The following is a 41,809-nucleotide window of genomic DNA, read 5'->3' on the forward strand; positions in this document are numbered from 1 at the left end:
ATGCTGAGGCTGCTCGATTCGGTCAACGCGGTCTCGGTATAGCCCTCGCCGTCCTGCATCGAGGGCTCCGAGCCCTCCTCGTAATTCATCACGAAATTGATGGCGATGCGCGCGCCGCCTGGCCATTTGGGATCGGGAGGGTTGGCGCCGTAGCCGATCAGGTCGCGGTCATAGGTCAAGGCCAGTCTCCACTCGTCAGCCGCTGATGCGTTTCGTCAGCCCGGTCAAGCGGTCCATCACGATCATCAGGATCAGCGTCGCCAGGATCAGAACGCCGGCGATCGCGGCGATGCGCACGTCCAGCGTCGATTCCATCATGCCCCACATCCGGATTGGCAGCATGCCCGTGCGCGCGTTCGACAGGAAGAGCGAAACCGGCACATTATCCATCGAGGAGATGAAGGCGAGGAAGCAGCCGGCCGCTATGCCCGGCGCGATCAGCGGCAAGGTGATGCGGCGGAAGCCGAAGAACCGGCTGGCGCCGAGATTGGCCGAGGCTTCCAGCAGGGCTGGATCGAGCTGCGTCAGGCTCGCCAGCGTGGTGCGGAAGATGAAGGGCGCGATCACCACGAGATGGCCGGCGATCAGGAGGTTGAGCGAGGGCCTGATCCCGATGACCGAGAAGAACATCAAGGCCGCCAGCCCATAGGAGAGCGTCGGCAGGATCAATGGCGAGAGGAAGCTCGCTTCCAGGATGCGCGCCGAGGGCCGCGCCACCCGTGTGATCGCCAAGGCCGCCAGCACGGACATCACCGCCCCGATGATGGTCGCTGTTCCCGCGACCCAGACGCTGTTCAGCGCGGCGCTGTGGATCTGCGCCGAGCGCACGGGATCGAACAGGTCGCGATACCAGCGCAGCGAGAGCTCGGGCGGCGGGAAGCGCAGCGTCTGAGAGGTGGTGAAGGAGGTCGCGATCACGATCAGAACCGGCCCGATCAGGATCAGGACGCCTAAGCCGGCGAGCAGGCCGATGGCCCATGCATAGGTGACGTCGCTGAAGGTCGAACGCTGCATCGCCTTTGCCCTCAACCCGTCCTGGCGAAGCGGCCGAGCCAGCCCAGCGCCATGATGCCGGCAAGCACCGTGAACAGCAGCGTCAGCGAGGCGACGGCGGCGAAGGGCCAGTTATAGACCACCATGGATTGCTGCCAGATCAGTGCCGGCAGGTAGACAAGCCTGGCTCCGCCGATCACCGATTGCGAGATGAAGGCGGTGGTCGCCGAGGCGAAGACCAGGGTCGCACCGGCGACCCAGCCCGGCAGGGTCAAAGGCAGGATGACGCGAAAGAAGGTCCGCCATTTCGAGGCGCCGAGCGCGCGCGAGGCGTCGACCAGGTTCTGGTCCATCTGGTTCATCACGGTGAGCAGGGGCAGCAGCATCAAGGGCATCTCGATCTGCGTCAGTGCGATCACCAGGCCAAGCTCGGTCTGCAGCAGGTTGAGCGGAGCGGCCGTGATGCCCAGAGCCAGCAGCGTCTGGTTGACCACGCCCTCCCGCGCCAGGATCACGATCCAGGCGAAGGTGCGGATCACGACCGAGGTCAGGAGCGGCATCAGGATGATGAAGATCAGGACGCGCTGCGCACGCGGCCCCACAGCCCGGAACAGCAGCGCCAGCGGATAGGCGAGCAAGGTCGTTGCAGTGACCGCGAAGACGCCGAGCTTCAGCGTGTCGAGGATCACCTTCAGATAGAAGGCATCACCATAGAACTTGGTCCAGCTGTCGAGGCCCAGCCGCGTCTGCTCGGCATCGGCATAGAAGCTGATGCCGAGCAGGATCGCGAAGGGCGCGGCGAAGAAGGCGAGATAGGTCAGGCCGAGCGGCGCCGCGAGGCGCCAATCGACCTTGTCTCCTATGCCGCCCGCCGCTGCCGCGCCAGCCATGGCTGCCACCCCTACTTGGTGATCTCCTTGTTGAAGCGTTCGATCCAGGCGGCGCGCTGCGGGTTGATCTTGGTCCAGTCATGCGTGACCATCTTGGTCAGCTCGTCCACCGACTTGATGTCGAGCGTCTCGACCAGCTGCACGTCCTTGTTGATAGGGATCATGTTGTAGGGCTGCTTCTGCAGCGCGCTCTGCACCTCGGCCGAGATCGCCATGTCCATGTATTTATAGGCGCTGGCGACGTTGTCGGCGCCCTTCACGATGTGCAGCGTGGTTTGGAAGGTGATCGCGCCCGTCTCGGGCTGGACGAATTCGATGCTGACGCCGCGCCCCTTGAGGGTCGCGACCGTGTTGGTGTTGGTGTACATCACGTCGATCTGGCCCTGCTGGAACAGGCCGGGCATCGCGGCGGGCGCCGCGACGGCCGCGGCCTTCTCGACCGCCTTCTTCAATTCGGCGAAGACCGGCTCGACATTGGTCTCGGAGCCGCCGAAGACCTTGGCCATCTCGATGATTGAGACCGTGCCGAATGTGGTCTGGAAGCCGGTCAGGCCGAGGCGCTCGACATAGGGTGATTTGAACAGGTCGGCCCAGCTCTTCGGCGGTGTCGCGAACTTTTTCGGGTTGTAGGCGATGCCGACGACCTGGGCGTTGCAGGTCACTGCATGCGAAGTGATCAGCCCGGCCGGGACCTTGGTGGCATTGGTGAGCTTGCTGGCGTCGATCGGCTCGAACAGGCCGGCCTGCATCGCCGAGGCGGCCGGGCCGGGGTCGAGCACGAAGCAGTCGAAGGGCGGCACGCCGCGCGCCGCGCGCACCTTTGCGACCTGGTCGACCGCGAAGAGCGAGTCGAAGGCGACGTCGATATCGGCGCTCTTCTTCAAGGCCGGGGCCAGCACGCCGCGATAGGCCTCCTCCCAGGTGCCGGGATAGATCGCGGCGGTGAGGCTGCCGGCGGCGCTGGCGCGGGAGGGCAAGGCGGAGGCGAAGCCGAGCGCGGCCGCCCCGGCCAGGAACTCGCGACGTGTGGTAACGGTCATGCGCTTGGTCTCCGCGTTCGGGGTTGGCGTTTCAGGAGGGCGAGAGGGGAAACAGGACAGGCCGGGCATGCTCGCCAAGCCCGCAAAAGGCGCTTGCGGTCGTGCTCGCGACCATGCCGGGGCGGCGTGGCATCGCGATCTTGAGCGAGGCGCCGTCGACAGCCGTCACGTCGTGGATCATCTCTCCGCCGATCGGCAGGCTGAGCTTGAGCATAACGGGAAAGCGCGCGGGGGAAGCCTCGTCCGCCAGCAGCATCTGTTCGGGCCGGACCGAGACGATGACCGATTGGCCTGCCGCGAACCGCGCCGGCGACATCACCTGCCAGGCAGCGCCATTGGCGAGCGCAACCGCATAGCCGCCCTCGACCTTGCCCGAAATCGTGGCGGGCAGGAGATTGCTGGAGCCGATGAAGCTGTTGACGAACAGGCTCGCCGGCTGGTCGTAGACCTCGACCGGGGTGCCGAGCTGCTCGATCCGGCCGGAATTCATCACTGCGATGCGGTCGGCGATCGCCATCGCCTCATCCTGGTCATGCGTGACCATGATCGCGGTCAATGCGAATTGCCGCTGCAATCGCTTGATCTCGATTTGCATGTCGAGCCGCAGGTTCTTGTCGAGCGCGGCGAAGGGCTCGTCGAGCAGGAGGATGCGCGGCCGCATGGCGAGCGCGCGTGCCAGCGCCACGCGTTGCTGCTGGCCGCCCGAGAGCTGGCGCGGCTTGCGCTCGGCGAAGGCCTGCATTTGCACCGTCGCCAGCATTTCGCGCACGCGTTCAAGCTGGATCTCGCGGCTCTCGCCGCGCGCGGCGAGCCCATAGGCGATGTTCTGCGCCACGGTCAGATGCGGGAACAGCGCATAGTTCTGGAAGACGATGCCGATCTCGCGGCGGTTCGGCGGCAGCGTGTCGATCGAGCGGTCGCCGATGATGACCTTGCCATTGCTCTGTTCGATGAAGCCGGCAACGATCCGCAGCAAGGTGGTCTTGCCGCAGCCCGACGGCCCGAGCAGAGCGACGAGTTCGCCGCCCTTCACCTCCAGCGTGACATTGTCGACCGCGAGCCCGGCGCCATAGCTATGCGTGATGCCGTCCAGCGTCAGGGGCTGGGCGATGACCGCTCCGGATGGGGCAGGCGCAAGCATCGAACGCGGAAACCTCAAGCGACGCGGCAGGTCTCCGGAAGGCTAGCAACCGGCATGCCAAGCGGACAGAGTTGCCAAGTCGATGAGCTGATTGACCGGTATCCTCGTCGTTCCTAATGGCTGCCGCCAAGATAGGCCGCACGCACCGCCGGGTCGTTCTTCAGGCTGGTGGCTTCGCCGGAGCTGGCCAGGCGGCCGTTTTCCAGCACATAGCCGTAATCGGCGACATCCAGCGCGGCGGCGGCGAATTGCTCGACCAGCAGCATGGTGATCTTGGCCGCCTTCAGCCGCGCGATCGTGGCGAAGACCTCCTCGACGAGGCGCGGCGCGAGCCCCATCGAGGGTTCGTCGAGCAGCAGGACCTCAGGCCCCAGCATCAGCGCCCGCGCCATCGCCAGCATCTGCTGCTCGCCGCCCGAGAGCGTGCCGGCGAGCTGGGCGCGGCGCTCCCTGAGGCGCGGAAAGAGCTCGAACATGCGCTGGCGGTCATGCTCGACATCGCCCTTGGGCCGCGCGCCGGTCAGGCGCGGAAAGGCGCCGAGCTCGAGATTGTCGTCGACGCTCAAGGCGGGGAAGACCCGCCGGCCTTCGGGCGAGTGGGCCATGCCAAGCCTGGTGATCTCATGCGAGGCCATGCCGGCGATGTTGCGGCCAGCCAGCAGGATCTCGCCGGCATCGGGCTTGATCATGCCGGAGATCGCCCGCAGCGTCGTGGTCTTGCCGGCGCCGTTGGAGCCGATCAGCGTGACGAGCTGGCCCTTGGGCACAGAGATCGAGAGCTGGTGCAGCACCTGCACCTTGCCATAGCCGGCGACGAGATTCTGGACCTGGAGCATGGTCTCGTCCCCTCAATGGGCCGTGGCGGCGCTGCCGCCGAGATAGGCCTCGATCACGCGCGGGTCGGCCTGGACCTGCGCGGGCACGCCCTCGGCGATCTTCTGGCCGAAATCGAGCACGGTCACCGTGTCGGAAATGCTCATCACCACATCCATGTGATGCTCGATCAGGACGACGGTGATGCCATGCGCCTTGATCTTGCGGATGATCTCGATGAGCTCCTTGATATCGGGCGCGGTCAGGCCTGCGGCCGGTTCGTCGAGCAGCAGAAGCTTGGGATCGAGCGCCAGCGCGCGGCCGATCTCGAGCAGCCGCATCTTGCCATAGGGCAGGTTGCGCGCCTCCTCATTCGCCAGGGCGTCGAGCCCGACGAATTGCAGGATGCTGGCTGCGCGTTCGCGCGCGGCGCTCTCCTCCTTGCGCGCCTGCGGCAATCCCAGGGCAACCGCAAAGAGGCCGCTGCGATAGGTGTGATGCAGGCCGACCATGACATTCTCCAGGCAGGTCAATTCGCCGAAGAGCTGGACGTTCTGGAAGGTGCGGGCGATGCCCTGCGCCGCGATCTCGGGCGAGTTCCGGCCGACCAGGCTCTTGCCTTCGAAGAGGATGTCGCCGCCGGTCGGCGTGTAGATGCCGGTGAGCACGTTCATCATCGTGCTCTTGCCCGAGCCATTGGGGCCGATCAGCCCGTGGATCGTGCCAGGCTTCACCGCCATGTCGATGGCGTTCAGCGCCTTCAGGCCGCCGAACTGCATCAGCACGGCCCGCGCGTCGAGCAGGGTGCCTCCGGGTGGCGTGCTGGTTGCGGTGGCGCCCCAGACCCGCGCCTCATTGCCGGTTTCCCTGGCCACCAGCGCCCGGCCACCCCGCCGCAAGGACAGGCGCGTGAGCAACTGCCGGACGAAGCCCATGATGCCGTCGGGCAGGTAATAGACCACGAACAGGATCATCAGCCCGTAGATGGTGAGCTTGTAGTCGACGATGCGCTCGAGGAAGAGCGAGAACACGAAGAACAGCACGCAGAGCGTCACCGCGATGCCGATGCTGCGCGCCTGGCTCGGATCGTTGCGCCAGGCGTAAAAGCCGCCCGCGACGGCGCCGAGCGCGATCAGCCCGGCGGTGATCCGGAACAATTCGAGATCGGCCAGGATATTTGGCAGGAAGACGACGATGGCCGAGCCGATGATCGGCCCCATCCTGGATTTGCGCCCGCCCATGGCGACGGCGAGCAGGAATTCGATCGAGGTGGCGAAGTTGAAGGCTTCCGGTGCGATATACTGCCGGAAATAGGCATAGAGCGCGCCAGCCAGCCCGGCGAAGCCGGCGCTGATGACGAAGGCCAGGACCTTGTGCTTGTAGACGCTGACACCCATGCAGTCCGAGGCGATCGGTGAATCGCGCAGCGCCTCGAAAGCCCGGCCATAGCGCGAGGCGATGATGCGGTTGATCACCACCACCGTCAGCACCAGCGCGATGGCCGAGATGTAGTAGTACTCGACCTCCCTCAACCGCTTCAGCGAGAGGTCGATATAGTCGCGCAGATCGATGAAGAGCGGCGTGCGCAATTCGATGCCGAGCGGGCCGTTGGTCAGGTTGAGATGGCCGAGCCAAGGGCCGAGATCGGTCATCTCGTTGATCAGGGTGACGACGATCGTTCCGAAGGCGAGCGTCACCATGGCGAGATAGGGCCCGGTCACCTTCAGCGCCGGCAGCGCGAGCAGCGCCCCGAACAGGGCCGTGATCACGATGCCGGCCGGCAGCGCCCACCAGAAGCCGAGGCCGAAATGCAGGGACAGCAGGCCCGCCGTATAAGCCCCGACGCCGAACAGCGCGGCATGGCCGATCGAGACCTCGCCGGTATAGCCAAAGACGATGTCGAGCCCGAGCACCAGGATCGAATAGATCACGATCGTGGTGATCAAGGGCAGGTAGTAGGACGAGGTCACGACGAAGGGCAGCGCGAACAGCGCGACGACGCCGGCGATGAAGAGAAGCGTCTTCATGGCGGGCTCAGACCTTCTTGATCGCGGTCTTGCCGAAAAGCCCGGCGGGCTTCAGCGACAGGACGAGCAGCAGCAGGATCAGGCCGGGAACATCCTTGTAGCCGGTGTCGAAATAGAAGCCGGTCATGCTTTCGGTGATGCCGAGGATCAGGCCGCCGACGACGACGCCGAGCCCGCTCGACAATCCGCCGATGATTGCGACCGCGAAGGCCTTCAGGCCCAGCGCCGCGCCCATATTGGCGCCGGTCAACGTGATCGGGGCGATCAGCACGCCCGCCAGCGCCGCAGCGAGCGAGGACAGTGCGTAGGAGAAGGTGATGACGAGCGGCGTATTGATGCCCATCAGCCCGGCTGCATCGCGGTCGTTCGAGGTTGCCACCACCGCCTTGCCGTAGATCGAGCGGCGGTTGAAGGCTTCGACGGCGAGCATCATCGCGAGCGCGCCGAGCACGATCGCGATCTCCATCGGGCGGATATTGACGCCCGCGATCGTCAACGGGGCCTCGCTCAGGGGCGAGGGGAATTTCAGCGGGTCCTTGCCCCAGATGTTCTCGGCCATGTTCTTGAAGATGATGCCGAGCGCGATCGTCGCCATGATCCAGCCGGCCTCGGACTTGGTCTTCATGGCTTGCCTGACGCCGAGCCGCTCGACGACCGCACCCTGGGCGAGGCCGAAGGCGAAGACGAAGGGCAGGGCGATGAGATAGGCCGTGAGCGTGCCCAGATGCAGCCCGATCAGAAAATTCACGCAGGTCAGGCCGACGAGCGCGCCCAATGTCAGTGCCTCGCCCTGGCCGAAATTCAGCGTCTTGGAGGTGGCGAAGGTGAGCTGGTAGCCGAAGGCGATCACGCCGTAGATCATGCCGACGGAAATGCCGGAGACGAGGATCTGGAAGAAGTTCTGCATGGAGGGACCGACACTCCGACCGATAATGAAGAACCCTCCCCGCTGGGCGGGGAGGGTCGGTGTCTGGCGAAAGCCGTCGCTCAGGACTTCGGCTTGACCCGCAGCGCGCCCGCGCCTTCGAGATCGGCCGGGTTGGCCGGCACGACGCGGCCGCCCTTGACGATGCCGAGCACGGGGATGTTGGCCGTGATCGCCTCATGGTCGGTGGCGCTGAAGGGCTTGTCATAGGTGGTGACGACGCCCTCGACCTTGGTGGTCAGGTTCTCGAGCGCCTCGCGGACCTTGCGGCCGTCGGTCGACTTGGCCTGGTTGATCGCGGCGGCCAGCAGGTACATCGAGTCATAGCCCTGCGCGGCCGAGACCGGGGAGGGGATGCGGTCGACCTTGTAGGCGGCCTGATAAGCCTCGATGAAGCTCTTGCGCTTCGGCGTCGAGGGCAGCTGGATGAAGGTCTGCGGCATCATCACGCCTTCGCCATTGGCGCCGGCGGCATCGATGAAGCTCGCCATCGACAGCGTCCAGGAGCCCAGGACCGGCACCTTCCAGCCGAGCTTGACGACGGCGTTGACCGTCTGCGCCAGCTCGGGGCCGATCGCATAGGTCAGCACCACATCGGCTCCGGCGTCCTTGGCGCGCAGGGCCTGCGCCGTCATGTCGGTGTCGCCGATATTGAACTTCTCGACGGCGACCGGCTTCAAGCCTCGCTCGGCGAGCGCTTTCTCGAGATCGGCACGGCCGAGCTGGCCGTAATTGGTCGAGTCCGCGATGATTGCGACCTTGGTGTAACCGTTCTTCTTGACGGCTTCCGCGATCATCGAGCTCTGGATGGTGTCGTTGGCGGCGTTGCGGAAGACGTAGTTCGCCTTGTGCTCGGGCGCTTTGAACTGCTGCGTGACCAGCGTGCCGGTCGCGACATTGTTCATCACGGGAATCTCGGCTTCCTGGTAGAAGCGCTGCGAGGCGAGCGAAACACCGGTGTTGATGAAGCCGACGGTCGCGACCACCTGCTCCTTATTGATCAACTCCTGCGCGATCTGGACGCCGAGCTCGTTCTTGGCCTCGTCGTCGCGCTCGATCAATTGGATCTGCTTGCCGAGCACGCCGCCGGCCTTGTTGATCTCCTGCGCCGCGAGTTTCACGCCATCGCGCATGCTGACGCCCATGGCGGCAGAGCCGCCGGTATAGGGGCCGCTGATGCCGATCTTGATGGTCTGCTGGGCGTAGGCCGCCCCGGTCATGGCCGCGCTGAAAGCTGCGGCGGCGAGCCATTTCTTCATCGTCATGGTTTCCATCCCTATTGCACGGTTCATTCTTCCGATTTGCTCGGAATTGATGCTTCTTATTGTTATTCTAAACTTTTCGTCGGTGGCCTGCGATGCAAGGCGCGTCCCCAGACGGCAGTCAAGGGCACATTCCCGCGACTGGCAGGACATACCAAGTCTTCAAAGGCTTAGGGCGGACTGGTTGCGCGGGCAACCGAGAATGTAGGGTGCGCGGCCCCGGAGTATCAATCTTTAGTCTTATCGGGGTGGCGCCGCTTTCCCTCATGGACGGAGGTTGCCCGCGAATGAGGCAATTCTCCCCCGAGCTTGACGCTCATATGCGGAGCCTCGCCATGCGTCTTGCGGGCCGGGTGACGCTCAAGCCGGGCCGAACCGCGCCTCCAGCAGGTCGATTTCCCGGACGAGCTTCCTGGCGATCTCGTCCGAGGTGCCGCGCGCCCGGGCGACGCGGTAGATTTCATCCCGCTCGGCGCGCAGGCCGGCGAGGCGCAGTTCGCGCTCGATCGCATCGGCCTTGCGGGCGAGATCGGCTTCCGCGCCGATCTTGGAGCGTCCGTCGATGCGCTCGCGGTAGAGTTCCATCAGGCGGGCGCCGACTTCGACGTAAAGGTCGGCATCGTTGCGGCCGCTGCCCATTTTGTGCTGCACCTTCTCAAGCGCCTTGATCGCCGCTTCGGCGGCGGCGTTGCGAACCCTGTCCTCCTCTTCCTGCTGGGAGGGTTCGGGAGGCAGCTCCAGATTCTTGAGCAGGAAGGGCAGGCCGATGCTCGCCGCGACCAGCGACAGGATGATCACGCCTGCGGCCAGGAAGATGGCGAGGTCGCGGACCGGGAAGGCCGAGCCGTCATTCATCGTCAATGGCAGCGTCAGCACGCCGGCGAGCGTGATCGCTCCGCGCACGCCGGCGAGCGAGGTCGCGGCGACCAGGCGCAAGCCGGGCACATAACGCTTCTCGCCGCGCCGCGCTGCCCGCGCGAGCGTGAAGCGCAGCGACACCCACACCCAGGTGAAGCGGAGCGCAGCCAGCGCGAAGGTGATGACGGCGACATAGGCGATGAGCCAGACAGGGTCGTGGTGCCCGGTCTCGCGCACGGCTTTCGCCGCTCCCGCGACGATCAAAGGGAGCTGCTCGCCCAGCAGCACGAAGATGATGCCGTTGGCGGCGAACTGGACCGTGTCCCAGACGGCGTGGCCACGCACGCGCGTAATCGCGAGGATTTGTCCGCTCTGGTCGGCATAACTCATGGTGATGCCCGCCGCGACGGCCGCGAGAATACCGGAACAGTGCAGGTGTTCGGCCAGGAGATAGGCTCCGAACGGGATCAGCAGGCTGATCAGGATCTGCGAACCGGTCTCTTCACCGAGCCGGCGCGTGGCCCAGCCCACCGCACGTGTCGTACTCCAGGTCACCGCGACGCCGATCGCGATGCCGCCGATCGCGACCCAGAGGAAGGTGCCGAAGGCGCCGAACAGAGAAAAGCTCCCCGTCAGCGCGGCCACGACGGCAAAGCGCATGCAGACCAGGCCCGAGGCGTCGTTGAGTAGCGATTCACCCTCGAGGATGTGCATCAGTCGCTTGGGAACCGGCACCCTGGCGGCGATGGCGGAGACCGCGATCGGGTCCGTCGGGGAGAGGATCGCGGCAAGCGCGAAGGCCACCGCAAGCGGCATGGCCGGGATCAGCCAGTTGAGCAGGAAGCCGACGCCCAGCACGGTGAAGAGGACGAGGCCCAAAGCGAGCTCCAGGATCGTGCCCTTGTCTCGGAACAGCCCCTCCTTGGGGATGCGCCAGCCATCCAGGAAGAGCAGCGGCGGCAGGAACAGCAGGAAGAAGATGTCGGGCTGCAGCTGGACGCTGAGATCGGCCACGGAGGCGATGAGCGCGCCGAGCCCGATCTGGACGAGGGGGAGCGGCAGAGGTGCAGGCGAAAGCCGCGCGAGCATGCCGCTGACCACGACGGCGAGCAGCAGGACCAGAATGATCGCGATCATCTCCACGGCTCACCTCTTATCCATCTCGCCGAGATCATGCGCAGTCCCGGCTGCTCCCGGGGAAGCAGATGCTCGACCCATCCCTGTGATGCGCATGATCCCAGCGAGAATAGGGCGGTGTTGCTTCGAGACCATGTCTCCACCGCAAAGGCATGGCTTCTGGGCACGATCGGCTTGCCGTCGGACAAGGCGCTCATGCCCCCAGAGCAGCCCACAACTCTCCTTTGTCCTCGACGCGCCCCTCGGATTTCAGCTTGAGGAGATGGGCCAAGACGTTGCGCTCGGCCGCGAGCTGCAGCCAGGGATCGGTCTTGGAATAGAGCCGGTCGACCAGCGCCCGGGTGCCCAGCGGTCCGGCGGCGAGAGCCGCGGCGATCTCGTTCTCGCGCTTGAGCCGGCGGTCGAGCAGCTCCTGCACATAGGGCCTGGGATCGGGCAAAGGCGGGCCATGTCCCGGCAGATAGAGCCGGTCGTCGCGGGCCATCATCAAGCGCAGGCTCCTGACGTAATCGGCCATGTCGCCGCCCGGCGGGGAGACGATGCTGCTCGACCAGGACATCACATGATCGGCGCTGAACAGGATCCCGTCCCGATAGGCGAAACAGAGATGGTCGCTGGCATGCCCCGGCGTGTGGATGGCGAGCATGCCCAGCGCGCTGTCGCCGTCCCGCAGCAGGATGTCGGGTATGAAGGCGTCGTCGGCGCTGAGATGGAATGCATAGGTCTTCGCGCCGGTGCGGGCCTTCAGCGCCGCGGTCGCGCCGAGATGGTCGGAATGGCTGTGGCTGAGCAGGATCGCGGAGACGGCACCGCCCGTCGCCCTCAGAATGTCGTCGAGATGGCCGACATCATCGGGGCCGGGATCGAGAACCATGAAGCCGTCGCCGGTCTCGATCAGATAGGTATTCGTGCCGTGATAGGTCATCAGGCTCGGATTCCTGGCGACGATGCGGGAAATGCCGGGAATGACGGCCAGGGGAACGCCGCGCGCGGGCTCGCTCTCGCTCAGGAATGCCAATGCCGGTCCTTTCAGAAAGTCGCCTGCGGGCAGCGACCGTCATCCTTCTAGATCATCTCGCTTCTAGATCATCTCGGCCAAGGGCGTCTCCGCCATGCGGTGCATGCCGCTCAAAGCGCGCTGCAGATCGGCGATCAGGTCTGCCACATGCTCCAGGCCGATCGAGAGCCGGATCAGCGTGTCCGGACAGGCCGATCGCTCGCCCTCCGTGCTGCGCCGATGCTCGATCAGACTTTCCGTTGAGCCCAGCGATGTCGAGCGGCGAAACACCGCTGTCCGCTCGCATAGGGCCAGCGCATCCGCCGCCGTGCCAGCGATCTCGAAGGACAGCATGCCGCCGAAGCCGCCCAGGAACTGCCGCTGGGCCAGGTCGTGATGCGGGTCGCCGGGCAAGCCGGGATAATGCACCGCGCTGACCCCGGGATGCGCGGCCAGGGCGGTGGCGATCTTGAGTGCGGTCTCGCAGGCGCGCTCGACGCGCAAGGCGAGCGAACGCATGCCGCGCAGCAGGAGCCAGGCCTCGAAGGGCGGCAGGACGCTGCCATGCGCTTCCCGGGAGGAGAGGATCTCCCGCCACGCCACTCCGGTCTGCGCCGTGATCAGTGCGCCGGCGACGAGATCGCCATGGCCGTTCAGATATTTGGTCGCGGAATGCAGGACGAGATCGGCGCCGAAATCCAGCGGCCGGCACAGCACCGGCGTTGCAACCGTCGCGTCGACCAGGAGCTGCGCGCCGCCCTGATGCGCGATGGCCGCCAGCGCGGCGATATCCGGAACGCGCCAGAGCGGGTTGCTGGGACACTCTGTCCAGACGAGCCGCGTCTCGCCCGGACGGATGGCTTGCCGCACCGCGTCGGGGCAGCACATATCCGCGCGGGTGACAGTCACACCCCAGCGCTGGCCGAAGGTCTCGATGATGGTGCCGAACTCATAATAGGCCGCCGAATCCAGCACGAGATGGTCGCCCGGGCGTAGATTGGCGAGGACCGCCTGGGCCGCCGCCGAGCCGGAGCCGAAGACCGCAGCGGCGGCTCCGCCTTCGAGCTGGGCCAATACGCGTTCCGCGACGGTGGCGCCGCTATTGCCGGAGCGCGCATAGCGCGAGGCGGTCGAACCGGTGCACAACGCCGCATCTCCAGGCGGGGCATGCGTGACTGCCGGATGGATTGATGGCACGAGCCCTCCAGTTACCGGGTCCAGGTAATGGTCGAGTTGGGCCAGTACCGTGGCGGCGTGCATCGGGGTCTCGTCAGTGGGGATCATCGCGCGCAGGATAGGCCGTTATTGTCGATTGTCGATCCTCGATCATATTGCGGGAGGGGTGGATCTATGGCTAGATGCCGCCGCAATTTTCGAAAATGGCCTCGAGCTGCTGATGTCCCTTGATCGCCCGAATGAACTGACCCGCGCCATCGCCGACCAGGTGGAGGCGATCAAGCCGGCGCTCATCGCCCTGCGCCGCGATATCCACGCCCATCCCGAGATCGGTTTCGAGACGGTGCGGACGGCGGCGCTGGTCGCCTCGGAGCTGGAGCGGATCGGCCTGAAGCCGCAGCGCGGCGTCGGGCGCGTCGGTGTCGTGGCGGAGATCGAGGGTGGGGCGCCCGGGCCGTGCCTGCTGATCCGCGCCGACATGGACGCCTTGCCGATGGAGGAGCTGACCGGCCTGCCCTTCGCCAGCACCATTCCCGGCAAGATGCACGCCTGCGGCCATGACATCCACACCGCCACCTTGCTTGGGGCGGGCATGGTGCTGAAGAACCTGGCGCCGATGCTGCGCGGCAGCGTCCGCCTCGTCTTCCAGCCGGCGGAGGAGACGGTCGAGAGCGGAGCGGCCGCGATGGTCGCCGACGGTGCCGCCGATGGCGTAGCGATGGCGCTCGCCTTCCACAACCGGCCGGAGATGCCGGTCGGTCGTTTCGGTTATGTCCGCGGCGCCTCGACGGCGTCGAGCGACGAGTTCGACGTGGTCGTCCATGGCCGCTCGGGCCACGCCGCGCGCCCCCATGCGGCTGTCGATCCGATCGTCGCGGCCTCGGCCATGATCATGCAGCTGCAGACGGCGATTTCCCGCGTCATGGACCCGTCGCAGTCGGCCGTGCTGACGATCGGCCACATCGCCGGCGGCTCGACCCACAACATCATTCCTGACAGCTGCATGTTCCAGGGCACGGTCCGCTGCCGCTCGGCTGCCTCGCGCGACACGATGGAAGCCACCTTCCGCCGCATCTGCGAGGGCGTCGGCGCGGCCATGGGCGTGACCTGCGAGATCTCCTATATCCGCGGCGCGCCTGCATTGGTGAATGACGACGGTGTGGTCGATGCCGCGGTTCGCTCCGTCTCGGCCCAGTTCGGGGCGGACAGGATCGACCAGCTCGAAGGCCGCTTCGGCGCGGAGGATTTCTCCTATTTCTCCGAGCGCATCCCGTCCTGCCAGTTGCTGGTGGGCGCGTCCCAGCCCGGGCGCAATGACCGCGTGCACAATTCCGACTACCAGCCCGACGAGCGTTGCATCGGCCTGGGCGTGGCGGCGCTCGTGCGCACCGCGGTCGATGTCCTTTCGTGATGCCTATCCCTGTTCAAGTGATGCCTATCCCTGTTCAAACCCCTTCGTTGGAGATTCCGGCGTGAAGATCACCCGTTCGTCCTTCCTCACCCTCGGCCTCGGCGCCGCCGCCGGACTCGTATTTGGCACCGCGCCCCGCAGCGCCAGCGCCAAGGAATGGAAGGTCATCCGCGTCGCCACGGAAGGCGCCTTTCCCCCCTACAACATGCATGCGCCCGACGGCCGCCTGATCGGCTTCGAGCCGGAGCTGCTGCAAGAATTGTCCGCGCGCATGAACATCAAATGCGAGATGATCGCGCAGGCCTGGGACGGCATGATCGCCGGTCTGACCGACGGCAAATACGACGCGATCATGGACGCGGTCTCGATCACGCCCAAGCGCCAGGAGGTCATCGCCTTCTCGACGCCTTACGCAGCGGCTCCCTCCGGCCTCGCCATCATGAAGGACGGCGCCATCAAGTCGTTGCCGGGCACCGGCACGCGGATCCAACTGGCCGATGAGGCTGCGACGAAGGCGGCGGTCGAGGAGATGGCCAAGCCGCTCGCCGGCAAGACCATCGGCGTCCAGGTCGCGACGATCCAGAACGACTTCCTGACCAAATACCTCAAGGACGTCGTCACCATCCGCACCTACTCGTCCGGTCCCGATACCTTCCTCGATCTGAAGAGCGGGCGCGTCGACGCTGTGATGGCCTCGGCGATCAACCTCAACGCCTCCGCCAAGAAGTCGAATGGCGAGATGATCGCCTCGGGCTTTGTCTTCGCCGGCGGCCTGCTCGGGCAGGGCTCGGCGGTCGGGCTGCGCAAGGGCGATCCCGAGCTGAAGGAGCTCTTCGACAAGGCGCTGAAGTCCGTGGCGGAGGACGGCACGCTGAAGCGCCTCGCGCTGAAGTGGTTCGAGATCGACATCACGCCCGCGCTCTGACGCCGCGGACGATACGCCGCAGATGGGCGAGGCTTTCACCCTGCTAGGTTTCGGCCCCGAAGGTTGGGGGCACGCCCTGCTGACCGCGGGGCTGACGACGCTTGCCGTCTCGGCCTGCGCCTTCGCCTGCGGGCTCGTCCTGGGCACGCTCTGCGCCTGGGCCAAGATCGCGGGGCCGCCGGTGCTGCGCCGCGCCGCCGATATCTATGGCGTGGTGCTGCGCGGGATTCCGGACCTGCTGGTGATCTACCTGTTCTATTTCGGCGGCCGCCAGATCGTCACTGCGATCGCCAACCAGTTCGGCCATACCGGTCCCGTCGAGATCAGCGGCTTCGTCGCGGGTTCCCTCGCTATCGGGCTGATCTCCGGCGCGGCGCAAGCGGAGGTGCTGCGTGGCGCCTTCCACGCCATTCCGCCGGGAACGCTGGAAGCCGCGCGGGTCACGGGCATGAGGCGCTGGACCATGTTCCGACGCATTATCGCGCCGCAGGCGCTGCGGACGGCTTTGCCGGGCTTAGGCAACCAATGGCAGTCGGTGATCAAGGAATCGGCGCTGGTCTCGGTGACCGGACTGGTCGAGACCTTGCGCGCCGTCAGCGTCGCGGCGAATTCAACGGAATTGCCCTTCCTGTTCTTCCTGGCCGGCGGCGCGATCTATCTTGCGATCACCACGGTCTCAGGGCTCGTCTTCCGTATCGCGGAATGGCGGGCCATGCGCGGCCAGCCAGCCATGCGGGTGGGGGGCTAGCGGCGTGGATCTCGCTTTCATCGCCGAGGTGTTTCCGAAGCTCTTGGCAGGCCTGCCGCTGACGCTGAGCCTTGCGGTGCTGTCCCTGAGCGGCGGCGCCATCCTCGCGCTCTTGCTCTCGGGCCTGCGGGCCTCGTCCTGGCTCGGCGCGCAGTTCGCGAATTTCTATGTCTACATCTTTCGCGGCACGCCGCTGCTGATCCAGATCTTCCTGATCTATTACGGGCTCGCCCAGTTTCCGGCGCTGCGGCATTCGCTGCTCTGGCCGCTCCTGCGCGAGCCTTATGTCTGCGCCGTCCTGGCGCTCATGCTGAACGACGCTGCCTACACCTCGGAGATCCTGCGCGGCGGTCTGCGCGCCGTGTCGAGCGGGGCGATCGAGGCCGCCAAGGTCGCCGGCATGTCGCGCCCGACCATGCTGCGCCGCATTGTCCTGCCGCTGGCCTTCCGCCAGGCGCTGCCGGCCTATGGGGCGGAGGTGACCAGCATGGTCAAGGCGACCTCGCTCGCCAGCGTCGTGACCTTGATGGAGGTGACGGGCCTCGCCCGGGCAGAGGTCTCGCAGAGCTATCGCGCGATCGAGGTCTTCCTCTGCGCGGCAGTGATCTATCTCGTGCTCGTCACCGTGATCACGCGCCTCGTCCATTGGCTGGAAGCCCGGCTTTCGACCCATCGCAGCCCCGCCCTCGACCGGAGCCCGGCATGAATCCGACAACGGTTCGAACCCCGACAACGGTCCGACTGGCCAATATCCATAAGAGCTTCGGCAGGCAGGAGGTGCTGCGGGGCATCGATCTCGAGGCTCGCGATGGCGACGTCATCTCGATCATCGGCTCCAGCGGCTCGGGCAAGAGCACCTTGCTGCGCTGCATCCCCTTCCTCGAGATTCCCGATCAGGGCGAGGTCACGGTCGGGGACGAGACGATCGTCCTGACCGGCGCGGGGCACCGGTTTTCACGCGCGGAGAGGCAGAAGATCCGCCGGTTGCGCGGGCAGATCGGCTTCGTGTTCCAGAGCTTCAATCTCTGGCCGCATATGACCGCGCTGCAGAATGTCATGGAGGTGCCGCTGCATGTGCAGGGCAGGCCCCGCGCCGAATGTCGCGAGGAGGCCGAGGCCATGCTCGCCAAGGTCGGCCTGGCGGATAAGCGCGATGCCTGGCCGGCGCATCTCTCCGGCGGCCAGCAGCAGCGCGTGGCGATCGCCCGCGCACTGGCGAGCCGGCCCCGCGCCCTGTTGTTCGACGAGCCCACCTCGGCGCTCGATCCCGAACTGGTGGGCGAGGTCCTGCGCGTCATCCGCGCCTTGGCCGAGGAGGGGCGCACCATGCTGATCGTGACGCATGAGATGGCCTTCGCACGCGAGGTCTCCAGCCACGCCATTTATCTGCATGAAGGCCGCATCGAGGAGGCGGGTCCGCCGCAGCAGGTCTTCCTCGATCCGGTTTCCGAGCGCTGTCGCCGTTTCGTCCGGGGCCAGGCCGGCCCAGTCGATTGAACTGCAGGTCCTGTCGATTGAACTGCAGGTCTTGTCGATTGAACTGAAGGAACGCCGTGTCGTCCGATCCCCACCTCTCACTGCCCATCGAGCGGCGGAGTCTGGCCGACATCGCCCGGCTTCGCCTCCAAGAGGACATCGTGCGCGGCCGGCTCGCTCCCGGCGAGACGCTGACCGAGGTTGCGCTGTCGAGCCGCCTGGGCGTCGGCCGGGGGACGATCCGCACGGCGCTGTTCACTCTGGAGGGCAATGAGCTCGTCATCCGCGCGCCATACTCCAATTGGCGGGTGGCGCCGCTGAATGCGCAGGTCATATGGGAGATTTATACGCTGCGCGAGGCGCTGGAGGGCCTGGCTGCGCGCATCCTGGCGGAGCGCTCGACGCAAGGAGCGGCGCAGCGGCTGCGGGAGGCTTTCGCAAGGCTCGGGCCTGCGGAAGCGGAGCCGCTGGATCAGCGGGTGGCCGCCGATCTCGATCTGCATCGCGCCACTGTCGAGCTGACTGGGCACCAGCATCTGATCCACCGATACGCCGCCCTGTCCGCCAAGATGGAGTGGCTCTACCGCTGGTCGGAGGAGCACTGGCCCCAGCGCTATCCCCTGGAGGAAAGCCATCGTCCTCTGGTCGAGGCCCTCCTGAGCGGCTCGCCGCTCCAGGCGGAAGCGGCTGTGCGGCAGCATATCACTGTGAGCCTCGCAGAGGACCTGAAGGGATATGCCGCGCTCGAAGCCAGGCGCGCCGCGCGTTGAAATCCCCTATCGAATTGGAAGAGTGAGATGACGACGAGCCTTGGCGTGACCGTGCTGGATGGTGGCATGGGGCGTGAATTGAAGCGCATGGGTGCGCCGTTCCGGCAGCCCGAATGGTCGGCGCTGGCCCTGATGGAGGCGCCCGACACGGTGCTGGCCGCCCATCGCTCGTTCATCGCCAGCGGGGCGGAGATCGTCACCACCAACAGCTATGCGCTGGTGCCGTTCCATATCGGGGAAGAGCGCTTCGCGCGTGACGGCGCGCGGCTGGCGGCGCTTGCGGGCAAGCTGGCGCGGCAGGCGGCCGATGAGGAGGCCGAACGGACGGGGCGCGTCGTGCGCGTCGCAGGCTCGCTGCCGCCATTGTTTGGATCCTACCAGCCCGAACTGTTCGATGCCGCGCGTGCGCCGGCGATGCTCGATCGTCTGGTGCAAGCCCTCCTGCCGCATGTCGATCTGTTCCTGGCCGAGACCCAGAGCTGCATCGCCGAGGCCCTGGCGGCTTGCGCCGCAGTCGCCCCGACCGGACGGCCGATCTGGGTTTCGTTCACGCTGCAGGACGATGAGATCAACCGGACCGAGGCCCGGCTGCGCTCGGGCGAAGCCGTGGCCGATGCGATTGCCGCGGTCCGGCAGGCGGGCGTGCAAGCGGTACTGTTCAACTGCAGCCGGCCCGAGGTGATGGGGCCTGCCGTCGATATCGCCGCGCATATCCTTGGCGACAGCGATATCGCGATCGGCGTCTACGCGAACGCCTTCCCGGAGAAGACCGGCGAGGCGGCAGCCAATGAGGGCATCTCCGCGCTGCGCGAGGATGTCGCTCCGCAGCGCTATCTCGGCTGGGCCCAGGACTGGCGCCGGCGCGGCGCCAGGATCATCGGGGGCTGCTGCGGGATCGGGCCGGACTATATCTGCGCCATTCACAAGGGATTGAAGGCGGAGTGAGGCAGCCCTGTGCGACCGCGCTCAGCTCGTGGCCGCGGGGTGGGCCGTCTCAGGCGACGCTCCCGGCTCGGCGCTTGGCTCCTTCAGCCGGAACCAGGCGACATAGAGCGCCGGCAGGAACAGCAGCGTCAGCACCGTTCCGACGATGATGCCGCCCATCATGGCGTAGGCCATCGGCCCCCAGAAGACCTCGCGCGCGATCGGGATCAGCGCGAGGCTCGCCGCTGCCGCGGTGAGCAGGATCGGCCGCATGCGGTGCTCGGTTGCTTCGACCACGGCGGTCCAGCCATCCCGGCCCTCCTCGCGCAGATGCTCGATCTGGACGACGAGGATAACCGAGTTGCGGATCAGGATGCCGATCAGCGCCAGCACGCCCAGAATGGCGACGAAGCCGAGCGGCGCACCGCTGGGCACGAGCGCCGAGACCACGCCGATCAAGCCCAGCGGCGCCACGACGACGACCAGGAACAATCGCTGGAAGCTCTGCAGCTGGATCATCAGGATCGTGGCCATGGCGAAGAGCATGACGGGCACGATGGCGACGATCGGCCCCTGGCCCTTGGCGCTTTCCTCGACCGCGCCGCCGGTGGCGATCTTGTAGCCGGCCGGCAGCGTCGTGATGATCTCGCGCAGGCTCGGTTCGAGCGCCTTGACCACGGTCGCCGGCTGCAACGCGGTGATGACGTTGGCCTTGACAGTCACCGTCGGCAGGCGGTCGCGCCGCCAGACCACGGGCTGCTCGGATTCGTAGCGGAAATTGGCGATCGCCGCGAGCGGGACCGTTTTGCCGGTACTGCTCTGGACCTGCAGGTTCTGCAGCGTGTCGATCGAGGAACGCTCGGCGTCGCGCGCCCGGCCCATGACATTGATCAGGTAGATGCTGTCGCGCACCTGTGTCGTGGTCGCGCCGCTGACGACGCTGTTCAGGGTGGTCGCGATCGTTTCCGAGGTGATGCCGAGCTGGGCCGCCTTGTCCTGCAGCACATCGACCTTCACGACACGGCCGGGCTCGTTCCAATCATAGACGACGTCGCCGAGATCCTTGCTCGGCCCGATCGTGCTGGCGACCTTCTGCGCCAGTGCGCGCACGGTCTGGATGTCGGGCCCGCTGACCCGGTACTGGATCGGGCGCCCGACCGGGGGGCCGATGTCGAGCAGATGGACGAACGCGTCGGTCCCGACGAAATCGCGGGCCAGAATGGCCTTCAGCTTGGGGCGCAGGCGATCGCGCGCGGCGATGTCCTTCGTCACGATGACGATCTGCCCGAAATTCGGGCTCGCCGGCTGGACGTCGTAGGACAGCACGAAGCGCACCGCGCCCTGGCCGACATAGGACGACCAATGCTCGATATCGGGCTCGCCGACGAGGGCCTGCTTCTCGAAACGATCCATCTGGTCGCGCGTCTGCGTGATCGAGGCGTTCTGCGGGACGGTCCAGTCGATGATCAGTTCGCGCCGGTCGGAGGACGGGAAGAACTGTTCCTGGACGAAGCGCATGCCGCCGACCGAGAGGGCAAACAGCGCTACCGTCGCCGCGATCGTCAGCCATTTCCAGCGCACGCAGGCGCGCAGGAGTTGGTTGAAGGCGCGGGTCAACCGTCCGGGCCCCTCATGATGCTGCTTCATCGTCTTGGGCAGCAGCGTGACGCCGAGCAGCGGCGCAAACAGCACCGCGACCACCCAGGAGACGAGCAGCGACACGGCGATGACGACGAAAAGGGTGAAGGTGAACTCGCCCGCGGCACTGCCGTTGAGGCCGACTGGGATGAAGCTCGCCACCGTCACCAGCGTACCGGTGAGCATCGGAAACGCCGTCGAGGTGTAGACATAGGTCGCGGCCTTCTGGAGCGTGTCGCCGACCTCGAGCCGCGCCACCATCATCTCGACCGCGATCATGGCGTCGTCGACGAGCAAGCCGAGCGCGATGATGAGCGCGCCAAGCGAGATGCGCTGCAGCGAGATGCCGGCGAGCTCCATGAAGACGAAGGTAATGGCGAGCACGAGCGGGATCGTCAGCGCCACCACGAAGCCGGCGCGTGCGCCCAGGCTGATGAAGCTGACGATGAGCACGATGGCGACCGCCTCGGCCAGCGCCTTGGTGAAGCCGCCGACTGCCTCTTCCACGATCGCAGGCTGGTCGGAGACCAGATGCACGCCGACGCCGATCGGCAGCTCCGCCTCGATCTTGTTCATCTCGGCCTTCAGCGCCTCGCCGAAATGGAGCAGGTTGGCGTTGGGCTTCATGCCGATGGCGAGCCCGATCGCAGGTTGCCCGCCGACGCGGAACAGCGATGTCGGCGGATCGGCATAGCCGCGGCTGATGGTGGCGACGTCGCCAAGCCGGAAGAAGCGGTCGTTGATGCGCAGATTGATCGCGCGCAGGCTGTCTTCGGAGGTGAACTGGCCGCCGACGCGTACGCTGACGCGCTCGCCCTTGGCCTCGATCGTGCCGGAGGGCGTGATCGCGTTCTGCGCCTTCAGCGTGTCGACGACCATCTGCTGGGTGATGCCCAGCGCTGCGATCTCACGTGTCGAGAATTCGAGATAGATGACCTCGTCCTGCGCGCCGATGAGATCGACCTTGCCGACATTGGGGACCGTCAGGACCTTGGCGCGGACATCCTCGACATAGTCGCGCAATTGCCGTTGGCTCAACCCGTCGGAGGTGAAGGCGTAGACATTGCCGTAAACGTCGCCGAAATTGTCGTTGAACAAGGGTCCGACGATGCCGTCGGGAAACTGCCCCCGGATATCCCCGATCATGTTGCGGATCTTGACCCAGATCGCGGGGATGTCCTTGGCCTTGGTCGTGTCCTTGAGGTTGACGAAGATCGTCGTCTGCCCCGGCATGTTGAGGCTCTTGGCGTAATCGAAGCTGTCGAGCTCCTCGAGCTTCTTCTCGATCCGGTCGGTGACCTGGCTGATCGTGTCCTCGACGGTGGCGCCCGGCCAGCGCGCCTGGATGATCATCGTCTTGATGGTGAAGTCGGGATCCTCGGCCCGGCCGAGGTTAAAATAGGAGAACAGGCCCATGACCGAAGCCACGATCATGAAGTACCAGATGAGCGAGCGGTGCTGCAGCGCCCAGTCGGAGAGGTTGAAGCTCTTCACCGGGTAGTCCTCTCATCGGTCTTGTCGGCCTGGATCTTGACCACCTGCCCCTCGGACAGGCTGTTGACGCCTGCGACGACGAGGCGGGAGCCGGCCTCCAATCCGCCGCCGATCCGGGCGCTGCGTCCATTGCGCTCCGCGACCTGGACCGGCACGGTCTTTACGGTTTTCGCGGTGGTGTCGACGATCCAGACACGGGTTGCGCCGTCGCGCTCGAGCAGGGCCGAAAGCGGCACATTGATTGTCGATGTCGTTGCCTCCAAGGGCGTCGCCGTCACTGTCGCGCCGAGGCGGAAGGCCTCGCTGGCCTGTTCGAGCGTGACCTTGATCCGCCGGGTCCGGGTCGCGGCGTCGGCCTGCGGCGCGATTTCACGGACTTTCCCATTGGCCTTGATCAGCGGATCGGCCTGGAGATGAACCTCGAACGGCGCGCCTGCTGCCAGCAGCTGTGCGCGATCGTCAGGAATATCCACCACGGCTTCGCGAATATCGGTCCGGGCGAGCGAAACCACGCGCTTGCCGGCGGCGACCATCTGCCCGACCTCGGCATCGGTCGTGGTCACCACGCCGTCGATATCGGCGCTGAGCGTGGTGTAGCCGAGCTGCTCGCGCGCCTTTGCCAGATTGGCCTCGGCCTGCTGCACCGCGGCGGCCGCCGCTTCCTTGGCCTGCTGCGCGGTGTCGAAATCCGCCTGGTTCGAGACCTGTCGCCCGAGCAGGATCGAGATCCGGCTTTCGGCGGCGGTGGCGTTGGAGAGCTGCGCGCGCGCCTTGACCAGATCGGCCTCGGCGGTGCGGAGCGCAAGCGCGAGGATGAAGGGGTCGAGCTGGGCCAGGCTCTGCCCGGCCTTGACGAGATCGCCGACATTGACGTTGCGCGCGACCAGGCGACCGAGCACACGGAAGCCCAGCTCCGTCTGATATTGCGGCTGGATCGTGCCGGCGAAGCCGATCGTCTTGTCGCCATTGGGCTTCACGACGATCGACAGCACGGGGCGCGCAGGCGGCGCCGCTTTCGTGTTCGAGTTTGTCTCGGAATTGCAGCCCGCGAGAGCCAGGGCGGCTCCCGCGACGGCGAATGTGGCGATGTGTTTCATCCTGCATTCCCCGCCCTGGCCGGCAGGAGCGCCGTCGGTTGCTGCTCGGTGGGCGCGACGATCTGGCCCGGCCTGAGAAGCTGCGCCCCGCCGGTGACCACGACTTCGCCGGCGCTCAATCCGCTGCTGATCAGCACTTCGCCGGTCCGATAGATGTCGATGACGACGGGCTTGAGCGAGACAGCGCGGCTTTTCGGGTCGACCACCCAGACGGCCGCCTTGCCTCCTTGCGTGAAGAAGGCCGTCCATGGCAGCGCGAAGACATCCCGAGGCTGGAAACGGCCGACCCCGGAGACGGCGGCGCCGAGCGTCATCTCCGGCGGCGGCTGATCGAGGCCGATCTTGACCCTGACCGACCCGGTCGTGGGGTCGACGACGGGCGCGACCTCCCGCACCGTGCCTGTGACCTTGATGCCGGGATTCGAGATCAGTGTGATCTCGACATTGCCGTCGGCCGGCTTCTGCACGAGAAGCGCCTCATAGACGTCGAAAACCGCATCGCGCGAGCCGTCCCGAGCGACGGTGAAGACGGCTTGCGCCGCCTCGACGACTTGCCCCACCTCGGCATTGCGCGCGGTGATGATGCCCGGCGCTTCGGCGCGCAGGGCCGTATAGGAGAGCTGGTCTTGCGCGGTGGCGAGATTGGCCTTCGCGCTGTCGAGCGACGCCTGTGCTGCCCGATAGGCTTCATTCGCATTGTCGTAGCTGCGTTGCGTCGTATAGCCGTTGGCGAGCAGCGATTTCTGCCGCTCGAAGGTGGCGCTCGCCTGGCGCAACGTCGCCTCGGCAGCTTGCACGCTCGCCGTCGCCGAATCCGTATCGGCCTTCTGCTCGGTGGTCTCGAGCGTGGCGAGAACCTGGCCGGCCACGACGCGGTCCCCGACATCGACGCTGCGCGTCGCTATGCGGCCGGCGAAGCGGAAGGACAGATCGCTTTGGATGCGGGCCTTGATCTCGCCCGTGAGCGAAACGGTCTGGGCGCGCGGTGAGAGCTTGGCCGTTTGCGTCAGCACCGCCAATGGCGGTTGCGCATCAGCCGGCGCGGAATCCTTGCAGCCGGCGAGCGCCAGCAGCGCAAGGACGCCCAAACCTGGCCCGGCGCTGCGCCGCGGTCGCCATAGAGCATTGCGCGAAAAAGTGGGTGCCGGTTTTTCGCTGGAGCAATGCTCTAAACTTTTAGAATCGATCACGTTTTTCGCATTCGGACGTTTCCGTCCGAATGCGACGTGATCTAGCCTGTCTTGTCGAGACTGTGCCATCGAATACCTGCTAAACTAAACGGTTCAGTTTATTTCGTTGACGGATGCCCTGCGTCCTGTCAGGAGTCAAGAGGAAACTAAACGGTACAGTTCAAAAGGGGGGCGAAAACTGCATGGCGCCAGGAACCCGCAAAAGCAACCTGCCGGAAGGTGGCATGAAAAGCATCGAGACGCGACCCGATCGCCGCAGCCGGAAGGTCGAGCAGATCCTGGTCGCGGCGTGCGATCTGTTTCTCGAACACGGCTTCGACACCGTCACCATGGACATGGTCACGCGGGTCTCCGGCGTCTCCAAGGCGACGCTCTATGTGCATTTCGCCAATAAGGAAGCCTTGTTCGAGGCCGTTCTGACCGATGAAGCCAAGCGCATCACCGACACGATCTGGCTCTCCGATGTCGAGGTCGACGACGTCCCGACGGCGCTCAATCGTGTCGCCCGGAACTTCATCGACATTTTCACGGCCTCGCGCTGCCTGTCGCTGTGGCGCGCCGCTATCGGGGCGGTCCCGCGTTTTCCGGGGATCGGTCGCGTCGTGTTCGAGGCTGGGCCAGTGGTGGTGACGGAAAGGCTCGCGCGCTTTTTCACCCTGGCGGATGAAAAAGGTCTCCTCGATGTCCCCAATCCATCCCTGGCCGCCCGGCAATTCCTGAGCATCATCCGGGGCGATCTCGACGTCCGGGGGATGCTGTCCCTGGAACTGCCCTCGAAGCCTGAAATCGAGGAGCAGATAGAGGAGGGGATTGCGCTCTTTCTGGCGCGCTATGAGCGCCGGGACGGCATGAGTCGCCGCTCGTAACCCGATCTCGCCTGGATAGGCGGGAACGTTTTCAAGTCGCGGCGCGGTCGGGGCGCCGTTTCGGCTGTCCGCCCTGCATCACGAAGCGGACATCGCGCAGCACCCCGAGATCGTCGAGCGGGTTCCCGCGAACGACGACCGCATCGGCCGCGAGGCCCGGCGTCAGCCTGCCGACATGATCGTCGATGCCGATAACCGTCGCGGCCAGGCCCGTGCCGGCAATGATCGCCTCCATGGCGCTCATGCCGCCCTGATGCATCAAGGCAATCTCCATCGGCAGATCGTCGATCGCCGTGAAGCGCCAACCTGCATCGGTGCCGGCGACGAATGTCACCCCCGCTTCGCGAAGCTGGCGGAACTGGTCGAGATTGGCGGCGAAGGTTTTGCGCCACCGCGCCAGGAAGGCCTCCTCAGTCGGCGTGCGCTCCTCCTTGGCAAGCATCGCCCTGAGCACGGCTCCGCCGACCGCCAGCGTGCTGGTCACGGGAATGCCTGAGCGCGCGAGGCGCTCGGCCACGGCCGGTTCGTAGGATTGGTTGCCCTTGCCGTCGGTGATGAAGCCGGCATGTTCGATCTGGTCGAAGCCGGCTGCGACGACATCGTCGATCGAGGCCGCACATAGACAATGCGCGGCGATCTTGCGGTCGCTGCGATGCGCCTCGTCGACCATGACGGCCAGCTCCCTGGGCGTGAAGGAGGGTTTCCAGGATTGCGTGTTCAGCGTTCCGCCGCCGCTCGCCATCACCTTGATGAAATCCGCACCCAGCTTCACCATCTCGCGGACCTTGCGGCGCAGGCCGTCCTCGCCATCCGCCTCGCCGCCGAAATACCAGGTATGGCCACCGGTGATGGTGATGGGCTGGCCGCAGGCGAGCACGCGCGCGCCTTCGCCATGGCCGAGCTCGAGCGCCCGGCGCAGATGGATGGCTGTGCTGTTGAGTGCGCCGACATCGCGCACTGTCGTGATGCCTGCTGCGAGCGCCTTGCCGACGGCGAAGGTCGAGGTCGCCATCAGCACGCCCTCGGGCTCGCGCATCGCCACTTCGAGCGTGGTGCCGTCGCCGGGCAGGTTGAGATGGACATGGGTGTCGATCAGCCCGGGCAGGATGGTGCAGCCGGGGAAATCGAGAATCTCGGCATTCCCCGTCGAAAGCCCGTCCGGGATGCCCCCGGCATGGACAGCCACGACCTTGCCCTGCTCGACCACGAGTACGGCGTCCTGGACAGGGGCCGAGCCGGTTCCATCGATGAGCCTGTCGGCTCGAATGAGCGTCGTCACTGGCGAACTCCTGTCTCGTCATGTCGGGTCATCCGGGCGCGATCAGCTTGTTCGCGCCCGGACTTAAGTTTCCGGGCGCTCAGTCGGCCAGCGAGGCCGCGCCGAGATATTCGAAGCCGCCGCCCGTATAGGTCACGCCGGTCAGCTTCTTCGTCGTCATCACGAGGTCGATGTTCTGGCGGATCGGCAGCATGACGGCCTGGTCCATCAGGATCTTCTGGACCTCATGATAGATCGTCAGGCGCTTGGCGGGGTCGCGCTCCTGCTGTCCGTCCTTGAACAGGGCGGTCAGCTTGGGGTCGGAGAAATGGCTCCAGTTGAAGTACTGGCCGGGCGTGAACCAGCTCTGCAGCGCGTCGGGATCGACGCCGATATATTGCAGCGGCGTCAGCGACATATCGCCGTTGATATTGGCCGCGAGCCAGGCCGGCGAGGCGAGCTGCTGGACATTCACCTCCATGCCGATTTTCTGCAGATAGCCCTGCATCGCCTGGGCGAGCAGCGGATAGGAGGTCGAGGTCGAGATCGCGGTCACGGTCAGCGTCAGGCGCTTCCCGCCCTTCTCCCAGAACCCGTTCACCTTGGTCCAGCCGCCCTCCTTGAGCACGGCCTCGGCCTTGGCCGGATCGTAGGAATAGACGCTTTCGAGCGAGCTATCGTAGCCGATCATGCTGGGTTGCAGCGGCGTCAGGCTCGGCGGGAAGGCGCCGGCCTCGGCGAGCTGGATGACGCCCTTCTTGTCGATCGCGTAATGGATCGCCTTGCGGACGGCGAGATCGTCGGTCGGGAACCTGCTCGCATTGATCGGCGCGAAGATGCCGAGCCCGGTGATCGGAACCGGGATCGCCGTATACCTGTCCATCTTCTGGAAGGCGTTCCAGTAGACGCCGGGCGTCTGCTGCATCATCTGCGACTGGCCGCTCTGGAACTGGCTGACGCGCGCTTGCGGGTTCGGCACGATCTGGAACAGCACCTGTGCGATATCGGGCGGGCCCTTATGGGAGAGCACCGAGGGGCCCCAGTTGTAATCCTCGTTGCGCTTGAGGATCAGGCTCTGATTGGGCTCGTAGCTGACGAAGGAGAACGGGCCGGTCCCGGTCGGGTGCAAGCCGAGATCCTTGCCGTATTCGGCCATCGCCTTGGGCGACTGCATGCCGAGATAGGGCACGCCGAGCTGTCCCAGGAAGGGCGCGTAGGGCGTCTCGCAACTGAACTCGACGGTGTATTTGGCGGTTGCGGTCGCTGTCTTGCAGGGGCCGAGCAGGCCGATCGAGACCTTGGACTGGGTGCTCTTGTCGGTGATGTATTTGATGTTGGCGACAACGGCCTCGGCATCGAAGGGCGTGCCGTCATGGAATTTGACGTCCTCGCGCAGCGTGAAGCTATAGGTCTTGCCGTCCTCCGAGATCGTCCATTTGGTCGCCAGATGCGGCACGATCTTGAAATCGGGCGTCAGCCAGATCAGCGTGTCGAAGATGTTGGCCAGGAGCGGGCCGACATTGCGCGCACCGGTCGTGGCGGGATTGAGCGTGTCGATCGGCTCGGCCCAGCCGACCGTGAGCTTGGCCTGCTTGTTCGGGGCGGCCGGTTGCGCCTGGAGCCCGCCGACACCGAGGGCAAGGCTGCCGGCGGCAAGGAGGGTCGCGAGCGCCGTCTTCATTCCGGTGTTGCGCTGTCGTTCACTCATCTCGTCTCTCCAATCGTGAGGCATGCCAATCGCGAGGCATGCGATCTGCGGCATCAGCTGCGGTCGAGCGTCGGATCGAGTTCGTCCCTGAGCCCGTCGCCGATCAGGTTCACGCTGACGACGAACAGGGACAGGAACAGGCCGGGAAACACGGTGATCCACCAGGCGAGCGTGATGTAGTTCTGGCCGTCATTCAGGATGGCGCCGAGCTCGGGCGTCGGCGGCTGCACGCCGAGCCCGATGAAGCCGAGCGCCGTGATCCAGAGCGCGGCGATGCCGAGCCAGGTGGTGGTCAGCACGATGACGCTGGACATCACATTGGGCAGGATGTGGCGGGATATGATCCTGAAGGGAGAGGCTCCGCCGCAAAGCGCGGCCTCGACGAAGGGCAGGTTGCGGATCTCGACAGTCGCCCCTTCCACCAGCCGGGCGAAGACCGGGACGAGGATCACCGCGATCGCGATGACGCCGTTGACGAGGCCCGGCCCCAGGATCGCGGTGACCGTCAGGGCGAGCAGGATGCCCGGGAATGCCAGGAGCAGGTCGTTGAGGCGCATGATGACGAAGCCGATCGCGCCGCCGAAATAGCCGGCGACCAGGCCGATCACTGTGCCGAAGAGGGCTCCGAGCACCACCACCGCAAGGCTCGCCAGCATGGTCGTGCGCGCACCGAACAGGACGCGGGCGAAGAGGTCGCGGCCGAAGGCGTCGGTTCCCATCGGATAGACCAGGGAGGGCGGCGTGAAGGTCGCCATCGGATCCTGCATGGTCGGATCGATCGAGGTCAGCAGGGGGGCGAAGAACGCCGCCAGCGTCAGGACCGTGCAGATCAGGAGGCCGGTCGACAGGCTGCGATGGCGCAGCGCGCGTAAAGTAGCGCGCCGTCGCGACCATGCCGACGGCGCCGCAGTGACGGGATCGCCCTGGCCGGCGGGGAGCGTTGCTGCGGTTGAGGCGAGGTCCGGCATGGCCTGCGATCCCAGCTAGCGGTTGGCGATGCGCGGATCGAGCACGGGGTAGAGAATGTCGACGATGAAGTTGGAGACGGCATAGATGATGGCGATGATCAGGATGATGGCCTGAACGGTCATGTAGTCCTTTGCCAGGATGCCCTGGATCAGCAGGCGTCCGACGCCGGGACGCGAGAACACGGTTTCGACGATGACCGAACCCGAAAGCAGCTGGCCGACCTGAAGGCCGGTGATGGTCAGGATCGGCAGAAGCGCATTGCGCATCACATGCCTGACGAAGACCTTGAATTCCGGCACACCCTTGGCCCGGGCGGTGGTGACGTGGTTCTGTGACAGGGCCGCGATGATGCTCGAGCGCACGAAGCGGGCGTTGAAGCCCAATGACCCGAGCGCAAGCGTGACCGCCGGCAGCACGAGCCCCTTCAGCGAGGTGCCCCCGACGACGTCGAAGATCGGCCATGTCACGGCGAAGGCGAGGATCAAGAGCAGCCCCAGCCAGAAGCTCGGGACCGACATGCAGACCAAAGCGAGCCCCATGCTGGCCGTGTCGGCCGACTGGTTGCGCTTCAGGGCTGCGATGATGCCTAGCGCGGTGCCGCCGCTGAGCGACAGCGTGAGCGCCGCGAGCGTGAGCTGGATCGTGGCCGGAAAGCTGGAGGCGAGCAGCGAGCTCACGCTCTGCTGGTTGGCGTAGGAATAGCCGAAATCGCCACGCAGCACATGGCCGATCCAGACGAAATATTGCAGGTGCAGGGGCTGGGTCAGGCCGAGCTGTTCGCGCAGGCGCTCGATCAGCGCCTTGTCGCCGGCGCTCGTGCCGAGCATGGCCACGACCGGATCCCCCGGTATCAGTCTGATGATCAGGAAGGCGATGACGCTGATGCCGAATGCCAGCGCCACGATCGCGGCGAGGCGCTTCAGGACATAGCCGCTCACGAGGCCGAAGCCGTTCGCGCCGCGACCGCCGAAGGCTGCCGAGGGGCGTGGATTCTGACGGACGGAAGGGCCGAACGTAACATCGTACTAGAACACTCCCATGGCCGGTAAAGCGGTGTCAATCGCGTGCGGGTTGCATCGTCCGGCTCGAAGGCGCGAATGCCCGGTGGCTTGTCAGGGCCGCTGGCCAGTGTACCTGCTATATCCGACTAGAACACTCGATCGAGGCAGGTGGGCATGGAATTCAAGATCGATCGCGACCTGCCGATTTCGATCCGTCAGCAGCTCAAGGGGTTGATCGAATACAGCATCGCCTGCGGCGATCTCGCTGTCGGCGAAGCCCTGCCGTCGGTGCGCGACCTCGCCGCGAGGGTCGGCGTCGCCCCGATGACGGTGAGCCAGGTCTATGGCGATCTGAAGGGGCTCGGGCTCATCGAGACGCGTGCCGGGGCGGGCACCAGCGTGGCCGGCAGCAGTCAGGCTCGTCTCGCGGGAAGGCCCGATCTGATGACGCTTCATCGCCGCATCGATGCGTTGATCGATGAGGGGATGGCGCTGGGCCTGCGCGCCTCCGACCTCGCGTCGCTGATCCATGCGCGGTTGGCCTCGCGGGCCAGGCTCGGGCGCAGCGCCAGCGTCGTCATGGTTGGCCTGTTCGCCGGGCCGACAGCCCGCTACGCCCATGTCATCGCGGCGCGCCTCGGGCAGGGCGCCACGGTGGAGCCGATGACGATCGATGCGATCCAGCGCGATCGCGCGATTCAGGCGCGCGCGGCTTCGGCCGATCTGGTCGTCACCTTCGTCAACCGGCATCGCGAGGTCGCCAGCATCCTGCCGGGCGCACGCGTGGTCTCGATCCGCTTCATTCCTTCGGAGGAGACCAGACGTGCACTCGCCTCCATCGACCCGATGGCGCGTGTGCTGCTGGTGGCGCGGTTTCCCGAATTCCTGCCGATCATGAGGGCGGGCGTGCTGCGCTTCGCGCCTCATGTCTCTAATCTGCGCTCGGCCGGAGCCGGCTCAGGCGATGCGCCCCTGGCTCATGACGATGCCGATGTCATCGTCTTCGCCTCGGGCACGGACTCGGTGCTGAGCGGTCTCAGGGCCTCGGTCCGCGCGATCGAATATATTCACATCCCGGAGCCGGGCGATATCGACCGTCTCATCGTTCCGCTCATCCAGGACGCCGCGTCGAAAGCGAAGTAGGCTAAGCGCCCAACCGCGCGCAGCAGGGAGGCGTCATGCGTCCTGCGGCAGATAACGCCGCGACAATTCGTTGCGATCGTCATAGGACGCTTCGAAAATGGCGGCCGCCAAGGTCGCGCGCACGCGCAGAATGCCGGTGCCGACATTCTTGAAGCCGTGGCGGGCGCCCGCGGGGATCAGCACGGACTGGTTGGCCGTCACGATCATGCTCTCATTGCGCAGGTAGATCTCGGCCGTACCCTCGTAAACCTCGAGCACCTCCTCGACTGCATGAAGATGCATCGGAGCTCCCAGGCCGGGATCGCAGAACTGATCGAAGATGCATAACTGCTTGCTCTGCACCGTTGCCGAGGCCCGCATCAGGGTCATCACGCCATCGCGCCATTTTTCCAGGGGCTGGGTATTGTGATCGAGAACTTGCATCGGAATGCCTTACATCCTTCGTGATGGCTTGCTTCGTAATTGCTTGAGCCGGCCCGGTGTTGCGTCGAGACAAGCCGATCGCCCCTCATGTCTCAGCATATGACGCGCAGCGATGGAAGAGGGCCGCCAGCATGCGCGGCTGCTTCCCGGGCTTACTCCATGCATCTGGGGGATGGCGGTACCGCTCCGATCGGATGTTGATTGTTCTCAATCAAAAGTAGAGCCTCGCTCGGTTAGCAGTGGCTGCGGCTTGTCCGACCAGCGATGCGGATAGTCGAGGCCGGCATGACACGATCCACACCGTTTCGCCCCAGTCGCCGCGGTTTCCTGTCTTCGACAGGCATGACCTTGCTCGTGGCCTCCATCGCAGGCGCGAAGGCGGCCGAGCACTCCGGAACCTTGCCCTGGAAGCCGTTCGCGGCGCTGCCGCCGCAGCCGCTGCCCGGCGGGCGCTGGTACGTCTTCACAGCCGACGAGGCGCGCATGGTCGAGGCCATCGTCGACCGCCTGATTCCGGCGGACGATCTCAGCATCGGCGGCAAGGAGGCCGGCTGCGCGACCTTCATCGACCGCCAGCTTGCCGGCAGTTATGGCTCGTCCGAGCGGCTCTATACGCAAGGCCCGTTCCTGCCCGGCCTGCCGACGCAGGGCTATCAGGGTGCCGAGGCGCCGGTGGCGCGCTACCGCGCCGGGCTCGCCGCGCTGGCCCAGCATGTTCGGGCTCAGTTCGCCGGCAAATCTTTCACTGATCTTGCCCCCGCCGACCAGGACAAGGTGCTCGCCGATTTCGACGCCGGCAAGGTCGCCTATCCCGCCGCCGCCGGTTTCTTCAATCTGCTGCTGCAGAACACGATGGAAGGCTTCTTCGCCGACCCGATCTATGGCGGCAACAAGGACATGGCGGGCTGGAAGCTGCTCGGCTTCCCCGGCGCCCGCTACGATTACCGCGACTACGTCACGGCCCATAACCAGCCCTTCCCTCTGCCGCCGCTCTCGATCGCCGGGCGGCCGGAGTGGAAGGTCGGCAGCAAATAATCGGCGGGATCAGGCACGATGGTGAAGAAACTGCCCCGCAAGGATGTCGTCATCGTCGGCCTCGGCTGGACGGGCGCGATCCTGGCGCATGAATTGACGGATGCCGGGCTCGATGTCGTCGCGATCGAGCGCGGACCCTGGCGCGACACGGCGACCGATTTCAACGTCGCCTATGCGCCTGACGAGTTGCGCTACGCCATCCGCAAGGATCTGTTCCTGCAGCCGGCGCAGGAAGCGATGACGATGCGCAACAACATCTCGCAAACGGCGCTGCCGATGCGCGATTACGGCTCCTTCCTGCCGGGCACCGGGGTCGGCGGCGCGGGTACGCATTGGAACGGCCACACCTGGCGCTTTTTTCCAAGCGATTTCGTCCTGAAGACGCATCTGACCGAGCGCTATGGCGCGGGCCGCATCGCCGATCTGACGGTGCAGGATTGGGGCGTCACCTATGATGAGCTGGAGAATTCGTTCGACCGCTTCGAGTACCTCGCCGGCATCTCCGGCAAGGCCGGCAATCTGAACGGCAAGATCGAGGCCGGCGGCAATCCGTTCGAGGGGCCGCGCAGCCGGGAATACCCGCTGCCGCCGATGCAGATGACCTATGCGCCAACGCTGTTTGCGGAGGCGGCCCGTTCGATCGGCCTGCATCCCTTCCCGACGCCTTCGGCCAATCTCTCCAAGGCCTATGTCAATCCGCTCGGCATCGCGATGGGGCAGTGCACCTTCTGCGGCTTCTGCGAGCGTTTTGGCTGCGCCAATTATTCGAAATCCAGCGCCCACACCACGATCCTGCCGGTGCTGATGCGCAAATCGAATTTCGAGGCGCGCACGGAATGCGAGGTGCTCAAGGTCGATCTCGCTCCCGACGGCAAGACGGCCAAGGGCGTGACCTATGTCGACGTCACCGGCGAACTTTGCGAGCAGCCCGCCGATATCGTGCTGCTCAACGCCTACGGCCTGCACAATGTCCGGTTGATGCTGCTCTCGAAGATCGGCACGCCCTATGACCCCGCGACCGGCACGGGCACGGTCGGGCGCAACTATGCCTATCAGACCAACGCCTCGACGCAGGTCTTCTTCGAGGGCAAGAACTTCAACCCCTTCATCGCGGCGGGCGCGCTCGGCCAGACGGTCGACGACTACAATGGCGACGCCTTCGATCATGCCGCCCTCGACTTCGTCGGCGGCGCCGGCATCAACTGCATCCCGACCAATGGTCGGCCGATCGCCTATCGGCCGACGCCCCCGGGCACGCCGCGCTGGGGCAGCGCCTGGAAGAAGGCGGCCAAAGAGAATTACGGCAATACGCTGACCTTCAGCTCGCAGGGCTCGTCCTACGCCGCACGCGGCAATTATCTCGATCTCGACCCGACCTATAAGGACCGCTTCGGCCGGCCCTTGCTGCGCATGACCTTCGATTTCCCCGACAACGATATCCGCATGTCGAACTGGGTCAGCGACCGCATGCAGCAGATCGCGACCGCGCTCGGCGGCAAGCAGGCGGTGGTCGGCCGGACGCGCAAGGGCTGGAATTCCGTGCCCTATCAGAGCACGCACAACACCGGCGGCGCGATCATGGGGACGGATCCCAACACCAGCGCGGTCAACCGCCATCTGCAGAGCTGGGATGTGCCCAATGTCTTCGTCGTCGGCGCCTCGGCCTTCCCGCAGAACGCCGGCAAGAACCCGACCGGCCCTGTCGGCGCGCTTGCCTTCTGGGCTGCGGATGCCATCCGCAACCATTATCTGAAGAACCCCGGCAAGCTGGTGCAGGCATGAAGAAGGCAGCGCTTCTCGCCGGCGTCGTCGCAGCCGCTCTCGTCAGCGCGAGCGGCTTCGCCTCCGACCTGTTCGACCGTATCAATGCGGGCCGCTACAAGGCCGTCCTGGCCGATTGCGCTGCCTGCCACACGAAGCCCGGCGGTCGGCCCTTCGCCGGCGGGGCGCCGCTCGACACCCCCTTCGGCAAGCTGATCCCATCGAACATCACGCCCGATCGCGAGACCGGCATCGGCAATTGGAGCTATGCCGATTTTCGCGGTGCGCTGAAGGAGGGCGTCGGCAAGGGCGGCAAGCGGCTCTATCCGGCGATGCCCTATCCGGCCTATTCCGCGATGACGGAGGCCGATATCGCCGATCTCTGGGCCTATTTCCAGAAGATCGAGCCGGTCGACAATCGCGTCGTCTCGAACCAGCTGCCCTTTCCGTTCAGCATCCGCACGGTGATGATCGGCTGGAACCTGCTGAATTTCTCGCCCAGCGAGTTCAAGCCCGACCCGGCCAAATCAGCCGAATGGAATCGTGGCGCCTATCTCCTCAACGGCCCGGCCCATTGCGGCACCTGCCATACACCCAAGAGCCTGCTTGGCGCCGACAAGACCGACCAGTTCCTGCGCGGCGGGAACCTGCAGAGCTGGGTCGCGCCCGACATCACCAATGACGCCCATAAGGGCATCGGCGGTTGGGCGGCCGAGGATATCGTCGCTTACTTGAAAACCGGTGCGAACCGTTTCGACATCGCGTCTGGCCCGATGGCCGAGGTTGTCGCGAACTCGACGCAATATTGGACTGATGCCGATCTGAACGCGGTCGCGACCTATCTCAAGGACATCAAGGGCGCCGGCTCCGCCCCGCCCCGGCCGCTCGATGCAGGCGATCCCCTGATGCTGGCCGGCAAGGCCGTCTTCATCGACCGCTGTTCGGCCTGCCATGTCAGCTCGGGTGAGGGCACACCCTTCCTGTTCCCGAAGCTGGCCAAGGCGCCAGTGGTCAACGGAGATGACCCGACCTCGCTGATCCGCGTCGTGCTCGAGGGCAGCCAGGCCGGGACGACCAAGGCAAGGCCCACGACCCCGGCGATGCCGTCCTTCGCCTGGAATCTGGGCGACGCCGAGGTTGCGAGCGTTCTCAGCTATGTCCGCAACAGCTGGGGCAACGCCGCCCCGGCGGTGACGCCGGCCCAGGTCAAGGACATGCGCACGAAGCTCGCGCGCTAGATCACGCCGCATTCGGACGGAACCGTCCGAACTCTAGAAGCCTGATGACTACGGTCTGAACCACGCCGTCATTCCGGGGCAGGCCGCAGGCCTGAGCCCGGAACCCAGAACCCAGAACCAATGCGCTCGACGTTCGAGGCTCGCCATGCGAGCGCATTATGGAGAAACCGCATCGGCTCTGGGTTCCGGGCTCGATCCTTCGGATCGCCCCGGAATGACGGTGGTGTTTCCGAGTCAAATCATCACGCTCTATCTGGGGTCGCATTGCGATTGCCGGCCGCCAGGATCTTCCTCGCCTGGTCCAGCACCGGCTGGTCGATGAGCTTGCCGTCGACGGTGACGGCGCCGCGCGCAGCATAGGCGGGGTACCCCGTTAGTGCGATCTCCTGCCCCTATGCCCGCCTTCTGTTCTCCTGCGAACCGGGGTCATCTCGATCGTTGCGAGGGCGTGGTGCCGCCAACTGAACAGGCGTCCGTTACATGCGCGACGTGACAGAGAGAGCACAAGAAGATCGGCAAATCGTCATCGGAAAGGGTGGCGCGACCGAGCCATACGATGCCACTCACTGGACCGGTCAGTGGGGCGGCGCAGAGCCACGCGCCAAACCCCATCGCACTGATGCATCAGCAGCCACTGGCACCCGGGAGTCACCACCTGCGAGAAGCAATCAACGCGCTAAATCCTTCCAGGCTGAGCGTGCGAGACGTCAGCGCCGCTATGTCGCGTTGGCGAGCGGTCTCGCTGCGGTGGGTCTCCTGCTTGTCGTTGTGATCCCCGACCCGGACCAACCGAAGCCTCCTCAGTTTGCGCGGGCTGGTTTGGCGTCAAGCCAGGTTTCGAATACAGCGCCCCCGCCGAGCAATGCCGATGCCGCCGGCGCGCAGGGGCGCGCGCCACGGATTGCCGAGGCCCCGGAACCCGCAATCCAGCGATCGCAGAACGGAGAGCGGGCCGTTGCAATATCGCAGGAGCTTGCCGAGGCCCGGCGCGCCATCGAAAACCTCACCGCGCAGCTGCGCACCCAAGCCACCGAGAATGACCATGCATTGGCACAGGAGCGCGCGAGAACGGCCGCCCTCGTGCAGGAAGCTGAAGCCGCGCGAAAGGAACTGACCGCAACTCGCGCGCAGCAAACTCAAGCGCTTGAGCAGGAACGCGCGAGCGCTGCCGCGCTGGCGAGCCAATTATCGACGTCGCGGCAGGAAGGCGAGGCGCTGGCGGCGCAGCTGCGCAAGACGGTGGCCGAAGCCGGACAACCCAAGCAGGCGGATGCCGCCAAAACCGCACAATCGCTCGAACAGGAGCAGCAGAAGGCGGCAGCTCTGGCAGAAGCTGAAGCCGCCCGCAGGCAGCTGACTGCGACCATGGCGCAACAACACCAAATGCTCGAGCAGGAACGCGCACGCGGCGCGGCGCTGGCAAACCAGCTGTTGGCGGCGCGACAGGAAACCGATGCACTGACGGCGCAGCTGCGCAAGGTCGTCGGTGAAACCGCACAGCTCAAGCAGTCGGAGGCTGCGAGGAGTGCTCAGCTCCTCCAGCAGGAGCAGCAGAAGGCGACTGTTCTATCAACCGAGGCCGATGCCGCGCGACAGGCGCTGGCCACGGCAACGCTGCAACATCGTCAAGCGCTCGAGCAGGAGCGTGCGCGTGGCGCCGCGCTGGCGAACCAGCTTGCGGTCGCGCGCCAGGACAGCGAGGCGCTGGCGGCGCAACTGCGCAAGGCCGTCAGCGAAACCGCACAGTTCAAGCAGGCGGAAACTGCGAGGAATGCCCAAATTCTCCAGCTGGAGCAGCAGAAGGCGGCTGCTCTCGCCGAGGTCGAAGCTGTGCGGCAGGCCTTGACGGCAACCGGAGCAGAGCAACGTCAAGCGCTTGCGGAGGAGCGCGCACGCGGTGTCGCGCTGGCGAACCAGGTGTCGACGGCGCGGCAAGACAATGAGGCGCTGGAGGCGCAACTGCGCAAGGCGCAGGACGAAGCAGGCCAGTCCAGACGGGCCGCAGAGACGACAATCGCGGAACTACGCCAAACCCTGCAGCAAGAACGCGATCGCGCGGCGGCAATGACCTCGGAATCGAGAGCGGCGCGATTTGGCGTCTCCGGGCCTGCAGCGACCGAACCCTTGGCGATCAGTCAGGACTCCCGGCTTCCGCAGGAAGTGGCGGTCGTCGAGGCCGAGCAGCCGGCGGTTGCGGAGGCGCATGTCAGCCAGGAGGCGATGCGGTTGATCGCTCGCGCCGGTGCGCTGCTTGGGCAGGGGGATATCGGCTCTGCGCGGATCGTGCTCGAGCGCGCGATCGAGATGGGCAGCGCACGAGCGAGCTTCATGCTCGCGGAGACCTACGATCCCCGCATTCTTTCAGCCTGGGGAACCTATGGCACGCGCGGCGAAGTGACGAGGGCCCGCGAGCTCTACGTGAAGGCGCAGGCCGGCGGCATTCAGGAGGCAAAGGATCGCGTCGGCGCGCTGCTCCGGTAACGCCCGACGAAGGCGATGCTCCCGCCTTTGGATTTCACGCTCAAACGAGGGTTTGGGCAAAAGAGGATTTGGGAATGAAGATTTTGCCGGGAAGGTTCTGGCTCCTGCTGGCCGCGTTGGCGGCGCTTGCGCCGACGCTCCAGCCAACCGGTCTGCAGGCGCAGACGCCCCAGGCGAACACGCGGAATATTGCCGTGCCGTCGCGCGGACCCGCGCGCGCGACGGAGCAGGAGAAGATCAACGCATGGACGGTCGGTCTTGCCGCAGGATTGATCGAGGGCGCGCCGCTGCGTCTCGGGGCCGAGATGGCCCGCGTCGTCGATGACGGGCCGAACATGCTCGTGCTGCCGATCGTCACCCGTGGCGCCACGGAAAACCTGAACGCGCTGCTTTATCTGCGCGGTGTCGATACGGCGATCATCAACTCCGATGCGTTGGAAGAATACAGGACCCAGGTCCCCCAGATCCGGCACAAGATCACCTACCTGCTGAATCTCTTCCCCTCGGAACTGCATATCCTCGTCCGACCCGAGATACAGACCCTGCAGGACCTGAACGGCAAGAAAGTGAACTTCAATACGCTGGGCACGGCTGCCGCCTATTCGGGGCCCATGATCTTCAGCCGCCTCGGCATCAATGCAGAGAAAATGTTCATTCCTCATCCAGTCGCTCTCGAGCAGATGCGCAAGGGTGAGATCGCCGCCGTCGTTTTCATCACGTCCAAGCCAGTCGACGCCTTCGTGCGCGGACGCTTCGAGCCCGGCTTCAAGTTCCTTGCGGTCCAATATGAGAGCAAGTTCGAGGACTACTATCTTCCGGCCGTGCTGGAGGCCCGCGAGTATCCCGGCCTCATCAAGCCCAATGAGCGGGTGGCGACGATTGCGGTGCCGACCGCTCTGGTTGCGTTCAATTGGGCCCAACAGACCAACCGCTACGACCGCGTCGCCCGCTTCGTCGACCTCCTGTTCAGCCGTATCGAGAAGCTCCAGGGGCCGGGCTTCGACGAGAAATGGAAGTCGATCAACCTCGCCGCGACGGTCCCCGGTCTAAACCGTTTTGCCGCGGCGCAGGAGTGGCTCGACCGCCGGGCCTCCGCTCCGCGAGCGTTACGATGAGAGGGATCATGGTGACAGTAGCGTTCGCGATGGTGAGCCAGACCGCTCTCGCCCAGAGCGCTGCCGATCCCATGACTCCGTCTCGCGCCTGCTCGCAGCTCGAGCAGGCGGAGCGGGTGGTCTGCTTGGATAAGCTTATGCAAGCCGGCGACGACTGGGTCATCAGTGAGACGACGTCACCGGTGGATTATGCGCCGATCGTCACCGCCACCGCGTTGTCCCGCGACGACGCCGGTACGTCCCTGGCGCAGCTTTCGGTTCTCTGCCGTGGCGGCCGGACGGAGATGGTGGTCGGAGGGCCGGCCCTCGCCAGCAGCAGTACGGATTACGACCTGTCCTACAGCCTCAATAGCGGCCAGCCCGTGCGGGTCGCAACCGGCAGGGCTTCGCTCGGAACGGGCATCGCGTTTCGGGGCGATGTTGTGAGTTTGCTGCAGTCGCTTCCCGAAGAGGGGGCGCTGGCGATCCGCCTCTCCGCGCGATCCGGCGCGGTCCATGAAGGGCATTTCTCCCTTCGCGGTCTGAAGGCGGTGCGCAGCAAGGTGGCTGTCGCCTGCAACTGGCCACGCTCCGCCAAGCCGCGTCCCGAATAGTCCTCAAACTCATGGGCGAAAGACAATGACGATCAGCTTTAGAGATGTTGTCGGCTCCACCCTGGTGGCAGGTGTCGCGCTATTCATAACGTTGGCGCCCGTGGCAGCTGAGGAGGTGAAGCAAACCTCGGTGCAAACATCCAAGCGACCTTCTGTTGAAAAGAAGGTGCACCGGCTCGTCCTGCAGGTGAACACGAATGAACCCGGGACGATGAATCTGGCGCTCAACAACGCCACCAACGTCGCGCAGTACTATCAGGAGCGCGGCGATAAAGTGGAGATCGAAATCGTGACCTTCGGGCCCGGCCTGAACATGCTGCGCGATGACACGTCTCCGGTGAAAGCGCGCATCAAGGCAATCGCGGCGAGCACCCCGGCAATCTCCTTCAAAGCCTGCGGCAATACTCAGGGCAATATGAGCAAGGCGGAGAACAAGGAAATCTCCCTTATTCCCGAGGCGACGGTGGTGAAGTCCGGTGTCGTCCATGTGATGGAATTGCAGGAGCAAGGCTGGACCTATGTCAGGCCGTGATCCAGCGCAGCGCTGTTGAGTTCGAGGGCGCCCGCATCAGCGCATTCACGCCGCCCGGCAGGGTTGGCATTGCACGAGGGGCGGCTAGGGCGGTGCGACTAAAACGCGTCGATCGGGTTGCTTGAAGACGCAACGATCGGGGCTCGCGTATCATGCCTCGGCCCTGTCGCGCGACCTGGCGCAGCCTGCGCCAGTGCACGACAATCGAGCTAGAAAAATCCCTACTTGGTAGTGGAGGGATGGATCATCGCAAGGGGCGGATGCGGAGCTGCCCGGTGAAGGCGAATGCGCCGTAAGGCCTTGCGAGATCATGACTCTTTCTCCTGCTTGAGAGAAAGAGTGGTGCCCAGGAGAGGACTCGAACCTCCACGCCCTTGCGAGCGCCAGCACCTGAAGCTGGTGCGTCTACCAATTCCGCCACCTGGGCAACGGCGGTTCGTTTACGGGGGCCGGATGGTCCTGTCAACGCATAGATCGACATTCATGTCGTTTCGTTGACGGAAGAGTTTGGGCCAAGCCTGAGGGCGCCGTTTCGCCGCTCAGAACTCCTCCCATCCCGCGTCATTGGCGCGGCCGTTGACGGCGCGCTTGGCCGGTGCGGCGGCCCGCGCCGGGGCAGGGGCAGGTCTGGCTGGCGCTTCCACCCTGGTCTGGCTGAAGGCGGCCTCGGCGAGCTTGCGCAGGCGCGCGGGCTCGGAGGCCGGTTCATGAGCCTGGGCAGCGCTTGCCCTGGCAGCCGGGCGCGACGCCGGGG

Annotated in this window: 36 protein-coding genes, 1 tRNA gene and 1 pseudogene (1 of these 38 only partly in view); 16 read left to right on the top strand and 22 right to left on the bottom strand. The window is 65.6% G+C overall.

The features are described 5' to 3' along the window. From BMZ97_RS21950 to BMZ97_RS22005, 12 genes are all read right to left on the bottom strand, one after another. Nucleotides 1-179, bottom strand: partial view of an allantoinase PuuE gene (locus BMZ97_RS21950; RefSeq protein WP_092174620.1) — the beginning only. Its footprint begins 736 nt before the window's first position; only the first 179 of its 915 coding nucleotides appear in the window; its start codon is at nt 177-179; its stop codon lies off the left edge, out of view. 16 nt (nt 180-195) lie between these two features. Continuing rightward, nucleotides 196-1,014, bottom strand: coding sequence for an ABC transporter permease (locus BMZ97_RS21955; RefSeq protein ID WP_069689552.1), 819 nt, complete (start codon nt 1,012-1,014; stop codon nt 196-198). A gap of 11 nt (nt 1,015-1,025) precedes the next feature. Then, entirely contained in the window at nt 1,026-1,883 is an 858-nt protein-coding gene (locus tag BMZ97_RS21960; protein WP_092174622.1) for an ABC transporter permease, read from the bottom strand. 11 nt (nt 1,884-1,894) lie between these two features. Further along, nucleotides 1,895-2,923 (bottom strand): extracellular solute-binding protein, encoded by a 1,029-nt coding sequence (locus BMZ97_RS21965; RefSeq protein WP_092174625.1) that lies wholly within the window; start codon nt 2,921-2,923, stop codon nt 1,895-1,897. Between the two features lie 31 nt (nt 2,924-2,954). Next, nucleotides 2,955-4,064 carry an ABC transporter ATP-binding protein gene (locus BMZ97_RS21970; RefSeq protein ID WP_092174628.1) on the bottom strand — a complete coding sequence of 370 codons (1,110 nt, stop codon included), beginning with the start codon at nt 4,062-4,064 and terminating at the stop codon, nt 2,955-2,957. Between the two features lie 113 nt (nt 4,065-4,177). Next, nucleotides 4,178-4,900, bottom strand: coding sequence for an ABC transporter ATP-binding protein (locus BMZ97_RS21975; RefSeq protein WP_092174630.1), 723 nt, complete (start codon nt 4,898-4,900; stop codon nt 4,178-4,180). A 12-nt stretch (nt 4,901-4,912) separates the two neighbouring features. Next, entirely contained in the window at nt 4,913-6,904 is a 1,992-nt protein-coding gene (locus tag BMZ97_RS21980; protein ID WP_092174633.1) for a branched-chain amino acid ABC transporter ATP-binding protein/permease, read from the bottom strand. 7 nt (nt 6,905-6,911) lie between these two features. Further along, nucleotides 6,912-7,811: a branched-chain amino acid ABC transporter permease gene (locus BMZ97_RS21985; RefSeq protein WP_092174636.1), complete on the bottom strand. Its 900-nt coding sequence runs from the start codon at nt 7,809-7,811 to the stop codon at nt 6,912-6,914. Between the two features lie 80 nt (nt 7,812-7,891). Beyond that, complete coding sequence (locus BMZ97_RS21990; protein WP_244546546.1) at nt 7,892-9,049, bottom strand: ABC transporter substrate-binding protein; 1,158 nt, start codon at nt 9,047-9,049, stop codon at nt 7,892-7,894. 402 nt (nt 9,050-9,451) lie between these two features. Further along, on the bottom strand, nt 9,452-11,092 hold the full coding sequence (locus BMZ97_RS21995; protein WP_092174638.1) for a Na+/H+ antiporter: 1,641 nt from the start codon (nt 11,090-11,092) through the stop codon (nt 9,452-9,454). A 187-nt stretch (nt 11,093-11,279) separates the two neighbouring features. Continuing rightward, complete coding sequence (locus BMZ97_RS22000) at nt 11,280-12,104, bottom strand: MBL fold metallo-hydrolase (protein ID WP_092174641.1); 825 nt, start codon at nt 12,102-12,104, stop codon at nt 11,280-11,282. A 63-nt stretch (nt 12,105-12,167) separates the two neighbouring features. After that, on the bottom strand, nt 12,168-13,343 hold the full coding sequence (locus tag BMZ97_RS22005) for a trans-sulfuration enzyme family protein (protein WP_092174644.1): 1,176 nt from the start codon (nt 13,341-13,343) through the stop codon (nt 12,168-12,170). Between the two features lie 136 nt (nt 13,344-13,479). Here BMZ97_RS22005 and BMZ97_RS22010 point away from each other — a divergent pair, with 136 nt between their 5' ends. From BMZ97_RS22010 to BMZ97_RS22040, 7 genes are all read left to right on the top strand, one after another. Next, on the top strand, nt 13,480-14,670 hold the full coding sequence (locus BMZ97_RS22010) for a M20 metallopeptidase family protein (protein ID WP_092174787.1): 1,191 nt from the start codon (nt 13,480-13,482) through the stop codon (nt 14,668-14,670). A 61-nt stretch (nt 14,671-14,731) separates the two neighbouring features. Then, on the top strand, nt 14,732-15,595 hold the full coding sequence (locus tag BMZ97_RS22015) for a transporter substrate-binding domain-containing protein (protein WP_175525665.1): 864 nt from the start codon (nt 14,732-14,734) through the stop codon (nt 15,593-15,595). Between the two features lie 22 nt (nt 15,596-15,617). Further along, nucleotides 15,618-16,343, top strand: coding sequence for an ABC transporter permease (locus BMZ97_RS22020; protein WP_092174649.1), 726 nt, complete (start codon nt 15,618-15,620; stop codon nt 16,341-16,343). A 4-nt stretch (nt 16,344-16,347) separates the two neighbouring features. Further along, nucleotides 16,348-17,049 carry an ABC transporter permease gene (locus tag BMZ97_RS22025; protein WP_092174651.1) on the top strand — a complete coding sequence of 234 codons (702 nt, stop codon included), beginning with the start codon at nt 16,348-16,350 and terminating at the stop codon, nt 17,047-17,049. Beyond that, a complete protein-coding gene (locus BMZ97_RS22030) occupies nt 17,046-17,840 on the top strand; it encodes an ABC transporter ATP-binding protein (protein ID WP_092174654.1) in 795 nt (264 codons plus the stop codon). The genes BMZ97_RS22025 and BMZ97_RS22030 overlap by 4 nt, the downstream gene beginning before the upstream one ends. Before the next feature lie 56 nt (nt 17,841-17,896). Then, nucleotides 17,897-18,589: a GntR family transcriptional regulator gene (locus BMZ97_RS22035; RefSeq protein ID WP_092174657.1), complete on the top strand. Its 693-nt coding sequence runs from the start codon at nt 17,897-17,899 to the stop codon at nt 18,587-18,589. 27 nt (nt 18,590-18,616) lie between these two features. Further along, complete coding sequence (locus tag BMZ97_RS22040; RefSeq protein ID WP_092174659.1) at nt 18,617-19,534, top strand: homocysteine S-methyltransferase family protein; 918 nt, start codon at nt 18,617-18,619, stop codon at nt 19,532-19,534. Nucleotides 19,535-19,555: 21 nt separating this feature from the next. On the opposite strand, the gene BMZ97_RS22045 is transcribed toward BMZ97_RS22040, so the two are convergent. From BMZ97_RS22045 to BMZ97_RS22055, 3 genes are read right to left on the bottom strand one after another with little or no spacing between them, the layout of a single operon-like run. Continuing rightward, nucleotides 19,556-22,645: an efflux RND transporter permease subunit gene (locus tag BMZ97_RS22045; RefSeq protein WP_092174662.1), complete on the bottom strand. Its 3,090-nt coding sequence runs from the start codon at nt 22,643-22,645 to the stop codon at nt 19,556-19,558. Then, nucleotides 22,642-23,742, bottom strand: a complete 1,101-nt coding sequence (locus tag BMZ97_RS22050) for an efflux RND transporter periplasmic adaptor subunit (protein ID WP_092174664.1) — start codon at nt 23,740-23,742, stop codon at nt 22,642-22,644. The genes BMZ97_RS22045 and BMZ97_RS22050 overlap by 4 nt, the downstream gene beginning before the upstream one ends. Beyond that, a complete protein-coding gene (locus BMZ97_RS22055) occupies nt 23,739-24,830 on the bottom strand; it encodes an efflux RND transporter periplasmic adaptor subunit (protein WP_244546541.1) in 1,092 nt (363 codons plus the stop codon). Before BMZ97_RS22055 ends, BMZ97_RS22050 begins: the two co-directional genes overlap by 4 nt. A 215-nt stretch (nt 24,831-25,045) precedes the next feature. Here BMZ97_RS22055 and BMZ97_RS22060 point away from each other — a divergent pair, with 215 nt between their 5' ends. Then, nucleotides 25,046-25,798 carry a TetR/AcrR family transcriptional regulator gene (locus tag BMZ97_RS22060; protein WP_092174669.1) on the top strand — a complete coding sequence of 251 codons (753 nt, stop codon included), beginning with the start codon at nt 25,046-25,048 and terminating at the stop codon, nt 25,796-25,798. A gap of 31 nt (nt 25,799-25,829) precedes the next feature. On the opposite strand, the gene BMZ97_RS22065 is transcribed toward BMZ97_RS22060, so the two are convergent. From BMZ97_RS22065 to BMZ97_RS22080, 4 genes are all read right to left on the bottom strand, one after another. Beyond that, complete coding sequence (locus BMZ97_RS22065) at nt 25,830-27,077, bottom strand: amidohydrolase family protein (RefSeq protein ID WP_092174672.1); 1,248 nt, start codon at nt 27,075-27,077, stop codon at nt 25,830-25,832. 79 nt (nt 27,078-27,156) lie between these two features. Further along, entirely contained in the window at nt 27,157-28,764 is a 1,608-nt protein-coding gene (locus BMZ97_RS22070) for an ABC transporter substrate-binding protein (protein ID WP_175525666.1), read from the bottom strand. Between the two features lie 53 nt (nt 28,765-28,817). Next, the gene (locus BMZ97_RS22075; RefSeq protein ID WP_092174677.1) at nt 28,818-29,732 is read right to left on the bottom strand and encodes an ABC transporter permease; all 915 of its coding nucleotides are present in this window, start codon (nt 29,730-29,732) and stop codon (nt 28,818-28,820) included. 15 nt (nt 29,733-29,747) lie between these two features. Next, complete coding sequence (locus tag BMZ97_RS22080; RefSeq protein WP_092174680.1) at nt 29,748-30,671, bottom strand: ABC transporter permease; 924 nt, start codon at nt 30,669-30,671, stop codon at nt 29,748-29,750. A 237-nt stretch (nt 30,672-30,908) separates the two neighbouring features. Here BMZ97_RS22080 and BMZ97_RS22085 point away from each other — a divergent pair, with 237 nt between their 5' ends. Then, the gene (locus BMZ97_RS22085; protein WP_092174682.1) at nt 30,909-31,877 is read left to right on the top strand and encodes a GntR family transcriptional regulator; all 969 of its coding nucleotides are present in this window, start codon (nt 30,909-30,911) and stop codon (nt 31,875-31,877) included. Between the two features lie 33 nt (nt 31,878-31,910). On the opposite strand, the gene BMZ97_RS22090 is transcribed toward BMZ97_RS22085, so the two are convergent. Beyond that, complete coding sequence (locus BMZ97_RS22090) at nt 31,911-32,300, bottom strand: cupin domain-containing protein (RefSeq protein WP_092174685.1); 390 nt, start codon at nt 32,298-32,300, stop codon at nt 31,911-31,913. Between the two features lie 285 nt (nt 32,301-32,585). On the opposite strand from BMZ97_RS22090, the gene BMZ97_RS22095 reads away from it, so the two are divergent. The 7 genes from BMZ97_RS22095 to BMZ97_RS22125 all read left to right on the top strand — a co-directional run bounded on the left by BMZ97_RS22095 (nt 32,586) and on the right by BMZ97_RS22125 (nt 41,055). Continuing rightward, complete coding sequence (locus BMZ97_RS22095; protein ID WP_092174688.1) at nt 32,586-33,335, top strand: gluconate 2-dehydrogenase subunit 3 family protein; 750 nt, start codon at nt 32,586-32,588, stop codon at nt 33,333-33,335. Nucleotides 33,336-33,353: 18 nt separating this feature from the next. After that, entirely contained in the window at nt 33,354-35,117 is a 1,764-nt protein-coding gene (locus BMZ97_RS22100; protein WP_092174690.1) for a GMC family oxidoreductase, read from the top strand. Continuing rightward, nucleotides 35,114-36,334: a cytochrome c gene (locus tag BMZ97_RS22105; RefSeq protein WP_092174693.1), complete on the top strand. Its 1,221-nt coding sequence runs from the start codon at nt 35,114-35,116 to the stop codon at nt 36,332-36,334. The genes BMZ97_RS22100 and BMZ97_RS22105 overlap by 4 nt, the downstream gene beginning before the upstream one ends. A gap of 480 nt (nt 36,335-36,814) precedes the next feature. Continuing rightward, on the top strand, nt 36,815-38,815 hold the full coding sequence (locus BMZ97_RS22110; protein ID WP_139221285.1) for a coiled-coil domain-containing protein: 2,001 nt from the start codon (nt 36,815-36,817) through the stop codon (nt 38,813-38,815). 74 nt (nt 38,816-38,889) lie between these two features. After that, entirely contained in the window at nt 38,890-39,930 is a 1,041-nt protein-coding gene (locus BMZ97_RS22115) for a TAXI family TRAP transporter solute-binding subunit (protein WP_092174698.1), read from the top strand. Nucleotides 39,931-39,938: 8 nt separating this feature from the next. Continuing rightward, nucleotides 39,939-40,523, top strand: coding sequence for a hypothetical protein (locus tag BMZ97_RS22120; protein WP_244546542.1), 585 nt, complete (start codon nt 39,939-39,941; stop codon nt 40,521-40,523). A gap of 25 nt (nt 40,524-40,548) precedes the next feature. After that, entirely contained in the window at nt 40,549-41,055 is a 507-nt protein-coding gene (locus BMZ97_RS22125; protein WP_092174703.1) for a DsrE family protein, read from the top strand. A 340-nt stretch (nt 41,056-41,395) separates the two neighbouring features. On the opposite strand, the gene BMZ97_RS22130 is transcribed toward BMZ97_RS22125, so the two are convergent. Together BMZ97_RS22130 and BMZ97_RS31335 are read right to left on the bottom strand one after the other, a co-directional pair. Then, nucleotides 41,396-41,482 (bottom strand) — tRNA-Leu (locus BMZ97_RS22130). 112 nt (nt 41,483-41,594) lie between these two features. After that, nucleotides 41,595-41,809, bottom strand: a pseudogene (locus BMZ97_RS31335) (hypothetical protein); the annotation flags it as partial.

It is taken from the genome of Allobosea sp. OK403 (genome assembly GCF_900113835.1).
GTDB lineage: Bacteria > Pseudomonadota > Alphaproteobacteria > Rhizobiales > Beijerinckiaceae > Allobosea.

Excerpts from the sequence above, each read along its gene's own strand:
- BMZ97_RS22095 (WP_092174688.1), top strand. The coding sequence starts at position 32,586 with ATGACACGATCCACACCGTTTCGCCCCAGTCGCCGCGGTTTCCTGTCT.
- BMZ97_RS22100 (WP_092174690.1), top strand. The coding sequence starts at position 33,354 with ATGGTGAAGAAACTGCCCCGCAAGGATGTCGTCATCGTCGGCCTCGGC.
- BMZ97_RS22005 (WP_092174644.1), bottom strand. The coding sequence starts at position 13,343 with ATGCACGCCGCCACGGTACTGGCCCAACTCGACCATTACCTGGACCCG.
- BMZ97_RS22110 (WP_139221285.1), top strand. The coding sequence starts at position 36,815 with ATGCGCGACGTGACAGAGAGAGCACAAGAAGATCGGCAAATCGTCATC.
- BMZ97_RS22125 (WP_092174703.1), top strand. The coding sequence starts at position 40,549 with ATGACGATCAGCTTTAGAGATGTTGTCGGCTCCACCCTGGTGGCAGGT.
- BMZ97_RS22120 (WP_244546542.1), top strand. The coding sequence starts at position 39,939 with ATGGTGACAGTAGCGTTCGCGATGGTGAGCCAGACCGCTCTCGCCCAG.
- BMZ97_RS21960 (WP_092174622.1), bottom strand. The coding sequence starts at position 1,883 with ATGGCTGGCGCGGCAGCGGCGGGCGGCATAGGAGACAAGGTCGATTGG.
- BMZ97_RS22010 (WP_092174787.1), top strand. The coding sequence starts at position 13,480 with ATGTCCCTTGATCGCCCGAATGAACTGACCCGCGCCATCGCCGACCAG.
- BMZ97_RS21980 (WP_092174633.1), bottom strand. The coding sequence starts at position 6,904 with ATGAAGACGCTTCTCTTCATCGCCGGCGTCGTCGCGCTGTTCGCGCTG.
- BMZ97_RS22040 (WP_092174659.1), top strand. The coding sequence starts at position 18,617 with ATGACGACGAGCCTTGGCGTGACCGTGCTGGATGGTGGCATGGGGCGT.
- BMZ97_RS22030 (WP_092174654.1), top strand. The coding sequence starts at position 17,046 with ATGAATCCGACAACGGTTCGAACCCCGACAACGGTCCGACTGGCCAAT.
- BMZ97_RS22070 (WP_175525666.1), bottom strand. The coding sequence starts at position 28,764 with ATGAGTGAACGACAGCGCAACACCGGAATGAAGACGGCGCTCGCGACC.
- BMZ97_RS21990 (WP_244546546.1), bottom strand. The coding sequence starts at position 9,049 with ATGACCGGGGCGGCCTACGCCCAGCAGACCATCAAGATCGGCATCAGC.
- BMZ97_RS22105 (WP_092174693.1), top strand. The coding sequence starts at position 35,114 with ATGAAGAAGGCAGCGCTTCTCGCCGGCGTCGTCGCAGCCGCTCTCGTC.
- BMZ97_RS22050 (WP_092174664.1), bottom strand. The coding sequence starts at position 23,742 with ATGAAACACATCGCCACATTCGCCGTCGCGGGAGCCGCCCTGGCTCTC.
- BMZ97_RS21985 (WP_092174636.1), bottom strand. The coding sequence starts at position 7,811 with ATGCAGAACTTCTTCCAGATCCTCGTCTCCGGCATTTCCGTCGGCATG.
- BMZ97_RS22115 (WP_092174698.1), top strand. The coding sequence starts at position 38,890 with ATGAAGATTTTGCCGGGAAGGTTCTGGCTCCTGCTGGCCGCGTTGGCG.
- BMZ97_RS21970 (WP_092174628.1), bottom strand. The coding sequence starts at position 4,064 with ATGCTTGCGCCTGCCCCATCCGGAGCGGTCATCGCCCAGCCCCTGACG.
- BMZ97_RS22075 (WP_092174677.1), bottom strand. The coding sequence starts at position 29,732 with ATGCCGGACCTCGCCTCAACCGCAGCAACGCTCCCCGCCGGCCAGGGC.
- BMZ97_RS21955 (WP_069689552.1), bottom strand. The coding sequence starts at position 1,014 with ATGCAGCGTTCGACCTTCAGCGACGTCACCTATGCATGGGCCATCGGC.
- BMZ97_RS21975 (WP_092174630.1), bottom strand. The coding sequence starts at position 4,900 with ATGCTCCAGGTCCAGAATCTCGTCGCCGGCTATGGCAAGGTGCAGGTG.
- BMZ97_RS22060 (WP_092174669.1), top strand. The coding sequence starts at position 25,046 with ATGCCCTGCGTCCTGTCAGGAGTCAAGAGGAAACTAAACGGTACAGTT.
- BMZ97_RS22085 (WP_092174682.1), top strand. The coding sequence starts at position 30,909 with ATGGAATTCAAGATCGATCGCGACCTGCCGATTTCGATCCGTCAGCAG.
- BMZ97_RS21965 (WP_092174625.1), bottom strand. The coding sequence starts at position 2,923 with ATGACCGTTACCACACGTCGCGAGTTCCTGGCCGGGGCGGCCGCGCTC.
- BMZ97_RS22020 (WP_092174649.1), top strand. The coding sequence starts at position 15,618 with ATGGGCGAGGCTTTCACCCTGCTAGGTTTCGGCCCCGAAGGTTGGGGG.
- BMZ97_RS22090 (WP_092174685.1), bottom strand. The coding sequence starts at position 32,300 with ATGCAAGTTCTCGATCACAATACCCAGCCCCTGGAAAAATGGCGCGAT.